Raw genomic sequence first — 57,671 nt, forward strand, 5'->3', positions numbered from 1 at the left:
GACGATCTCGTAGTCGTCCGGATAGTTCTGGAAGCCACCGCCGGCGTCGATCACGCCGGTCACGCCCAGACGATTCATCTCGCGCATGAAGTGGCGGGTCGAGTTCAGCTGATACTCGGGCGGCAGCTTCGGGCCTTTCGCCAGGGTGGCGTAGAGGATCGTGGCGTTGGGCTGGGCCAGCAGCAGGCCGGTCGGCTCGCCCGAGGCGTCGCGCTGGATCTCACCGCCGGGCGGATTGGGCGTGTCCTTGGTGTAGCCGACGGCGCGCAGGGCGGCGCGGTTCAGCAGGGCGCGGTCGTAGAGGTGCAGGATGAACACCGGCGTCTCGGGCGCGGCGGCGTTGATCTCGTCCAGGGTCGGCAGGCGCTTCTCGACGAACTGATGCTCGGTGAAGCCGCCGACCACCCGCACCCATTGCGGCGGCGGGGTGTTGGCGGCCTGCTTCTTCAGCATGGCCATGGCGTCGGCCAGGGTCGGCACGCCGTCCCAGCGCAGCTCCATGTTGTAGTTCAGCCCGCCGCGGATGATGTGCATGTGGCTGTCGATCAGGCCCGGGATCACCCGACGGCCTTTCAAGTCGATGATCGTCGGGTTCGGACCGGCGACGGCGCGGACCTCGCCCTCCTCGCCGACGCCGGCGAACTTGCCGTCGCGGACCAGGGCGGCGTCGGCGCGCGGATTGCTCCGATCCAGGGTCGTGAACTTGCCGTTGATGAGCAGCAGATCGGTCATGGGGCCGGGCCTCCGAGGCTGGGCGAAAGCGGAACTGGACAGGAAGGACGCCGCGCCCAGGGCGACGGCTTGACGACGATCGAGGGGGCGGGAGGCGAGGGTCATGCCTGATCCTTTCGCGGATCGGGGCCATCACTGGCGATGGCCTGAGGACCCAGCACCTGGCCGGCGCATTCGGGGGTCTTCAGGTAGGCCACGACGGGGACCTTGGTCATCAGGCGTTTGGCGATCGGGACCGCCTGTTCGCCCAGCAGCATGCCCATCAGGCCCAGCAGGGCGATGGCCGGCGGGGCCGGCGAGCGCACCCCGAGCAGCGAATAGATCACGCCGACGAGCAAGCCGGCGCCGAGGGACAGCAGGTAGGGCTTCATCGCCGACGCTCCGTGAACTGAAGTGGGGCGGGACCTTGGGATCCCGCCCCGAGGAGAGGCGTCAGGCGGCGGTGGCGTGGCCTTCCGACGCGCCGAACATGGTCCTGGCGTAGATGATGCCCAGGCCATACGCGCCGCCGTAGGTGCGCGCGATGCCGGTGGTCAGGTCGTAGGTTTCCGAGCGGGCCCAGTCGCGTTGCAGCTCCAGCAGGTATTGCAGCGAGGTCATCGGGCGGGCGCCGGCCTGGACCATGCGGTCCATCGCGCGGTCGTGAGCCTCGGCCGAGACGTCGCCGCAGGCGTCGGCGATGACATAGACCTCGAAGCCCTGGGCGATGGCCGACAGAGCCGGGCCGACGATGCAGACGCTGGTCCACAGGCCGGCCAGCACGATGCGCGGCTTGCCGATCTCATTGACCTTGGCGATGACATTGGCGTCTTCCCAGGTGTTCATCGACGTGCGGTCGAGGGCGGCGACGCCCGGGAAGGCGTCCTTGATCTCGTCGAACATCGGACCCGAGAAGCTCTTCTCGGCCACCGTGGTCAGGATGGTCGAGGCGCCGAAGCCGGCGGCGGCGCGGGCGACCAGGGCGGCGTTGGTGCGCAGCTCGGTGGCCGAGATCGAGTGGGTCGCGAACGCCATCTGCGACTGGTAGTCGATCATGATCAGGGTGTGGTCGGTCGGGGTCAGCAGTTGCGGGCCGGCGGTGGGCGTGGCGACGAGGGTCATGGGATGTCCTTTTGCGTTGGGTGGAGGACCGTTCCCGGCCGCCCCGTTGTTCTGACAAGCTCACTCTGGCCGCGACGCATCGCCGCATAAATGGAAATGGTGGAAAGTCACTGTTTCCAAAAACGCTATCGTCCGCCGCGACGAATTAGGCGTGCTCAGGCTACGGAGCGACGCGTTCGACGGCTCGGCGGGTCGTGTCGCCTTTTGAACGAACCCGCCTGAAACTCGGCGACTGAAGATCGGGCCTGGACCTGGACGCTCGCGCACGACTGTCACAAAACCGCATTACGGCTCCGCTTCGACCTGTACCGGGAGATGACGATGCTGAGCCTGCTGCTGGCCCTGATGGCCGCCGAACCCAGCGCCCAGGCGGCGCGGATGAACGACATCCTCGCCGTCGGCACGCACAATTCCTACAAGGCCGCGATTCCGGCCGACGAGATGACGGCCATGCTGGCGGCGGCCGGGCAGGGGGCTCTGGGCCTGGACTACAGCCATCGTCCGCTGGCGGAGGAGCTGGACGCCGGCGCCCGGCAGCTGGAGCTGGACGTGGCGCGCGATCCCGACGGCGGTCGCTTCGCCAAGCCGGCCACCGCCTTCGGCAAGGGCGTCGTCCCGGCTCCGGCCTGGGCGGCGGCCATGGCCAAGCCGGGCTACAAGGTCCTGCACATGCAGGACGTCGATTTCCGCACGACCTGTCCGACCTTCGTCGTGTGCCTGACGGAGGTCCGCGCCTGGTCGAAGGCCCACCCGGACCACGCGCCGATCCTGATCCTGCTGAACGCCAAGGACGGCCCGTCCAGCTTCCCCGGCGGCGTCGCGGCCCTGCCGTTCGACGAAAAGGCCTTCGACGCCCTCGACGCCGAGATCAGGTCGGTGTTCACCGACGCCGAGCTGATCACCCCAGACCAGGTCCAGGGCAAGCGCGCCACCCTGCGCGAGGCGGTGCTGGCCGACGGCTGGCCGGCGCTGAGCGCGGCGCGCGGCAAGGTGTTCTTCGCCCTCGACGAGGGCCCGGAGAAGGTCGCGGCCTATCGCGGAGCCCGCAAGTCGCTGGAAGGCCGGGCGATGTTCGTCAACACCGACGAAGCCTCGCCGGCCGCCGCCTACCTGACCCTCAACGATCCGGTCGGCGACCGGGCCCGCATCGCCGCCGCCGTGAAGGCCGGCTTCATCGTCCGCACCCGCGCCGACGCCGACACCGTCCAGGCCCGCAAGAACGACGTCGCGATGCGCAGCGCCGCGTTCTCCAGCGGCGCGCAATATGTCTCGACCGACTACCTGTGGGCCGATCCGCGCTTCGCCGGCGGCTACACCGTGCGCCTGACCGGCGGCGAGGTGGCGACCTGCAACCCCGTTCGCATGGCCAAGGGCTGCGCCGCGCCGTTCGAGAGCGTGGCCGGCGCGCCGGTCCAGGGCTATCTGGACCCCGCCCAGCGCCCGGACCTGACCAAGATCCTGGCCGCCCCGCCGGCCGCCGGCTCGCCCCGCGCCATCGCCGACGCGGCGATCTTCGACCAGAGCCGAAGCCTGAAGGGCTCCGCGCGCTGGAAGCGGGCCACCGACGATGTCGACGGCACGACCTGGAAGCACTTCTCCGAGGCTTTGGGCGTCACGATCGACCCGACCCAGGCCCCGATCCTCGCCGCTCTGCTGGAACGCGCCGGCGAAGACCGCTCGGTGGTCGGCGTCGCCAAGACCCACTGGGGGACCAAGCGTCCCTACATCGGCAAGACCGACGCCCCGATCTGCGAGGCCAAGAGCGCCCACCTGGCCGGCAATCCGGACTATCCGTCGGGTCACTCCGCGTTCGGCATGCACGTGGCGATGATCCTGGCCGAGCTGGCCCCCAGCCGGGCCGACGCGCTGTACGCCCGGGGCCGCGACTACGCCGAAAGCCGCTGGATCTGTGGCTCGCACAGCGTCAGCGCCGCCGAGGCCGGCATGCAGTCGGGGGCGACGATCTACGGCGCGGAACACGTCTCGCCGTACTTCCGCCGCGACATGGAAGCGGCCCGCGCCGAGCTGGACGCGATCCTCTCCCAAGGCGGGGCGAAGAGCGCCTCACCCGCCCGGCCGTGAAGTTTTGATGAAATCAACATCTCGCCGCTGAGGGGGCGTCCGGGGCCGTCGTTGAAGCCGTCGGGGGCGTGGGCCGAACCAGTGTGTTCGGTCCTGCCGCCGTCGCAACAACACCTCGGGGATTGAGCGGATGATCGGACTGAACACGAACGGCGGCCGTGCGCGCCACCTGGCCTGGCTGATGACCAGCTGCGCCGCCATCGGCCTGTTCTCGGCGACGGGCGCCCAAGCCCAGGCCGTGGCCGCCGCGACCGCCGAGAACGCACAGGTCGAAGAGATCGTCGTCACCGGCAGCTATCGCCGCAGCCTCGAGAAGGCCGTGGACATGAAGCGCGAGACGATCGGCTTCTCGGACTCGATCGTGGCCACCGATGTCGCCAACTTCCCCGAGCAGAACCTGGCCGAGGCGCTGCAGCGCATGCCCGGCGTGACCATCGAGCGCAACAAGGGCCTCGGCGGCCGGGTCAGCGTCCGCGGTCTGCCCAGCGAGTTCACCTTCGTCACCATCAACAACCTGGCCACGGCCTCGGGCAGCGGCGGCCGTGACGTCGAGTTCGACATCTTCGCCTCGGAAGTCATCCAGCAGGTGACCGTGCAGAAGTCGCCGCGCGCCTCGGACGAGGAAGGCGGCATCGCCGGTTCGATCTACATCTCGACGGCCCGCCCGTTCGACTACAGCGGCCGCAAGCTGATCGCCTCGACCGAAGGCGCCTACAACTCGATCTCCAAGAAGACCGACCCGAAGGTCGCCTTCCTGGCGAGCGATACGTGGGGGAACTGGGGCGGCCTGGTGTCGTTCTCGGCCGCGCGTCGCTCGAACCGCACCGACTCCAACTCGGGCATCAACTTCCGCCCGATGTTCCGCTTCCTGGAAGCCGGCGGCACGCGCGCCTCGCAGGCCGCCGCCGTCCTGGCCCGCGACGCCGGCGTCGTCGTCAAGAGCAACACCAATCGCGACGAGACCGGCCGCATCATCTTCCAGGACAAGGTCGGCGACCGCGCCTACCTGAACACCCAGGACCAGTGGGGCGGCACCGCTTCGCTGCAGTACAAGCCCTCGGCCAATTTCGACATCGCCTTCGACCTGATGCTGGGCGGCTACGACGCGACCGAGGACCAGTACGACGCGGCCGCCTATTCGGCCTCGAGCAAGAGCACGCTGGAGACCATCCACAGCTACGACAAGACCACCCTGGCCGACTACAACATGGTCGTGCTGCGCGACGTCTCCTACACCGCGACCCAGCACGAGATGCTCAGCAAGGAGCAGATCAACAAGACCGACTACGCCCAGTTCGGCACGGACCTGAACTGGCGCGGCGAGACCTGGAAGCTGCACGCCCTGGCCGGCTATTCGGGCGCCAAGAAGACGCTCGACTATTCGAACCTGAAGCACGTGGCCTACGCCCCGTCGCGCACCCGCTGGACGGCCACCGGCGGCGAGACGGTCAAGAGCGCCAACCCGGCCTCGATCGACATGTACAACGCGCCGTCCAAGTACCTGTTCGAGGCCTATGAGACGAGCCTCGAGAAGATCACCGACGACAAGTACGCGGCCCAGGCGGACTATACGAAAGAGTTCGCCCTCGGCTTCTTCCCGGCGCTGAAGACCATCCAGATCGGCGCCCGCTACACCGACAAGTCGAAGGAACGCCGCTACGGTTCGCTGAACATCCAGGGTCCGGGTCCGGGCAGCAGCGCCTACCTCAACACCCGCACCATGGCCGACAGCACGCTGACCCCGATCGGCGATCTGGTGCCGGGCGGCGACTACACGGTCCGCGACATCACCTGGAGCCAGATCTCCAACGACTACGCGCGCAAGACCTTCCGCTACGCCGGCTTCACCACGCCGTTCACGCCGGGCGACTATTACAAGGTCGATGAGAAGGTCACGAGCGTCTACGCCATGGCCGACCTGGGCTTCGACGTCGGCCCCGTGCCGGTGGCGGTGAACGGCGGCGTTCGCTACGTCGACACCTCGATCACCTCGTCGGGCTACCATCAGATCCAGACCTCGACCGGCGGCACGACCTATACCCCCGCGCCCGTGTCCAGCGACGGCAGCTACAACAAGCTGCTGCCCAGCGTGAACTTCACCGCCGACATCACCGACAGCATCGTGCTGCGCGGCGCGGCGTCGAAGACCCTGATGCGTCCGGCCCTGACCGACCTGGCCTACAAGCGCACCGCCAGCTTCAACTCGTTCCGTTTCACCGACGGCAACCCGGGCCTGAAGCCAACCTTCGCCGAACAGTATGAAGTCGGCGTCGAGAAGTACCTGCCGGAAGGCGGCCTGCTGGCCGTCTCGTACTTCAAGAAGAAGATCGAGGGCGTCGTCCGCCAGGCCCTGACGGGCACGGTCAAGGGCGTCACCAAGTACAACGCCAACGGCACGGTCGACGGCGTCTACGACTTCGACGTCTACCAGCCGATCAACGCCGCGGGTTCGTACAATGTCGACGGCGTCGAACTGGTGGCCATCGTGCCGTTCGGCCTGCTGTGGGAGCCGGCCAAGGGCTTCGGGATCAACGCCAACTACACGATCCTGGACAGCTCGCTGAGCGGCCAGTCGCTGATCGGCGTTCCGACCCCGCCGGTGGGCCTGGCCGACAAGGCCTACAACCTCACGCTCTACTACGAGAACGACAAGTTCCAGGCCCGCGTCTCGTATAACTACAAGGGCAAGTACGTCGAAGGCATCGGCTACGAGATGTATCCGATCTGGCGCTCGGGCTACGGCCAGACCGACATCTCGGTCAGCTACAACGTCAACGAGCGCATCCAGCTGAGCCTGGAGGGGATCAACGTCACCGACGAGGTCACCAAGGGCTACACGATGGATCCGTCGTTCCCGACCATGTACGAGAAGTCGGGACGGCGCTTCTCGCTCGGCCTGCGGATGAACTTCTGAGCCCGCTGGACGCCATCACCGGGCGCGCTCCCCCCTTCGCCGGGGGGAGCGCTTCGGCGCGTCCGCCCAAGGGGCGTGATTGGGGAAGCGGCATGACGGGGCTGCGCGCCGAACTGGTGCTGTTTCTCCAGCGGCGCGGCCAGTCGCTGGAAGACGCCGAGGATATCGTCCAGGAGACCTTCGCCCGCTTTCATCGCGCCGGCCACGCGATCGGCCAGGCCGACAGCCGGCCGCTGCTGTTCGCCATCGCCAAGAACCTTCTGAAGGACCACTGGAAGCAGGCCGGCCGCGAGCGGGCCCGCACCTTGTGGCTCGATACCGACGACACGACCGCGGCCTGGGAGAACGCCCCCAGCGAGGATCCGGCCGCCGACCGCCGCTCGATCGCCCGCCAGGATCTGGCCGGCGTCGCCGCCGCCATCCGCGAACTGCCGCCGCGCTGCCGCGACGCCTTCCTGCTGCATCGCTTCGAGGATCTCAGCTATCGCCAGATCGCCGATCGCCTGGGCGTGTCGGTCAGCATGGTGGAAAAGCACCTGGCCGAGGCGCTACGTCGGCTGAAAGCCGCGCGGGGGACCTGAGGTGTCGCGCTTGTGGATCGTTGTGAAGATGCGCCCCGGGCAGGACCGGGCCACGCTGCTCATTGGGAAGGCCTAACCGCCAAGATGCTCGATCGTTTCGCCAGCCTGTTCGAAGCCAAGCCGCGCACCGCGGAGGACTGGGTCGTGCGCCTGGGCCGTCCCGACGCGCCGCGTTCGACCCTGGCGGCCTTCGAGCGCTGGCTGGCGGCCGACCCTAGGAATCTCGCCGACTACCAGGACGCCAAGGGAATGCTGCGCGACACGCGCGACCTGCGCGCCGAACTCGTCGGCGAGCTGAACCTGATCCCACCCGCGCCGGTGGCGGCGCGTCGCCCGAAAAAAGCCGGCTGGACGCCCGTCGCCCTGGCTGGCGGTCTCGTCGCCACCGTGCTGGCCGTGGCGATCGCGCCGACGCTGGTCACGCGCCCGCGGGATCCGCTGGCCGGCGCCGCGACCTACACGACCGCCGTCGGCGAGATCCGCGACGTGACCCTGGCCGACGGCTCGGTCGTCACGCTGGACACCGCCACCACCCTGCGCGCCAGGGTCGACGGCAAGGTGCGCCGCCTCGCCCTCGACAGGGGCGGCGCCTATTTCGCGGTCGCCCACGACAAGGTCCACCCGTTCCAGGTGGCCCTGGCCGACCGGCAAGTCATCGTCACCGGCACCCACTTCGCCACGAGCCTCCGCGACGGCCGTGCCCGGGTGGAACTGCTGGAGGGCTCGGTCGAGGTTTCGCAGCCCCGGACCCCGACCGAGCCCGTCCATCTCGTTCCCGGCGACCAGGTGACCTATCAGGTTGGCGGCGCGGTGCGGCGCGAGGCCCGGATCGATCCGGCCACGGCCGTCGCCTGGCGCCAGCGCCGGCTGGTGTTCCAGGACGCGGCGCTGTCCGAAGTCCTGGCCGAACTGGGACGCTACACCGACGCCAGGATCCGCCTGGCCGACCCGACCCTGGGTCGCCAGCGTGTCACCGCCATGCTGTCGCTGGACGGCCGCGGAACGGTGATCGATCGCGCCGCCAAGGTGCTGCCGGTGGTGCTGAAGCGCACCGGTCCGGGCGAGGTCGTCGCCACCGCGCGCTGAGGCCCGCTGACGCGACGGCCGCCCAGGTCAGGGCCTTTCGCGAGTCTGTCACGAAGCAGCGTTACCAGACCCTGGGCGCCCAGCAGCGCCGGGGTTTTCACCAGTCGCCGCATGTCCTTCCGTCGCGTGTCCGCCCTGACGATCGCGGCGCTGGCCGCGGCCGCGCCGGCGTTCGCGCAAGTCCCGGCTCCGCGCTTCGACATCCCCGCCCAGGACGCCCGCGCCGCCCTGATGGCCCTATGCCTGAAGGCCGGCTGCGCCTTCGCCCTGTCGACCGAGCCGGGACGCGCGTACCGTGCCAACGCCGTCTCCGGGACCATGTCGTGGCGCGAGGCGCTGAAACGCCTGCTGGCGGGCACGGGCCTGCGCTATGAGATCGCCGACCACGCCTCGGTGCGGGTCTGGGCCGAGGCGACGCCCGCGCCGCCTCGCGTCGCGCCGGCTCCCGAAGCGCCGGTGGACCTGGACGCGGTCACGATCAACGCCGCCTTCGTGGCTGGCATTGAGGACTCTCTGCTCCAGAAGCGCCGCGCCGACGCCATCGTCGACGCCGTCTCGGCCGGTCGGATCGGCGAGCTGCCGGCCGCCAATCTCGCCGAGGCGCTGCAACGCGTGCCGGGCGTGGCCATCGAGCGCGAGGTGGGAGAGGGCCAGTTCGTCAGCGTCCGAGGTCTGGGGCCGCTGTTCCAGTCGGTGACCCTGAACGGCGCGCCCGTGGCGTTCAACGAGAACATCCGCAACTCCACCCAGAGCGGCCGGCAGTTCCGGTTCCGCGCCCTCTCGGCCGACCTGCTGGCGGGAGCGGTGGTGGCCAAGTCGCCGACGGCGGATCTGGTGGACGGGGGCATCGGCTCGAACATCGATATCCGCACGGTGCGCGGGCTGGAGGGGGCGTCGTACCTGTCGATCCGCGCCGACGCCCACGCCGAGCTTCGTTCGGACGCCGTGTCGCCGGACGTCGCCATCTCCGGCCGCTGGCGGCGGGCCGACGGTCGGCTGGGCGTGGTCGCTGGCGTCTCCACCGAGCGGCGCGAGGTCCAGTACGACCGCTTTCAGATCTCGCGCTATCGCGACCTTGTAATCAACGGCGCGTCGTTGACTGTTCCCGAGGATATCCGAACCACGATCGAGCAGGAGCAGCGCGCGCGGACCACGGCCTTCGCCGGGGCCGAGTGGCGGGTCGCGCCGAGCGTCACGCTCTATCTCGACACCCTGGCCTCGCGTTTCGACAACAGCATCCGCGAGGACCGCATCGTCTATGGGATCGGCGACTACGCGGCCCAGGCCCTGGCGGCGGGCGACGCGCGGATCGAGGGCCGCACCCTGCTCGGTGGCCGCATCGCCGCCGGCGAGATCGGCAACAACCTGGAAGTCTCCGACCAGGTTCACGAGAACGTCTCCCTGAGCCTAGCCATGAAGGCCGACGCCGGCGGGTGGACCCTGGAGCCACGCCTCAGCCTGTCCAGCGCCCGTTCCAACCTCGACACGCCGCTGCAGAGGATCGGCGCGGTCAGCCCGTTGGGCGTCTCCTACCGCTTCGACCTGGGGCCCGACCTGATCGCGCGCCGCGAGACGCCGCTGTTGTCGACGTCGTTCGACCTGACCGATCCCGCCCAGCTGACCTTCTCGCGCTACGGCGTCCGCGCCACCCACGTGGAGGACCACGACGTCACCGGACTGGTGGCCGCCGAGCGGCCGGTCGACTGGACGCTGGGACCCCTGCGGTTCGAGCGCCTGCGCCTGGGCGGGCAAGTCACCGATCGGGGGCGCGACTTCCAGCGCCGCGACCGCGAGGCCGCGCCACGGGCCGGGACGGTCGTCGACGCCGGCTTCTTCGATATTGGCACGCCCGGCGAGGCTTTCGACCGGCTGATCGCCGCGCGACCGCCGGCCTGGACGTCGGCCGACTTCACCGCCTTCCGCGCCGGCTTCGTGCTGCCGGGCGAGGCCGACCGGGTGATCGTCGACGCCGAGGACCTGGTCCCGACCGGCGCGGATCTGCAGGGCTCCTACAAGGTTGGCGAGCGAATCCTGGCCGCCTACGGTCGCCTGGACTTCGCCACGAGCGTCCTGGGCCTGCCGGCCACGGGCAATGTCGGCTTGCGGACCGCCCGGACCCGGACGGACGTGACTGGCACGCTGCTGGGCGTCTCCACGACGGGCTCCATGGACGTCAAGCCGGTCCGCTATACGGGCGCCCATGCCGTGGCCCTGCCCAGCGCCAACCTCGCCATCGCGCTTGATGAGCACTGGCGGCTGCGTCTGGCGGCCTCGCGCAGCATCACCCGGCCGTCCCTGGCGGACCTGCGCTCGGCCACGGTCCCGGCCAGCAGCCTCGTCTCGATCCTCTACCAGCGCGGCCAGGCGGAGATCGACCACCCTTCGCCGGGGACCCTGTTCTCCGGCATCGGCGGCAATCCGGAGCTGAAGCCGTACCTGGCCACCAATTACGACCTCTCGCTGGAGCGTGAGTTCGAGGACTTCGGCGGCGTCAGCCTGGCGCTGTTCCACAAGACCATCGACGACTTCATCGTCGTCTCGGCCCGGCCCGAGCGCCTGACCTTCGCCACCCGCGCGGGGCCGCCGGTCGTGGCCACGGTGACAATGTCCAGGCCGCGCAACGCGGGCGAGGCCAAGGTGACCGGCCTCGAGGCGGCCTTCAGCCGGCGCTTCGCCCACGGGATCGGGGTCTGGACCAGCGCCACCTGGGTCGACGCCGCCAGCCGCGACGACCAGGGGCGGCGCGGCCGGCTGAACGGCGTCTCGCGCCTGTCCTGGTCGATCAGCCCCTTCGTCGAGCGCGGCCCCTTGCACGCCCACCTCTCCTGGACCTGGCGCTCGCCGTTCGGCTCCGAGGCCGACATGCAGGGGGGAGGGGTCTCCAGCTTCGTGGTCGCCAGCGCCGGCTATCTCGACGCGGCCGGTTCCTACGACCTCAGCCCCCGCGTCTCGCTGTACGTCGAGGCCAGCAACCTGACCGACACGGTCGAGGCCGCCTACGAGGGCCAGCGTGACCGCCCGCTGCAGATCGGCCGCTCGGGGCGCTCGTTCGGTTTCGGAATCCGCATGCGGCTGTAGAGCCTGTCCGTCTCTGGTGGACCATCGGAAACGGATAAATCGGCTCTACCTCAAACATTTAGAGCGTGGCGGGCGCCGAAACCGCTCACGCTTTCGGCCGCCACGCTCCAGCCGCCCATTTGTCCGCGGGACACCGGTTACCGTCCTGAAATAGTGAGCAACCAGGGCGCGAAGGCCAGGATCCGTCGTGTCGCCAGCCTTCCGAAACGGCCCGAATTGTCCAATTCAGTGGTCCTAAAAATCGGCTCAAATGGGCTTGAAAAAATCCTGCCAGCGCTGTCATTTTGTCGTTGCAGCCGTCAGCGACCGATGTTACCGCTAACTAGTACCTCGTGCGTTGGTTGTTTCTCCAAGGCTCGCGGGACGGGAAGAGCAGTCGGAAATGCTTCCGGCGCGTAACAAAAACAGCGCCCCACAGGGGCTAATTAGGGGGAACGGCCTATGAAGCGGCTTCGTCGCTTGCACGCGTCTGCCTCTTGCGTCGCCATCACGGCGGCCATGTTCGCCAGCTCAGCGCTGGCTCAGCAGACCCAGGACAACACCGCCGTCGATGAAATCGTCATCACCGGCATCCGCGCTTCTCTCGAACGGTCGATCGCGATCAAGCGCAACAACAGCGGCGTCGTCGACGCCATCTCCGCCGAGGACATCGGCAAGTTCCCGGACACCAACCTCGCCGAATCCCTGCAGCGGATCACCGGCGTGTCCATCGACCGCACCAACGGCGAAGGCTCCCAGGTCACGGTCCGCGGCTTCGGCGGCGGCTTCAACCTGGTGACCCTGAACGGCCGCACCATGCCGACGGCCAACGTCGCCACGGTCGGTGGCGACCAGTCGACGGACTTCGCCGCGGGCACCAGCCGCTCGTTCGATTTCTCGAACCTCGCCTCGGAAGGCGTGACCACGCTGGAGGTCTACAAGACCGGCCGCGCGGCGATTCCTTCGGGCGGCATCGGCGCGACGATCAACGTCAAGACTCGCCATCCTCTGGACTCCCGCGAGCACGGCCTGTCGGGCAGCATCGGGGTCAAGGGCGTCTACGACCAGAGCGTGTCCGAAAAGCTTGAGGACACGTCCAAGTACACGCCCGAAGTGTCCGGCCTGCTGAACTACCTCGATGAAAGCGAGAAGTTCGGCGTCGCCCTGTTCGGCAGCTACCAGAAGCGCAACTTCACCAGCCGCTCGGTCACGTCGAACGACTGGAACATCCGCACCTTCGCCCAGTTCAACGATCCGGCGAACGGCTTCGTGCGCAACGGCGGCGCGACCCAGATCACCAACGCGCCCTCGAACCCGAACACCCTGGTCGCGATCCCCAACGACAGCCGCTACCACTTCTCGCAAGGCCAGCGCGAGCGGGTCAACGGCCAGTTGACCGCGCAATTCCGCCCGACCGAAAACCTCAAGATCACGGCCGACGCCCTGTACGCCGAGAACAAGTCGTACGAGCGCCGTAACGACAGCACGAACTGGTTCAACCGCCCGTTCGACAAGGTGACCTTCGACAACAACCCGGTCGTGGCCACCGCGGTCCTGCTGTCCGAAACGCTCAGCGGCACCAAGGACATGGGCTTCGAGCAGCAGTATCGGGCCAACACGGACTCCCTGAAGTCCTACGGCCTGAACGCCGCCTGGGACCTGTCGGACCGCTTCCGCGTCAATATCGACGGCCACATCTCGAAGTCGGACTCCAAGCCGGGCGCGCCTAACGGCTCCAGCTCGACCATGGTCTCCATCGGCGCGCCGATCATCTCGTCGCACTCGGTCGACTACAGCGGCAAGGTCCCAGTCCAGTCGTTCACGATCAACGACGCCGCCCCGCGCGGCAACGCCAATGGTCAACTGGACGTCGGCGACCTGGGCAGCCAGGTGGGCCGCACCTCGTCCCAGCGCCAGCAACACGAGATCAAGGAAGCCCGGGTCGACTTCACCTGGGACCTGGACGACAACGGCAGCCGCATCGACTTTGGGGCCGACTACCGGACCTCGAAGATGACCCAGTCGACGATCAACACGGAGCAGGAGCTGGGCTCGTGGGGTATCTCGAACCCGCGTGACGTACAGCAGTACGCCGGCAGCCTGGTGAAGGCCTTCTGCATGGCCTGCCGTTTCAGCGAGTTGGATCTGAAGCAGACCGGCCCCGGCCTGGTGTCGTTCCGCGCCGACGCGGTCGATCTGCTGAACGCTCTGTCGCCGGCCTATACGGCTCGGGGCAACCCCGTGCGGGTCACCGGCCAGAACAACAACCGCGTCGACGAAGACATCGCCGCCGCCTACGGCCAGTTGACCTGGAAGTCCGAGCTGGCCGGCCTTCCGGCCACCCTGGTCACGGGCGTTCGCTACGAGCAGACCAAGGTCACGTCGATCTCGGCGGTTCGCACGCCCACCGCCATCGTCTGGACGTCGGACAACGATTTCCGGATCGACACGGCGTCGACCTATTCGCCGCTGTCGGGCAAGGGCAAGTACAACAACCTGCTGCCCTCGCTGGACTTCCAGGTCGACCTTCGGGACGACGTGGTCGGTCGCTTCTCGTTCAGCCGCACCATCGCGCGGCCGGACTACGGCAACCTGTTCGCCGCCCAGACGGCGAATGCGCCGGGCCGCCCGGTCGCCAACGGGGCTACCCCGCTCGGCAGCAGCGGCAATCCGGACCTGGAGCCGCTGATCTCGGACAACTTCGACGTCTCGCTGGAGTGGTACTACAAGCCCAGCAGCTTCATCACGGCCGGCTTCTTCGAGAAGCGGGTGAACAACTTCGTCGGCACCGGCACGGTGATGCAGAACCTGTTCGGTCTGCGTGACCCCACCTCGGGCCAGGCTGGGACGCGTTCCGGCACGGCCAGAGATCTGCTGAACGCCATCGGCGCCGGACCGACCGACGTGAACCTGTTCACGATGACGGCCCTGCTGCAGCAGAACGGCGGTTCGGCGGCGGCGGCGTCGGCGCAGTTCCAGGCCAATCGCGGCCCGAGCGGCGACATCAACCAGGCCTTCGCGGACGCCATCCTGGCGGCGGTGGACATTACCGCCAACAGCGCCGACCCGTTATTCAACTTCCAGGTCTCCAAGCCGATCAACAACCGGACCGGCAAGATCCACGGCTTCGAAATCGCGGCGCAGCACTTCTTCGGCGACACCGGCTTCGGTGTGTCGGGGGCCTATACGATGGTGCGTGGCGACGTCGAGTTCGACAACGGCGCCAGCCCCGGCCAGGACCAGTTCGCTCTGCTGGGTCTGTCGGACACGGCCAACGCCACCCTGATCTACGACAAGCACGGGATCTCGGCGCGGATCGCCTACAACTGGCGTGACAAGTTCCTGCAGGCCACCAATCGCGGCAACGACCGTAACCCGGTCTATGTCGCTCCGTTCGGCCAGTTGGACTTCAGCGTCAGCTACGACGTCACGCCGAAGCTGGCGGTCTCCCTGGAAGGCATCAACCTGACCAAGGAAAACCTGCGCACCTACGGTCGCGATCCGAACCAGCTGTGGTTCGCTCAGGAACTGGATCGCCGCTTCCTGCTCGGCGCTCGCTACCGCTTCTAGACCGGAAGTCCTGGAAGTGGATGAGGGGGTCGCCGCTTGCGGCGGCCCCTTTCTTCCTTTGAAGTAGCCATCCGCGAGCATGAGTTGGCCGACATGAACCGAGTGCTTCTCAACAACGTCGATCACGCCGAGCTGCGGGTGATCGCCGAGCACGGCGTCGCGTACGGCGACGGCCTGAACCAGACGCTGCTCCTGCCCACCGAATTCGAGGCGGCGCAGCGCGAATATCCGATCCTGATCCGCAAGGACGCCACTGGCGCCTATCAAGCCGTGGCGCTGCTGGGTCTGGACCGCGACGAGAACCTGTTCCTCGACGAGACCGGCTGGAACGCCCGCTACATCCCCGCCGTCCAGCGGCGCGGTCCGTTCTCGATCGCCCTGCAGCACGATGCGCGAGGCGACGAGCCTCGCGCGATGATCCATGTCGACCTCGACCATCCGCGGGTCAGCCGTGACGCGGGCGAGCGCCTGTTCCTGCCAGCCGGCGGCGCCGCGCCCTATCTGCAGAGCGTCAACCGCACGCTGAGCCTCATCCACGAAGGCCTGGAAGTGGCCGGCCCGATGTTCGCGGCCTTCGACGAACTGGGCCTGATCGAGCCGATCGACATCGAGATCAAGCTGGACGACCAGACCAGCTACGACGTGCCGGACGTCTTCACCCTGGCGCCCGATCGCCTGGCGGCCGTCGCCGGGACGGACCTGGAACGGCTGCACCAGTCGGGCCTGCTGCGCGCGGCCTGGGCCCTGATCGCCTCGATGGGCAATATCGAGGACCTGATCGCCCGCAAGACCCTTAAGCGCGTCTCTTCCGCGGGATTGGCCTGACGTGACCGCCCTGACGGCCCGCCGGACGCTGGAGACCACGGTCGCGACGCCGGCCCAGATCCCGTTCGACGCCGTGCTGGCCGGCCAGACGCCGATGGTCTTCAAGGGCCTAGCGCGGGATTGGCCGTTAGTGCGGGCAGGCCTCGAATCCAGCCAAGCGGCGCGCGACTACATCCGGGCTCACGACCAGGGCGGCCGGGTGGTCGGCTATAGCGGCGATCCGTCGATCAGGGGCCGGTTCTTCTACGATCCGACCCTCACGGCCATGAACTTCAAGGCCGAGCGCGCGCCGCTGGAGACCTTTCTGCGCCGCCTCGAAGAGGTCGAGGGCCGAAACGACGCCCCGTCGGTCTATGTCGGCTCGACCGATCTCGACGCCTATTTCCCAAGCCTGAAGGCCGCCAACGACCTGGGCCTGGGGCCCGAGGTGTTCGGCCCGCAGCCGCCGATGGCCGGGATCTGGATCGGCAACCGCACGACGGCCGCCGCCCACTACGACATGTCCAACAATATCGCCGTCTGCGCCGTGGGCCGGCGGCGCTTCACCCTGTTCCCGCCAGACCAGGTCGCCAACCTGTATCCCGGACCCTTGGAGCCGACGCCCGGCGGCCAGGTGGTCAGCCTGGTCGATTTCGAGACGCCCGACTTCGAGCGGCATCCGCTTTTCCGCGAAGCGATCGCCAGCGCCCAGGTGGCCGAGCTCGAGCCCGGCGATGTCCTGGTCTATCCGGCCCTGTGGTGGCACCAGGTCGAGGCGCTGGAGCCGTTCAACGTGCTGGTGAACTACTGGTGGAACGCCTCGCCGGGCTTCGTCGACACGCCGATGACCACCCTGCTGCACGGCCTGCTGAGCCTGCGCGACCGGCCCGACTTCGAGAAGCAGGGCTGGAAGGCCCTGTTCGACTACTATCTGTTCGGCCCCGCCGATCGCGCCGGGGCGCATTTGCCCGAGGCCGCGCGCGGACCGCTGGGTCCGATGGACGAGATCAAGGCCAGGCGGCTGCGAGCATACCTGCTCGACCGCCTGAACCGATAACAAGAACGAGGGGAGGGGCGTCATGACCCAGCAGTCGATCCGTAAGGTGGTGATCGCGGGCGGCGGCACCGCCGGCTGGATGGCCGCCGCGGCCCTGGCCAAGCAGCTAGGCCCGCTGCTCGACATCACCCTGGTCGAGTCCGAGGACATCGGCACGGTCGGGGTGGGGGAATCGACGATCCCCACGGCCCGCACCTTCAACGCGCTGCTCGGCATCGACGAGGCCGAGTTCATGCGCGCCACACAGGCGACCTTCAAACTGGGCATCTCGTTCGAGAATTGGGGCGAGGTCGGTGATCGTTACATCCACTCGTTCGGCCAGGTCGGCAAATCCACCTGGATGGGCGGCTTTCATCACTTCTGGATGCAGGCCCGCGAGCAGGGATTCGGCGGCGATCTCGGCGACTATTGCCTTGAGCTGAAGGCGGCCGAGCAGAACAGGTTCTATACCGGCGACGAGAGTCCGCTGAACTACGCCTACCACCTGGACGCCGGTCTCTACGGCCGTTTCTTGCGCGGCATGGCCGAGGCCGATGGCGTGCGCCGGGTCGAGGGCAAGATCGCCAGCGTCCGCCAGCGCGGGGAGGACGGCTTCGTCGAGGCCCTGGTCATGCAGAGCGGCGAGGTGGTCGAGGGCGACCTGTTCGTCGACTGCACCGGCTTCCGCGGCCTGCTGATTGAACAGACCCTGAAGGCCGGCTTCGAGGACTGGGACCATTGGCTGCCGACCAACAGCGCTCTGGCGGTCCAGACCCGTTCGACCGAGCCCGCCGTCCCCTATACCCGCGCGATCGCCCACGAGGCGGGCTGGCGATGGAAGATCCCGCTCCAACACCGGGTCGGCAATGGCCTCGTCTACTGCAGCGACTTCATGTCCGATGACGATGCGCGCGCGAAGTTGATGGGCGAGATCGAGGGCGAGACCCTGATCGAGCCGCGACTGATCCGCTATCGCACGGGCCGTCGCCGCAAGACCTGGGACAAGAACGTCGTGGCCCTGGGCCTGGCGAGCGGCTTCGTCGAGCCGCTGGAATCGACCTCGATCCACCTGATCATGATCGGCGTGACGCGGCTGATGCAACTGTTCCCCTTCGCCGGGATCAGCCAGGCGGCGGTCGATCGCTACAACCGCCAGGCCAACGACGAGCTGGAGAAGATCCGCGATTTCATCATCCTGCACTACAAGGCGACCGAGCGGACCGACAGTCCGTTCTGGGATCGCGTGCGCGAGATGGAGATCCCCGACAGCCTGTCCCAGCGCATCGAGCTCTTCCGCCAAAGCGCTCAGGTCTACCAGGCACCGGGAGAGCTGTTCCAGGTCGACTCCTGGCTACAGGTTCTGCTGGGCCAGCGGATCCAGCCTCAGACCTATCACCACATGGGTCGGTTGATGCCGGCTCATCAGTTGAAGGGCGCGCTGGAGGACCTCAAGCGCAACATCGACGGCATGGTCGCCCGACTGCCGCAGCACCAGGCCTTCCTAGACCGCTACTGCGCGCCCCCGGTGAGCAAGAGCGCCTAGGCCTCAATCGGCGCGAACAGCTTCTGTAGCGTCGCCCCGATCCGCGCGGCGGCTGGGTCGGTGTCGGTCAGGCCCATGGCGGTCAGCTCGCCGCCGATGCGGCGGCCGACGGCCAGCAGAGGGCGGCTGGTGACCTGGGCCTGGGCCAGACCCTCGATGGCCCCTGCGTAGCGGGCGGCGTTGAGGTTGGCCAGCGCCCAGGCGCGGGCGGCCTTGCCGGTCTCGCGGCGCAGGGCCTCATCGGCGACCAGACGCTCGAGCACGTCGCGCAACTCCTCGACCACGATCTCGCCGTCGATCTTGAAGACCAGGTCGTCGGGCAGCTCGCCGTAGAAGCCGGCGCGGGCGACCACGGTCGGGCGGCCGCTGAGCATGCCCTCGCAGGCCGAGCCCGAGGCGCCTTCCAGCACCGGCTTGCGCAGGGCGACCATGATGTCGGCCTCGTCGAGGCGGCGGTCCAGGGTGTCGTCGTCGACCGCGCCGTCGATGACCAAATTGTCGAACCCGACCTCGGCGGCGGCGGCCTCCAGCTTGGCGCGTTCCGCGTCAGAGATCGGTCCCACCAGGCGATAGACGCACGCCTTCAAGGCGTCGGAGCCCCCGATGGCGCGGATCACATCGTCGACGCGCTTGTTGGGGTTCATCACGCCGACCGTGGTGATCGTCAGCTGGCTCTTGGCCTTCGGCGGCCCCGGCGGGGTGGCGCGATCGGGGCAGCACAGCGGCGTCACGGCGACCGGGCCTTGGACGACGGCCTCCAGCTTGGGGGCATAGAACTGGGCGTGAGCCAGGGCGGCCTCGCAGCGGCCGGCCAGCCATTCGGTCATCGGCAGATGCCGGGCGATCTCGCCCATGTCCAGCATCTGGCCCGAGCGGACGGCCACGGCGTGCGGCAGGGCCGCCTCGCCATAGGTCGCGACGATCTCGGCGTCGTGCCGGCGATAGTCCAGGCCGTTGTAGTGCAGCCAGCCCGAGAACAGGTTGTAGATGTAGAAGTCGTGGAAGATCCCCAGGCACGGCGCGGAGTCCAGGATCGCGAACACGCCGGCGTGGAAGGGATAGTTGTCGCCGATATTGACCACCACCACGTCGAACTCTGTCCACAGGCGCGAGAGGTCGTAGGACCGCCAGTGATGCACGCGCAGGGCGGTCGGGTGCAGCGGCTCGGCCGGGTCGTCCTTGTCCTCGCAGCGCAGGATTTCGACCTGGTGGCCTCGCAGGGCCAGGGCCTTGGACACCTCGGCGCTGACCCGGCCGATCGACGAACGCAGGACGAAGGGCGTCACCCAGCAGATCTTCATGGGCGAGGTCCTTAGCGCCGCAGCAGACGCTTCTCGGCGTCGCCGCCGGCGCGCACGAAGGCGATGTTGGCCGAGACCACCTTGGCGGCGGCCTTGGTGTTGGTCGGCTCGGCCGCGCCGGTCGTCTCGTCGATGATGTAGGCCTTGAAGCCGGCGTCGGCGAAGGCCTTGAACCATTGGGCCGGGGTCTGGCCGACGCGCTTGAGGTGCTCGGGACCGAACTCGGCGACGATGGCCAGGTCCTTGTTCTTGGCGATCAGGCCCGACATGCCGGCCAGCACGTCCAGCTCGGCGCCCTCGACGTCGATCTTGACCACGTCCATGCGCTGGCTCGGCGCCACCGCGTCCAGGCGCACGACATCGACCTGGATCTCGCGCGAGCCCTCGGTCTCGGGCAAGGCGTAGAGCGAGCTGTGGCCGATGATGTCGCTGACGTGGAAGGTCAGCTGGCCCGCCTGCGCGCCCACGGCCTGGTCGCGGACGTCGACCCAGGACAGGCCATTGAGGTGGCGCATCTTTTCGAGGTTCGCGCGCGGGATCGCTTCCGGCTCGAAGGCGATGACCTTGCCGGTTGGGCCCGCGGCCCACGCCATGATCAGAGTAAGCAGGCCGATATTGGCGCCGACATCGGCGACGACCATGCCCGGCTGGACCAGGCGACGCAGGACGTCGCCGGTGCCGGGCTCCAGGCCACGGCTGGTGGCGTTGGCCAGCATCGTCACGAAGGTGGGCAGGGCGGTGGGGGCCAGGATGTAGCCATCGCGCATGCGGATGGCGGTCGACTCGGCGTCGTAGTGGATCAGCGGTCGGGCCTTGATCTCCAGCTCGTCGAAGCGCGGGCCGAACAGGCCGGGCAGACGGGCCAGCTCCGACCCGAACTGGTCGCCGCGCATTTCCAGGCGCGCCAGCGGCGGCTCCAGCCGTGAAAGATGGGCCGACAGCGCCCGGGTGGCCTCGTCGCTCTGCTTGAGCGCCATGTGCAACAGGGCGTGCGTCTGGTCCAGTCGCAGGTTGACCGCCCGCAAATCGGCCGACAGCGTGTCGAGGTGGCCGCGCGTCGCGTCCAGATCGGCCGACAGCGCGTTCAGGTGGCCGCGCGCCTCGCGCAGCTCATGCTCGACGCTGGCCTGAAGATAGCGACGCGCATAGTTGGCGACAGGCGACAGCACCGGCCCCAGCAGCCGCCGGGCGAAGCCGAAGCGGCGGCGCGGCGGCGGGCCCACGGGTGGGGACGGCGAAGTCTCCGGCGTTTCCATTGCGGGAGCGCGCATGGCGGAACTAATCGCCAGGTCCAGGCGTGCGGGCCTCAAGGCAGTCCTTCCCGAACGCGACCCGCGAAAGGCCGTCGTTCCTCTGATCTCGCGACATCCGGAGCGGACGCTCCAGGCGTTTCGTCTAGACCAGAATCCCGCCGTGCAGGAAGGACGAATGATCGCCCACGAGGCTGATCGAGCTGCCATCGTCGAAGTGGAAGGTCATGCTGTCCAGGTGGACGACCGAACCGACGTCGTGCAGCACCCGCGCGTCGAACATGACAATATCCGCGCCCTTCACCATCACCTCGACATTGCTCGTGTGCGCGATGAAGTAGTCGATGAACTCCTTCACCAGGCTGGGCGTGGCGTAGGTGGGCGCGGGCGGCGTCGGATTGCCGGGCGTCAGAGGGGCCTCGGGCTGGCTTGAGTCCGGCGTCGACGTCGACACGTCGCCGACCGGCGGCGAATCCGGATCGTCGATCGGGGGCGGCTGCGGCGTGGGCTGCGGCGTGGGCGGCGGCGAGACGATGTGATGATCGCCCTTGGCGACGAGATCGGCCAGGATGCCGGGCAGCTTGCTGACCTCGACGACCGAAATCTTCTGCCCGCCGGTGTCGCCGATGATGCCGCGGACCAGCTGAACCGCCTCGACGGAAGGCAGGCCGTTCAGGCCCAGGCCCAGACGTACGTCCAGGGCCCAGTTGCCGTCATCGTTCGACGGCAGCGGCGCGGCCAGAACCAGGTCGCGATGAACCGCGTCGGTGGTCACGGTCAGCAGGGCGTTGGCCGCGGCCGAGCCTTCCGCGAGTTGGGGCAGGGTCGAGAGCAGCGCCACCAGCGACAGCACCGAGGACACGGTCTGGGCCGGCGTGTTGTCGACCATCATGGTGGCGTGGCTGGCCGCCGTGGGGGTGAAGCCGCCTTCTACGCCGTGGGACGGAGTCGGGACGGGCCCGAAGTCCAGCGCCGCGGCGGCCGCCGAGATCGCGCCGCGCGCGGCCGGGTCCAGGCTGGTCGTGTCGAGGCCATAGTCCGAAGCCAGCAGCGCGGCCGCCAGGATCAGCACGGCCTGATTGGCCGGCAGTTGGGCCGTGTCGTAGGTCGGCGTCGACGTCGACATGGGCGCGACGCCGCTGGTGAGGCCAGCGTTCGAACTGGACGACAGCAGGGCGGGGCGGCTGTGATTGGGCTGGGCGTTGCCGGATCCTGCCTCGGCCGCGCGGGCCTCGCCCGTCTTGAAGAAGGCGGTGCCGACCACGGCCACCAGCAGGGCGGCGGGGTGGACCGAGATGTTGCTGCCGCTGTCCGCGCGCCGGATCAGCGGGTGGCGCGCCACCATGTTGCGCACCAGGCTCGAGAAGTCGAAGCCGCGGGCGATCTCTTCATAGGCGGGGCCGGCGATGATGTACTCGCCATCGATGCGCGCGAAGTGGATCACCACCTCGCCGTCGTCAGAGCGATAGAAGCAGAACCACGGCTCGTTCTCGTCGCTCATGCCGCGATCGGTGCCGACGCGGATGCCGGCGCGGATCAGGGCGCTCTCGACGCGGTAGAACTCGGCCAACTCCTGCTGGCTCCAGTCAGCCGGTCTCGGCGCGTGACGCGGCGAGCGCTGGAAGAACGAAAGGACCTGTGCGGCCATGCGGTGGACGTTTCCCCACGCCTAAGGCGAGCGCCGGCTCCCATGCCGACGGCCTACATTAATCGAACTAGGCTTCGCTGAACAGGATTTCGTAGGTGATCGGATCGTAGAAGCGGAGCAGCTCTCGAACGAAAGTCTTCTCCGGAACCCCCAGAGCCATCGCCCAGTCCCTGTAGCGGTCCGGCGGAATCCGTCCGCGACCTGTCTCCAGCTGGGAGATGAAAGTATAGTAGTCGGCGCCCACCTTGGCGGCGAGCTGACGCTGCGAGAGGCCAGCGGTCTCGCGCTGCTCCTTCAGCCAGCGACCGCCTTCGCGGCGAAGGTCCTGGACCTCCGTGGCGCTGCGTCGTTGCGGATTGCCATACATTATAACGCCTCACGGGTCGTTCGGGGCAGTCCGCGCGAGTGCGCGCTCGCCTCCCCGACGAATAAATCACGCTCCCATATACCGCGTTCGGGCGGGGGGTACAAGGAACGCTATATAGGAATTCGCTGTACCGGTTAGGAAAATGCTGTACGGCCGAATTTCGGCTATTGTCGACGTATGACGTTTGCTCTATAGCCTTCGCTGCTCTCATGCGCGCCAATCGGTCGCAGGGGGTGTGGGATCTTTTTGGGAGACTATCCTCATGGCCTATACGACGGCCCAACTGGTCACGGCGTACACCAACGCCAACCTCGGCAAGGCGCCTGACGCCGCCACCACGCTGACGCTCGACGCGTACGCGACTCAAACGCAGACCGGGGGTGTCTCTGACGCCGCCGCCCTGGCCAACACCCTGAAGCTGGTCAACAGCACGACGGCCGTCGCCGTCGAGACCTACCAGTTCTTCACCGGCCACGCCCCGTCGGCTGCCGGCCTGGCCTACCTGGTCAACTCGACCACCAACGCCAACGACCTGAACGACGCCTACTTCTCGAAGTTCGCTCAGGAAAACCGCTTCATCAACTTCTCGATCAACCTGGCCACCGGCGCCGGTGAAGGCGCCGCCGCCTTCAACACCGCTTACGGGTCGGTGTCGTTCGCCCAGACGGTTGCTTCGGCCTATGACAAGATCATTGGCAACGCGGTCGCCGCCGCCGCTGGCGTCGACGTCGCCGGCGCGGTGGCTTTCCTGAGCCGTCAAGCCAACATCGACTACCTGACCGCTTTCGTGAAGGCCAACACTGGCTACACCAGCGACGCCGACGTTAGCCTGGCCGTCAAGGCCGCGCTGATCGGTGAAATTCTGAACGTCGCCACGGTCTCGGGTCTGGGGGGCTATGCCACCGCGACGGCCGCTCTGATCAGCGACCTGTCGGACGGCACGCTGTCGACCGACAACGCCGCCGGCGTCAACCTGTTCACGGCCTATCCGTCGTCTGGCGTCGGGGGGTCCACGATCACTCTGACCACCGGCACCGATACGCCGGCCGCCACCGCCAACAACGACACGATCGTCGCGGGTGAAGTGGGCGGCGTTGCGACCCTGACGGTTGGTGACACCATCAACGGTGGCGCTGGCGCGGACGTCATGAACTGGGTGCAAACCGCCGCGATCAACGGTCTGCCGACCGGCGTGACGATCTCGAACGTCGAAACGATTAACGTGACGTCGGGTGGCGCGATCACCCTGAGCACCGCCACGGGCGTGACGGGTTTGACGGCCCTGAACACCAACACCAGCAACGCGGCTCAAACCATCACGGTCGGCGCGGGCCAAAACCTGAAGGCCACGGCCGCGCTGCAAGCCGCGAACAACACGGTTTACGACGGCGGCGCCGACGTCACTGTCGTCTCGACGGGCGTCACCACCGGTTCGACCACGGTCGGCGGCACCACGGCGCCCACGGGCGCCGTGTCGGTCAGCGTCACGAACTCGACCGCCGCCACCACCACGGGTAACATCGCCGTCACCGGCGGTACGACCGTGTCTGTGACCCAAGCCGCTGGCAACGCCGTGAACACCACGGTGACCCAAGCCGCTGTGACCGTGACCGGCGGCGCCAGCACCACCGCCGTCACCGTCAACCAAGACAAGGCCGCCACGGCCGGCGCCACAGTTGTCGGTAAGGTCAACGGCAACGTGACGATCAACGACGTCAACGCCGCTTCGGCCACGGCCGCCGGCAAGATCGCCACGGTCTCGCTGAGCAGCTTCGCCGCCGCCACGATCGACTCGAGCGCTCTGACGACCGTCAACCTGTCGGGCACGGGCACCTCGCTCGGCATCGGCCGCGGTGCCCTGACCGCCACGCCGACCGCCAACACCCTGACCCTGAACGTGAACGGTCTGACGACGACCGGCGCGATCACCGACGCCGAAGCCGCTGCTGACGATGGTTTCACCACCATCAACATCGCCGGCACGACCGCTGCTTCGACGATCGCCAGCCTGGTGGCCGCCGACGCGACGGCCCTGAACGTCTCGGGCGACGCCAAGGTCACGGTCACGGCTCACACCGCCGCTGCTCTGACCGCCATCACCGTGACCAACACGGCTGGTGCGACGTTCGGCGCCGAGCTGGCTACCGGCCTGCTCTTCACGGGCGGCGCTGGCGCTGACTCGATCGGCCTGGGCGCCACGACCAAGGCGATCACCATGGGCGCCGGCAACGACGTCGTCACCCTGAGCTCGGCGACCCTGGGCGCTGGTGGTTCGGTGAACGGCGGCGACGGCACCGACACCCTGGTGGCCAACACCAACGGTTCGTCGTTCAGCGCCGATCCGGCCTTTGGCGGCTTCGAAACTCTCCGCGTCGCTGGCGCGGCGGCTCAAGGCTCGCACAACGCCAACGGCTTCACGGCCCTGGAACTGGGCGCGACGGCCGGCGCCACGACCTTCACCAACGTTGCGGTGAACGTCGGCCTGACCGTCCTGGCCGATCCGACCGGCGGCACGACCGTGACCCTGGCCAACGCCACGGGCACCACGGACGTGTTCAACCTGACCCTGTCGTCTGCGGCCGCCCTGACCGCTGGCTCGGTCACGCTGGCTGGCGTCGAGACGGTGAACATCAACGCCACCGACACCAACACGACCGCTCACGTCGACACCCTGACCCTGGTCGCCACCTCGGCCAAGTCGATCGTCGTGACGGGCAACGCCGGTCTGAACCTGACCAACACCGGTAACGCTGCTGTCACCAACTTCGACGCCAGCGCCGTTACCGGCGCGGACTCGAACGTCACCTACGTGTCGGTCAACACCACCGTGGGCGAGCTGGTCTCGATCAAGGGCGGCGCTGGCGCTGACTCGCTGACCGGTACGGCCAGCGCCAACGACACCATCATCGGTGGCGCTGGCAACGATACGCTGGTCTACACCGGCGGTTCGGACACCTTCACCGGTGGTACGGGCGCGGATATCTTCGATATCAACAACGTCGGCACTTCGACCGCCTTCGTGACGATCACCGACGCTGCTGTCGGCGACAAGATCGACCTGGTCGGTATCTCGACCGGCACGATCGCTGACGCCGCCCTCGGCGCCAAGGTCACCCTGGGTGGCGGTGCTACCCTGGCTCAGTACCTGGACGCGGCTGCCGCTGGCGACGGTAGCACGAACGCCCTGGTGAAGTGGTTCCAGTTCGGCACCGACACCTATGTCGTGGTCGACAACGCGGCTGGCGCTACCTTCACCAGCGGCACGGACTCGGTGATCAAGCTGACCGGCCTGGTCACGCTGACCACCTCGGCCACGGCCACCGAAGTGCTGACGCTCGCCTAAGCGAACGTCTGATCCGCGCCTAGGCGAGGATCGCTTGACTAATGGACCCCGCCTTCCGAGAGGGAGGCGGGGTTTTTCTTTTAAGAGAGGTGGGGTCTTTTTTTGAGGGACGCGCTGGGAGCGCCCGTCGGCCTTGCCTAGATCCAAGGCCATGACTTAGCGGGATCAACTGCGCTAACTTTCCGCCACAATTTCGTGGTCGAGACGCGACCTAAGTTGTTACTGTATACGGCCCGCCTTATGGCGCGGCGTGTCGAAGGCTCGAAATGATTTTCACCCGCACCCGCACCGGCGCCAAGCCGACCGTTCTTGACCAGGCCGTATTGGTCGCGAAGCCGGCTGTGATCACCGCCATGGTCTTCAGCTTCTTCATCAATATTCTGGCGCTGGTCAGCCCGCTCTACATGCTGCAGGTCTATGATCGCGTGCTGTCCAGCCGCAACGTCGCCACCCTGGTGGTCCTGACGCTGATCTGCATCTTCCTGTTCATCGTCTATGGCCTGCTGGAGGCCCTGCGCACCCAGGTGCTGGTGCGGGGCGGCCTGAAGTTCGACGGCGTGGCCCGCGATCCGATCTTCCGCTCGGTGCTGGACTCGACGTTGACCCGCCGCGGCGGCGGCGGCCAGGCGTTCCGCGACATGGACCAGGTGCGGGAGTTCATGACCGGCGGGCTGATCGCGTTCTGCGACGCGCCGTGGACGCCGGTGTTCATCATCGTGTCCTGGATGCTCCATCCGTTCTTCGGCATCCTGGCGATCGTCAGCTGCATCATCATCTTCGGCCTGGCCGTGATGAACGACAACGCCACCAAGAATCCCGTGCAGATGGCCACCATGGCCTCGATCGCCGCCCAGAACGACGCGGGCTCGACGCTTCGCAACGCCGAGGTCATGAAGGCCATGGGCATGTGGGGCGGCCTTCAGGCGCGCTGGCGCGTGCGCCGCGACGAACAAGTGGCCTGGCAGGCCGCCGCCAGCGACGCCGGCGGCGCGGTGATGTCGGGCATCAAGGTGTTCCGCCAGGTGGTCCAGACCTTGATCCTGGGCGGCGGCGCCTATCTGGCCATCCAGGGCAAGATCTCGGCCGGCTCGATGATCGCGGGTTCGATCCTGGTCGGTCGCGCCCTGGCCCCGATCGAAGGCGCGGTGGGTCAGTGGAAGGGTCTGCTGGGCGCTCGCAGTTCGTGGGATCGGCTGCAGACCATGCTGCGCGACGAGAAGATCGCCGAAGACCACATGTCGCTGCCCGAGCCGCGCGGCGTGCTCTCGGCCGAAGCCGCTTCGATCGTGCCGCCCGGCGCGCAACAGCCGACCATGCGCCAGGCCAGCTTCCGCGTCGACGCGGGGACGGCGGTCGCGCTTGTCGGTCCCAGCGCGGCCGGCAAGTCGTCGCTGCTGCGGGGCATCGTCGGCGTCTGGCCGTGCGCGGCCGGCGTCATCCGTCTGGATGGCTACGACATCAAGCAGTGGGACCCGGAGAAGTTAGGGCGGCACATCGGTTATCTGCCGCAGGACATCGAACTGTTCTCCGGAACCGTGGCCCAGAATATCGCCCGCTTCACCGAGTACGAATCTCAAGAGGTGATCGACGCCGCGATGCTCGCCGGCGTCCACGAGATGATCCAGACTCTGCCTATGGGCTACGACACGCCGATTGGCGAAGGCGGAACCTCGCTTTCGGGGGGGCAACGCCAGCGTCTCGCCATGGCCCGCGCCGTCTTCCGCATGCCGGCCTTGCTCGTGCTCGACGAACCGAACGCAAGCCTGGACCAGGCAGGCGAGATCGCGCTCATGCAGGCCATGAACGCTCTGAAGGCGGCCAAGCGCACGGTGATCTTCGCCACTCACAAGGTGAACCTGCTGGGCCAGGCCGACTACATCATGGTTATCAACCAGGGTGTCATCGCCGACTTCGGCGAACGTGACGTCATGCTGGCCAAGCTGACCGGCGCCGCGCCGTCGAGCCCGCCGCCGGCCCCAACGCTGACGCCGGTCCGCGCCAACTAATCCGTCCGCACGTATCCTTATCCAGAGGCCGCCGCCCGGCGCGCCCATCAGGCTGAAAACAGAATGAAGCCCCCCAAGATCCAGCGTCCGACGGACAACTACAAGGGCGTGGCCCGCATCGGCTACGCCATCATCGCCTTCACCTTCGTCGGCCTGCTGGGCTGGGCGGCGCTCGCGCCGCTGGACAGCGCCGTGATCGCCAATGGCGTGATCTCCGCCGAGGGCAACCGCAAGACCATCCAGCACCTGGAAGGCGGCATGCTCCGCAAGATCCTCGTGCGCGAGGGCGAGAAGGTGAAGGCCGGTCAGGTCCTGTTCGAACTCGACCCGACCCAGGCCAACGCCGCCGCGGGCATCACCAAGAACCAGTTCGTGGCCCTGAAGGCCATGGAGGCCCGCCTGCTGGCCGAACGCGATCAGCGTCCGTCGATCAGTTTCCCGGCCGACCTGCTCAGCCAGCGCGCCGATCCGATGGTCGCCCGCGCCATAGCCGACGAACAGGCCCAGTTCATCGAGCGCCGTCAGACGATCTCGGGTCAGGTCGACCTGATGAACGCCCAGCGCGACCAGTACCAGAGCGAGATCGACGGCATCGATCGCCAGACCCAAGGCCTGAAAGATCAACTGGGCTTCATCAAGGATGAGCTGGGCGACCTGCGCAAGATCTATGACAAGGGTCTGGTGCCGCGGCCGCGCCTCTTGGCGCTTGAGCGTGAGGAAGCCTCGCTGTCGGGGTCGATCGGTCGCTTGACCGCCGACCGCTCCAAGGCCGTACAGGGCGCGGGCGAGACCCAGCTGAAGATCCGCCAGATCAAGCAGCAGTTCTACCAGGAGGTGAGCCAGAGCATCAGCGAAACGCGCGTGAAGCTGGCGGAAGTGACAGAACGCGAAGTCGTGGCTTCGGACGCCCAGCGCCGGATCACCGTCGTCTCGCCCGTAAACGGCACCGCTCAGAATCTGCGCTTCTTCACCGAAGGCGCCGTGGTCCGTCCCGCCGAGCCGTTGGTCGATATCGCGCCCGACGACGAGGCCTTCGTGATCCAGGCGCACTTCGCGCCGACCGACGTCGATAATGTCCACGCGGGCATGGTCACCGAGGTGCGCCTGCCGGCGTTCCACTCGCGCGAGATTCCGATCCTGAACGGCAAGATCGAGTCGATCTCCAGCGACCGGCTCTCCGATCCGGAAGGCAAGACGGTCTATTTCCTCGGGATCGTGCGCGTCGACGTCAAGCAACTGCCGCCGAAGTTCCGCAACAGGGTGACCGCCGGCATGCCGGCCCAGGTGGTGGTGCCGACGGGCGAGCGCACCGTGTTGCAGTACCTGTTCTCGCCGCTGCGCGACACCCTGCGCACCACCATGCGCGAGGAATAGAGGCGGGATTTCAACAGCCTGATTTCCCATGCTTTTTGGAAAGCGGCGTAAGGCCGCTTTCCAATCGCCTCCAATAGTGTAGTCAGACACCTTCATTCTTACTGGAGTCGATAGTGGCGAAGACGGCTTTGATCACCGGCGTGACCGGTCAGGACGGGGCGTATCTCGCCAAGCTTCTTCTGGAGAAGGGCTACACCGTTCACGGCATGCTGCGCCGCTCGGCCTCGGCCGACGTGATAGGCGACCGCCTGCGCTGGATCGGCGTCTATGATGACGTTCGCCTGGAACTGGGCGACCTGCTGGACGCCGGCGGCCTGTCGCGCCTGATGCGCCGCCTGCAGCCGGACGAGGTCTACAACCTGGCGGCCCAGAGCTTCGTCGGCGCCTCGTGGGACCAGCCGCATCTGACCGGTTCGGTCACCGGGCTGGGGACCACCAACATGCTGGAAGCCGTGCGGCTGGAATGCCCCCAGGCCCGCTTCTACCAGGCCTCGTCGTCGGAGATGTACGGCCTGGTGCAGCATCCGGTGCAGTCGGAGAAGACGCCGTTCTATCCGCGCTCGCCGTACGCCGTGGCCAAGATGTACGCCCACTGGATGACGGTGAACTATCGCGAGAGCTTCGGCCTGCACGCCTCGGCCGGAATTCTGTTCAATCACGAAAGCCCGCTGCGCGGCATCGAGTTCGTGACCCGCAAGGTCACCGACGCCGTGGCGGCCATCAAGCTGGGCCAGCAGAAGACCGTCGAGCTGGGCAACCTGGACGCCAAGCGCGACTGGGGCCACGCCCAGGACTATGTCGAGGCCATGTGGCTGATGCTGCAGCAGGAGACGCCGGACGACTATGTGGTCGCCACCGGCAAGACCTGGACCGTGCGCGAGATGTGCGAGGTGGCCTTCGCCGCCGCCGGTCTGAGCTATCAGGATCACGTCACCATCAATCCGAAGTTCCTGCGACCCGCCGAGGTCGAGCTGCTGCTGGGCGATCCGGCCAAGGCCAAGGAAAAGCTGGGCTGGGAGCCCAAGATCACCATGCAGGCGCTGATCGCCGAAATGGTCGAGGCCGACATCGCCCGTCGGTCCAGGAACTGATGAGCGCCGGCGTCGTCCTCATCGGCGGCGGCGGCCACGCCAAGGTGGTCATCGAGAGCCTGCGCGCCTCCGGCAAGACCGTGGCGGTGATCGTTGACGCCGATCCGACACCGCGCGAGGTGCTGGGCGTTCCGGTGGTCGGCGACGACCTCGCGCTGCCAGGCCTGAAGGCGCAGGGCTTTTCCGAGTTGTTCGTGGCGCTGGGCTCCAACCGCCTGCGCCAGAAGCTTGGCGTCAAAGCGCGTGAGCTCGGCTTCACCCTGGTCAACGCCATCCACCCCTCGGCCGTGATCTCCCCGTCGGCGCGGATCGGCGAGGGCGTGGCGGTGATGGCCGGCGTGGCGATCAACGCCGACAGCCGGGTGGACGACCTGGCCATCGTCAATACCGGCGCGATCGTCGATCACGACTGCCATCTGGGCGCGGCCTGCCACCTGGGGCCCGCCTCGGCCCTGGCCGGCGGCGTCACCATCGGCGAGCGGGCCTTCCTCGGCGTCGGCGCGCGGGTGATCCCGGGCGTGCGCATCGGCGCCGACACGATCCTGGGCGCCGGCGGCGTCGTGGTGCGTGACCTTCCGGACGCGGTCGTGGCGATCGGCGTGCCGGCCCAGATCAAAGGAGAGCGTTCTTGACCAGCCTGCCGCGGATTTCCGTCGCCGCCCCCAGCCTCGACGGCAACGAGCGCGACTACGTCATGGAGTGCATGGACTCGACGTGGATCTCGTCGGCCGGCCGCTTCATCACCGACTTCGAGAAGGCCTTCGCCGACTATTGCGGCGTCAAGCACGCGATCACCTGCAACAACGGCACGACGGCGCTGCACCTGGCCCTGGTGGCCATGGGCATCGGCCCGGGCGACGAGGTGATCATTCCCAGCCTGACCTACATCGCCTCCTGCAACGCCGTGACCTATTGCGGCGGCACGGTGGTGCTGGTCGACAACGACCCGCGCACCTTCAACGTCGATCCGGCCCTGATCGAGGCCAAGATCACGCCGCGCACCAAGGCGATCATGCCGGTCCACCTGTACGGCCAGGTAGCCGACATGGATCCGATCCTGGAGATCGCCCGCAAGCACAACCTGATGGTCATCGAGGACGCTGCCGAGGCGGTCGGCGCGACCTACAAAGGCAAGATGTCCGGCTCGCTGGGCGATTGCGCGACCTTCAGCTTCTTCGGCAACAAGATCATCACCACCGGCGAAGGCGGGATGATCACGACGAACGACGATGAGCTGGCCAAGACCATGCGCCTCTATCGCAGCCAGGGCGTGGATCCGAACCGTCGCTACTGGTTCCCCGTCGTTGGCTTCAACTACCGCATGACCAACATCCAGGCCGCGATCGGCCTGGCCCAGCTGGAGCGCGTCGAGCATCACCTGGCCGCCCGCGAGCGTGTCGTGGCCTGGTACGAGAAAAAGCTGGCCCGCCTGGGCAATCGGGTGATCAAGCCGCACGTCGCCGACACCGGCCGCCATGTGTTCTGGATGTACACCGTACGCCTGGGCGAGGGCCTCTCGACCTCGCGCGACCAGGTGATCAAGGATCTGGACGCCCTGGGCGTCGAGAGCCGGCCGGTGTTTCACCCGATGCACATCATGCCGCCGTATGCCCATCTCGCGACCGGCGACCTGACCCAGGCCGAGGCTTGCGGCGCCGACGGCCTGAACCTGCCGACCCACGCGGGCCTCTCCGAAGCGGATATCGACCGCGTCGTGGCCGCCCTGGATCAGGTGCTGGTCTAGGCCATGCGCATCGTCCTGCTGTCCTCGATCGTGCCGTTCATCAACGGCGGGGCGCGCTTCATCGTCGAATGGCTGGAGGAGAAGCTCCTCGAGGCCGGCCATGAGGTCGAGCGGTTCTATCTGCCGTTCGTCGATGATCCGAACGAGATCCTGCACCAGATCGCCGCCTGGCGGATGATGGACCTGACGCAATGGTGCGACCGGGTGATCTGCTTCCGGCCGCCCGCCTATGTGGTCGATCACCCCAACAAGGTGCTGTGGTTCATCCACCACATCCGCACCTTCTACGACCTGTGGGACACGCCTTATCGCGGCATGCCCGACGACGCTCATCACCGCGCCATCCGCGACAATCTGCGGGCGCTCGATACGCGGGCGATCTCGGAAGCGCGGGCGGTGTTCACCAACTCCCAGGTGGTGGCCGACCGCCTGAAGACGTTCAACGGCCTGGACGCCACGCCGCTGTATCCGCCGATCTACCAGCCCGAGCGCTTCACCCACACGGGCTATGGCGACGAGATCGTCGCCATCTCGCGCCTGGAGCCGCACAAGCGCCAGGCGTTGATGATCGAGGCCATGCAGCACGTGAAGACCGGCGTGAAGCTGCGCCTGGCCGGCACGGCCTCGAGCGCGGAATACGGCCGCCAGCTGGTCCAGCTGACCAGGGACCTCGGCGTCCAGGATCGCGTCATCCTCGAGGATCGCTGGATCAGCGAGGACGAGAAGGCGGAGATGCTGAAGGAAGCGCTGGCCATCGCCTACCTGCCCAAGGACGAGGACAGCTACGGCTACCCGTCGCTGGAAGGGGCCCACGCCCGCAAGCCGATCATCACGACGACCGATTCCGGCGGCGTGCTGGAACTGGTCGAGCACGGCCGCAACGGCCTGATCAGCGCGCCCGATCCCCGGGCCCTGGCCGAGCAGTTCGACCGCTTGCACGCGGATAAGCAGGGCGTCGCCAAGATGGGGACCGCTTCGCTGAACCGCCTGGCCGAGATGAAGATCGACTGGAGCACCGTCGTGGATCGGCTGACCGCATGAAGGTGCTCGCATGAAGGTCTTGGTCGTCAACAACGCCGCTCCCTTCCAGCGCGGGGGCGCAGAAGAGCTGGCCGACCATCTGGTTCGCCGCCTGAACGCCACGCCCGGCGTGCAGTCCGAGCTGGTGCGCGTGCCGTTCACCTGGGAACCCGCCGAACGCCTGATCGAGGAGATGCTGATCTCCAAGGGCATGCGGCTCTACAATGTCGACCGGGTGATCGGCCTGAAGTTTCCGGCCTATCTGATCCCGCACCAGGACAAGGTGCTGTGGCTGCTGCACCAGTTCCGCCAGGCCTATGACCTGTCCGAAGCCGGCCAGAGCCACCTCGACTTCGACGACACGGGCAGGGCGGTGAAGGCGGCGATCCGCCAGGCCGACAACACCTGTTTTGCTGAGTGCAAGAAGATCTACTGCAACTCGCCGGTCACCCAGAACCGCCTGATGAAGTTCAACGGCGTGTCCAGCGAGGTTCTGTACCCGCCGCTGAACGACGGTGAGCTGTTCACCGGCGGCGACTATGGCGACTACATCTTCGCCGGCGGCCGGGTGGCGGCGGGCAAGCGTCAGCACCTGCTGATCGAGGCCCTGGCGCTGCTGCCGAACGGTCCGCGCCTGGTCATCGCCGGTCCGCCGGAGAACCAGGCCTATGCCGACCGCCTGACCAAGCTGGTCGAGGACCTGGACCTGAAGGACCGCGTTGATCTGCGCTTCGGCTTCCATCCGCGCGCCGACATCGCCCGTTGGGCCAACGACGCCCTGGCCTGCGCCTACCTGCCCTTCGACGAGGACAGCGTCGGCTACGTCACGATGGAGGCCTTCGCTTCGGGCAAGGCCGTTCTGACCGTCACCGACTCCGGCGGCCTGCTGGAGATCGTCAGCGACGCCACCGGCGCGGTGGCCGAGCCTACGCCCCAGGCCTTGGCGCAGGCGCTTGATCGCATGACGTCGGACAAGGTTCGGGCTAAGTCACTGGGGAGCGCCGCGCGCGATCTCTGGCGCGATAAGAATGTCACATGGGAGGAGACGGTCCGCCGTCTTCTTGATTAAGCCACAAATTTTGGGTTGAAGGCCGGGTTACGGTGAGTTCCGCCCAAGTCTAGGAAACGCGAGTGCTGTCGAAAGTCCTGTCCGTTCGTTCGTCCGTCATTGCCCTGGCCATCGCCATGGCCGTGAGCGGTCGCGCCGAACTCGCCCACGCCGAGACCCTGGCCGACGCGATCACCGCCGCCTACCAGAGCAATCCGAACATCCAGGCTCAGCGCGCCGCCATGCGCGCCCTGGACGAGAACTACACCCAGGCGCGCGCGGCCTACGGCCTACAGGCCAGCGCCTCGTTCTCCGATACCTACAGCTGGGCCAAGAACGTCACGCGAGACAGCGGCTTCCAGGCCACTACCCCGTCCAGCCAGCTGACCCTAAGTCAGGCGCTGTACACCAACGGCCGCTACGCCGCCCGCCTGGCGGGGGTCGAGGCTCAGATCCGGGCGGCTCGCGAGAACCTGCGCCGCATCGAGATGGATCTGCTGGTCCGGGTGACCAACGCCTACGTCTCCGTCCGTCGCGACCGCGAGGTGCTGCGCATCGCCCAGGGCGGTGAAGCCTGGCTGCGCAAGCAGCTGCAGGACACCGAGGACAAGTACAGCGTTCGCCAGGTCACCCTGACCGACGTCCAGCAGGCCAGGGCGCGCCTGGCCGGGGCCTCCACCCAGGTCGCCAATGCTCAGGCCCAGCTGAATGTCAGCGTGGCCTACTACGCCTCGCTGATCGGCCACATGCCCGAGACTCTCGAGCCCGAGCCGGACATCGACGGCCTGCCGGCCAGCCTAGACGAGGCGTTCAACCAGGCCGAACAGTCCAACCCGACCCTGCTGGCGGCCGCCTATACCGAGAAGGCCTCGCGCGAAGGCGTCGCCGAGGCCCGCGCCCAGCGCCTGTTTACGGTCAGCGCGCGAGCCGACTACCGCAACGCGGCGATCACGTCCTACAACGGCGCGTCGGCCAACCGTGAGGACACGCTCACCGCCGGCGTCACCATCAGCCAGCCGCTGTTCTCCGCCGGCCAGCTGAATTCCTCGGTCCGTCAGACGATCGAGGAAAACAACCGCGACAAGCTGCTGATCGACGACGCCCGCCGCAACGCGGTGTTCAGCGTCTCGCAGTACTGGGACAACCTAGTCGCCGCCCGCAAGGCGCTGGTCTCGCAAGAAGCGGAAATGAAGGCCGACACGATCGCCTTCTATGGCGTGCGTGAAGAAGAGCGGTTCGCCCTGCGCAGCACCATCGAGGTGCTGAACGCTCAGGCCGAACTCCAGAACGCCCAGATGAACTTCGTCCGCGGCCGGGCCAACGAATATGTCGGTCGCGTGCAGCTGCTGGCCCAGGTGGGCACGCTGGAGGTCGGCAACTTGGCGCCGGGCGTCCAGCCCTACGATCCCGAGCGGCACTTCAAGAAGGTCCGCTACAAGGGCATGCTGCCGACGGACCTGATCGTCCAGACCTTTGACCACATCGCCCTGCCGATGGAGTCGAAGAAGCCGAAGGCCGGCGACACCACGCCGATCCGGCCCCCGTCGTCGGATCTGCCGGCCGCTCCCGTATCCGCCGACAAGGTCGAGCCGCCGCAGTCGATCAACGACCTGCCCGCGCTGAGCGACGAGTCGCCGGTCAAGACCGCGCCGAAGAGCTAGGTCAGCGGTAGCAGCCCGCGCGTCATCGCCAGCCAAGCGTCGCGATCGAACGAGACGTGAGGGTTGCGCGCCGTGGCCGTCGCGAGTTCGGCGCGCCAGGCGCCGTCCTTGATCATGCGCGCCAGCTTGGCGGCGGCGTCTTCGACATCCGCGTCCGCCCAGCGCCCCGCGCGGTAGATCGCGCCGTCGCCCTCGACCGGGATCAGGGTGTAGTCGACGAGCTGGCTCGAGGCCGGGTCCATGAACTCGACATTCGACGACCAGCCGGTCGCCAGGGTAGGCTTGCCCAGCCAGATGGCTTCGGCCAGCAACAGGCCGTAGCCCTCCGATCGATGCAGCGACAGCACGATGTCGCTGCTGGCGGTCAGGCGCGCCATGTCCACCGCCGACAGGTTCTCGGTCATCAGCCGGATCGCCGGATCGGCGGCGACATCGTCCCGCAAGGCCTGGAAGGTCTCCGGATAAAGGTCCGCGCCCACGACCTTGCAAACGAGCAGAGCCTTTCCGGCCTTCGCCTTCTGGAACGCCCGCAACGCGGCGTAGGGGTTCTTGCGCTGGGCCGTCGAGCGCAGGTCGAAGGCCATCAGGACCACGACCTTGTCGTCCGGAAGGTCGAAGCGGGCGCGGTCGGGCGTCGGGCGCGGGTTCAGATAGAGTGGGTAGGGGGCCGGCGAGACCTTCACCCGCGCGGGGGCGATCTTGCGGATGGCGTCGGCGGCGAAGGCCGAGGGCGTCCAGACCTCGTCCACCAGATCGAAGGCCGGCGCCCAATCGGCGGGAACATCTTCCAACTCCCAGGCCCAGTAGCCGACGTGGCGGCGACCCTCGAGCGGGCGGCCGCCGGTGTCACGGGCCCAGCGCAGCAGTTCCGGCGGGTTGATGTGCGAGATCACCACCCCGCGCTCCTCGGCCGTCGGCGCGGGGAACGCCACGGGCAGATCGATCGGGAAGCCGACCTCGGCCGACAGATCGATGGCGCGGACTGGCATGCCCGCATCGGCGAAGCCGCGCGCCAGCATTCGGGCGCCCTCGCCAAGACCGTGCACGGCGCCGTGGAAGCCGACGATGGTCACAGGCGGGCTGGCGGACAGGTTTCGTCGTCGGGCCCGTCGCCGCGCTCGCGCCTGCGCGCTGTGCTCGACCCAGGCTTCGGTGGCGTCGCCGATGGCTTTGCTCGCCGATAGATACAGCGCCCGTGGCGCTCCGGCCGTCAGGTGCGCCGCACGACGCACAGGCGCGGGCAGGCGTCGCCAGGCAGAAAGGAGATCGGATTTCATCGACAAGGGTGCTGCAACGTCCGGTGCGAATGGGAACCTATAGCGAGCTCCGGCGTTCGTCGACCATGGGGAAAGGCTGCGCCGAGCGGCCAGGGCGTCAAAAGCAGCATTTAATCAAACCATCCAGCAGCGCGGGGGACTTGTGTCGACTGAGTGGAATGCCGGCTACGTCACGGACGTGAACTACACATTCGGCTATTACGGCGAACTGAACCCGCTGCGTTGCCGTCTTCCGCTGCTGATGATCGGTCGTCACGCGCCGAAGATCGAAAACGCCTGCGAGCTGGGTTTCGGCCAAGGACTTTCGGTGTCGATCCATGCGGCCGCCCAGCCGAACGTCAACTGGTATGGCACGGACTTCAACCCGTCCCAGGCCGCCTTCGCGTCGGAAATGGTCCGCCTCTCGGGCGCCGAGGCCAAGCTTTACGATGAGGCCTTCTCCGAGTTCTGCGGTCGCCAGGACCTGCCGGATTTCGACTTCATCGGCCTCCACGGCATCTGGACCTGGATCTCGGACAGCAATCGCGGCGTGCTGGTCGATTTCATCCGCCGCAAGCTGCGTCCGGGCGGCGTGCTCTATATCTCGTACAATACGCTTCCGGGCTGGTCGGCCTCCGCGCCGCTGCGCCACCTGATGAAGCGCCATGCCGACGTCATGGGCTCGCCAGGGCAGGGGATCATCGCCCAGACCGACGCGGCCCTCGGCTTCATCGACCAGTTCCTGGCGCTGGAGCCTGGCTACGCCAAGGCCAATCCCGGCGCTGTCGAGCGGCTTAAGCAGATCAAGGGGCAGGACAGGAAGTATCTGGCGCACGAGTACATGAACCGGGACTGGAACCCGATGTACTTCGCCGATATCGAGAACTGGCTCACCGAGGCGAAGGTCGGTTTCGCCAGCTCCGCCCACACGCTGGACAATCTCTACGAACTGAACATGACGCCCGCGCAGACGGAGTTCATGCGCGGCGTTCCGGACGTCTCGCTGCGCGAGACGGTGCGCGACTACTGTGTGAACCAGCAGTTCCGCCGCGACTATTGGATCCGCGGGGTGCGCGCGCTGGTCGGTCACGAGCAGATAGCGGCGCTGCGCGAGGAGCGGGTTGTTCTGACGACCGGCAAGGCCGATCTGCCCACCAAGGTGCGCGGCGTCCTCGGCGAGGCCGGATTGCTCGATAACATCTACCAACCGATTTATGAGCTGCTACTGGACCACAAGCCGCACACGGTTCTCGAGCTGGAGACCCATCTCGCCGCCAAGGCCGTTCCGTTCGCTCAGCTGAGTTCGGCCCTGAACATCCTGTTCGGCCTGGGTGTCGTGCAGCCTGCGGCCCCGGCCCAGGACTACAGCAAGGCCAAGACCCGCTGCCTGGCGTTGAACAAGGCCATCGCCCGTCGCTCGCTGTCGGTGGGCGACATCGTCTATTTCGCTTCGCCCGTCACGGGGGGCGGAATCCAGGCGCAGCGCTTCAGCCAGCTCTTCTGGCTCAACAAGCAGAGCGGCGGCAGGACCGCGGCGGATTGGGCCAATTTCGCCTGGTCGGTGCTCAAGGGTCAGAACCAGAACATCATCAAGGACGGCGTGACCCTTCAGGGCGACGACAACCTGACGGAGCTGACATCCCAGGCGCAGGCGTGGGGTGAAAGGACCCTGCCGATCTGGTCGGCGCTGGGGATCTGAGTCGAACACTTTTGACGATAGCTGGCGTGGATGGGGTCGACTTCCTGTCCAGAGATCGCGTCGCGCTTCGCCTCTCTGGAGAATGATCGCCAAATCCACAGGTCAATTTGGGCGTAATGAGGCGTTCTGGAAATGTAGTTTGCTTGCCCGATGAAGTGACTTCGAAAGGACAATGTCCTAGGGCTCACTTCTGGACTAGAGCGGGCATGAACAATCCTTCTTTGGAGAACTCTGTGAATTGAAGATCGGTCGACGCCTTCAGCTTTTGGCTGGGCTTTGCGTCCGATATTTGCGCTGTGTCGCGGGAATCTGAGGGAAGCTCTGCAATAGCGGAAGTTGCAACCCGAAATCACGACGAAATGTCGGATTCCCGGAGCAGGCCGGTTGCGAAGCGCGGCCGGTTAAGGTATGTAATAGGGGTCTACCCACAAGACTTCCCATTAGCCCCGCCGGAGACTTAGTCACCGGCGGGGCTTATTGCGTTCTGGACTGGTTCTTGGGCCTCGGGGGCGGGAGGAGAACGCTTTGGCGGACCGCGTGTTCCTCTGGTCAAGCTTCTAGATTCGGTCTTCTGGCGGCGCGTCGTCGAGATGGGCCAGATGCGGGCCGTGGACGACCGGCTGGCGCTCCAGAATCTGGCGAACCTTGTGCACGGCGATCGAGGCGCGGCTGCGGCGTTGGCGCCAGAGCAGCAGGCTCATGGCTCCGACGGTGGCGACCAGGAAGGGCGCGGGCCCCAGCAGCCACACGGCCGCCGCCAGGGCGAAGTAGTAGGCGCGAACGCCAGCGTTGAAGGCCGACAGGGCGGGGTTGAGGATGCCGCCGGCGGCTTCGGCGTATTCGGCCAGCACGGCGGCCGGCGCCCACATCGGCGCGGCGCCGATGGCGGCCAGGCAGTAGTTCATCTGCCGGATCGCCCAGATGAAGTCGAGCAGGCCACGCGCCAGGGCCACCAGCACCAGGCCCAGCTTGATCTGAAACATCATCGGCGAGGTCTTGGCCAGCACGGCCAGGCCCTCGACGCTCTTCCAGGCGCTGTCGCCGCCGAACAGCACCCCGGCGGCGGCGGCGATCAGGATAAGGTTCGACGAGGCGAAGAAGCTGGCCGAATTAATCGCGTGGCCCAACAGCTGTCCGTCCAGCAGGGCCACCTCGCGCACCGCCATCTCCTGCATCCACCGGCGGCGGATGACGGTCATGTCGGTGTTGAGCACGCCGCCGCCTTCGCCCAACCGCTTGAGCAGAGGCTCGTACAGCAGCCAGCAGGCGGCGAAGACGGTCAGGACGAGGATGTCGAGCAACGGCATGACGCCAACCTAACTGGACGCGGAGAGTCGGAAAACGCCGATCAATCCTCGTGGATCAGACTATGGCGCATCGTGTCCTTGAGGAGGAGCGAGCAGACCAGGCCGACCGTCATCACCGCCGCGACATAGAGATAGAAGGTGCTCTCCATCTTCTCGTGCTTGAAGGCCAGGGCGACCATCTCGGCCGTGCCGCCGAACAGGACGTTGGCCAGGGCGTAGGGCAGGGCCACGCCCAGGGCGCGGATCTCGGCCGGGAACATCTCGGCCTTCACCACGGCGCTGATCGAGGTGTAGCAGGACTGGAAGGCCATGCCGGCCAGGATCAGAATCAGGGCGCTCGACACCGAGGTCGCGTGGCTGATGCCGGTCATGATCGGCCAGATGGTCAGGGCGCCGCCGCCGAAGGCCAGGATCAACATCGGCTTGCGGCCCAAACGGTCCGACAGCCAGCCGGCCAGGGGCTGGGCCAGCATGAAGCCGATCATGCTGAGCGCGCTGATCTCCGAGGCCTGCCCCTTGCTGAAGCCGGCCGTGTTGACCAGGAACTTCTGCATGTAGGTGGTGTAGACATAGAAGGTCAGCGAACCGCCCGCCGTCAGGCCCATGATCAGCAGGCTCTCGCGCGGATGGCGACGCACGAGCGGTACGATCAGCGACACGAAGAACAGCACCAGGAACAGCGCGCCCAGATACTGGCCGGGCTTGGCCAAGGGGCCCGTGGTGACGCCCAACACGCCGGCGATCACCGTCAGCACCAGGAAGACCGCGGCGCTGGCTGCCTGGCCGCGCGAAAGGGCCTCGCGCTGGGCGGGGCGCTTGAAGGCGATGCTCTCCTCCAGGCCTCGACGGATCCAGAACACCACCACGGCCAGGATCGCGCCGATGATGAACGGGATGCGCCAGCCCCAGGCCTTCAGCTCGGCCTCGCCCAGGGTCCGTTGCAGCACGATCAGCACGCCCAGCGCGATAAGCTGCCCGGCGATCAGGGTCACGTAGTGGAAGCTGGACCAGAAACCGCGGCGGGTCTTGCCGGCCATCTCGCTCATATAGGTGGCGCTGGCGCCATACTCGCCGCCGACCGACAGGCCCTGTAGCACGCGCGCGAACAGAAGGATGGCCGGGGCCCACAGGCCGATGGTCCCGAAGTCGGGGGTGACGGCGATGATCAGCGCCCCGCCGCACATCAGGGCCACGGACGCCGACAGCGCGGCGCGACGGCCAGAATGGTCGGCGTACATCCCCATCAGCCAGGCGCCGATGGGCCGGGCCACGAAACCCAGGAAGAAGACCGCCGCCGCCTGCAGCAGCTGCACGGTCTGGTCGCCCTTGGGAAAGAAGGCGGGCGCGAAATAGAGGGTGAAGGCGGCGTAGGCGAACCAGTCGTACCATTCGACCAGATTGCCGGCCGAGCCGCCCAGGATGGCCTTGGCGCGGGCCACGGGCGACAGGCGCGCTCCGGATGTCGCGTCGGCGGTCGCCGTCATGTGAACTCCCCTCCCATTTGGGAGGGGAGCTTAGGCGAACGACGTTCCGGAGCAACCACCGGGTCATCAGAATGGATGACCCGGCTCTCCGAAAGAGGCGCTAGATGCGGCCGAGCAGAACCAGGATGATGAGAATGATCAGGATCAGGCCCAGACCGCCCGAGGGGAAATAGCCCCACGAACGACTGTGCCCCCAGGTCGGCAGCGCGCCGATCAGAGCCAGGATCAGGATGATGATGAGGATCGTGCCGAGCATGGTCCGAAAGTCCTTGAAGCCTGCGTCCGCCACCACGGCGACGCTAGGGTCTTGCTTTCGGGAATTCGCGGCGGCGCTTGTCGGTTCCGCGCCGTTTGGTTCCGCCTAGGCTGGGGTGTCCTCGGCCTTGCGCAGGCGGATGGCCCACAGCGCCCCGATCACCGCGCCCTTGACGCGCGGCAGCAGCAGCAGGGTCAGGGTGGCCAGCGTCGTCAGGCAGACGGGCACGACGATCAGCGGCGGCCCCTCCCAGATCACCGGAAACAACAGCAGTGGGGCCACGACAAGATGGCCGACCAGCAGGATGGTGAAATAGGCCGGGCCGTCGTCGGCGGGATAGCTGCCCAGTTCGTGGCCGCAGGCCTCGCACACCGGCTCGACCTTCAGGTAGCCACGATACAGACGGCCCTCGCCGCAGTTGGGGCAGCGATGCCGCACGCCGCGCGTAAGGCCGACGAGCATGGGCGGTGCGGAGGACTGGAACTCTGACATGCCGCTCATATGCGCTTTCGGATCCGGCGGGAAAAGGGCGACCAGCCGTCGCACGGCGACGTTATGTCCAAACTTGCTGTAAGATCTTGTAGATTTTTGCCGCCGGTAGAACGTGGCGCCCCGTGAAATCTGTCTCGATCAAACGATGCAAACGATATCCGGACGGCTCGTACACTGGTTCTGGTCAACGCCCGTTATTTCAGAAGCTGCGTTCCGAGACCGTGAGTCCTTGATCGGACGTCTCTGGAACAGTTGTCGGGAGGCGGCGTTAATCGTCTGGATTGCAGACGAGACGCGCCATGACGCCAGAACGCCCAACCGAAACCGATCCCGGCCCGGAAACGCCGCCACGCGAAGGCGTTGGCGCTTCCAAGGCCGAACACGCCGTCCGTCACGCGCCGGACAGCGCCGTCGCGCCGCATGAGAAGCAGGCGATCGGCGCGGAGACCTCGCGCGAGGAAGACGCTTAGCGGCTAGTGCTTGGCGTCGCGAGCGGCGCCGGCGACGGCCTTGCCGGCCGACGAGACGTCGCGACCGGCGCCTTCGATGGTGTTGCAGGCCGAAACCAGAAGGGCGGCCGCGGCGGCGGCGAGGACGACGAACTTACGCATAGATCAGAGCTCCGGCTTGGAAGGCGGCGGACCTTAACCGTGGGCCGCGCCGAGCTTCAAGAGCCCAACGCGGCTTAAGGATCAGCGCACCCGGCGGACCGAGCTGTAACGGTCGTTCTGCTTCCTGGGCAGGCTGGCCATATCGTAGTCGTATCGCCAGCACTTGCCCTGATAGTAGGCGTGCTCGCAGAACTCCCACGGTCCGCGCCGGATGCGCATGGACGAGACGCGGTCGTTGAAACCGAGGCGCGACAGGTCCGGCACGTCGCCGCGCAGCGGGCGGGCCTCGCCGCGGAAGCCGTCGTGCTCGAACAGCACCACCTCGCCGCCAGGACCCCAGCGGCCGTCACGGCGATCGTCCCAACGGTCATGGCGACGGTCGTCCCGGTGATCATAGCGCTCGTCGCGGCCTTGGTAGCGATCTTGCGCCACGGCGACCGTGGTGGTGGCCAGTGCGACCGCGCCGCAGACGATCAGGAAAGCGATCTTGCGCATGACGGTGACCTCCTAGCGGACGCGACGGATCGAGCTGATCGCGTCGTTCCATTCGCGGGGCAGGATGGCCTGGTCGGCGTCCAGGCGGCTGCAGCGGCCCTGATAATTGGCGTGTTCGCAGATCTCCCAGCGACCGCCGGCGCGGCCGATCTGGATCGACGAGGCCTTGTCGTTGAACTTGACGGCGCCGAGGTCGGGCATGTCGCCGTTTACCTCGAAGGCGCGCCCCTGGTAGTTCGGGTCCTCGAACAGCACGACGCCGTCGCGCGAGCCGCCGGGGCGACCGCCACCGCCGTTGTTCCAGCCTCCGCCATTGTTGCCGCCGTTATTCCAGCCGCCGCCGCCATTATTGCCGCCGCCGTTATTCCAACCGCCGCCGCCGTTCCAGCCGCCATTGTTCCAGCCGCCGTTGTTCGAGCCGACAAGGCTCTGGCAGATCAGCTTGCCGTCGCCATTGGCCATGCCCTGGCTGTTGCAGTCGCGCAGATAGGCGCTGACCCAGGCCCAGCCGCCGCGGCTGGTCTTGCAGCGCGCGTGGACCTCGCCGTTGAAGGTCGTGATCTCGCGGCACGATTGCAGGTACGAGCCGCGCGGCGGCTCCTGGTAGGCGCCGTTCCAGTTCGGCGCCTGGGCCGAAGCGGCCGTGGCCATGGCGACAACGGAGAAGGCCATCAGGCCAAGGGTCTTTCGCATTTGGTTTCCCCACCAAGGAAGGCTTCGTCGTGTGAAGCCCAGCTAACCGTTTCCCAACTGAACGGCGCCTGAACGGTCTAGCTCTGAAAGTTAACGGTCGATCGGGCGATAGTCGACCTTAACGTGTCCTTTCAGCTGCTCCTCGGTGAACCAGACCGGCTTGGTCTTCATGGCCACGAACAGCGGCGTCTGGTCGGCATAGTGCGGCGAGGCGGCGTCGAGAGTGGCCGAGCCGAACTGGTGGATGCTCTCCGAGCGCAGCATCCCGGCTTTGTCCCAGGTGACGAACATGATGAAGGTGTCGCCGCCGTCGGCCGTGGTCGTGCCGTCCGTCTCCGGCTTGCCCCAGACCGAGCGATAGGTGTCGGCCGCCCCGTCGATCGGCAGGTCCACGCTTCCGCGCCGGATACGATTGACCTGGCCCCATTCGGGATCGAGGCGGCCGAAGTGGGTCTTCAGCTGCTTGATCGCCGCCCGCAGGCTGGCCAGCGGCGTCGGGGCCGGGTCGCCGTTCGAGCGGGCGAACAGGATCGGCTGGGTCATCAGCGCCGCCAGGGCCGCGCCGCGATCATGGACGTCGGCCTTCTTGTCCCAGGCGCGCAGGATGGCCTGGGCCTTGGCGAGATCGGCGTCGCCCTTGGGGTCGATCGCGGTGACCTCGCGGACCATCTCCATCACCGACGAGCGGTCGCTGAAGGTCACGTCGAACTTGTGGGCGCGGAAGCTGGCGTCGGTGATCGCATGGTCGGTCCCGAAGGTCTCCAGCGCCCGCCAGGCGCGGTTGGTCATGTTGGTCTGCAGGCCCATCGACGCCGGGAAGGCCTCGGGCTTGAGATTGTCGGCCGCCTCGCTGGCCTGGAACGGGCTGTTGTTGGAGTTGAACACCAGGCCCGACTTCGGATTCCACAGCTGTGGGATCTGCTCAGGCGGACGGTAGCCCCGCCAGATCAGGTCCGAGCGGTCGCCGGGAAGGATCCCCTTCCAGTCGGCGTCGACGGTGCGGTTGGGGTATTGGCCGTTGTGGACGAAGCCGATGTTCCCGGCCTTGTCGGCATAGACGTAGTTCAGGCTGGGGATGGCGTGGGTGGCGATGGCCGCGCGCCATTCCTCGACGGTGCGGGCGCGGTTCAGCCGCCAGTACTGCAACGGCTGGCGCCACTCGCCCATGCCGGCGTAGCGGATGGCGAAGACGCCGTGATCCGTCTCCAGCACCGGTCCGTGCGCCGAGCGCAGGACGGCCTTCCTCACCGGCAGCACGATGGGGCCCAGCAGCTTCACGCGCAGGGTGACGTAGCGCTTGTCGAAGTCCTTCCACTGGCCGTCCAGTCTGTACTGGTTCTTGTTCGCTGGGTTGAGGGTCAGGCGGTAGATATCCACGAGATCGGGCTTAGAGACGGTATTGGCCCAGCCCAGATTGGCGTTGTGGCCGTGCAGCATGAACGGCGCGCCGGGGAAGAAACCGCCGGCCACGTGCCAGCCTTCGCCGCTCTCGACCACGGCCTCGTACCAGGCGACCGGGCCGGTATAGGGCTGGTGCGAATTGACTAGCAGCCGCGTGGCCCCATCGGCGCTGCGCGAAGGCGCGGTCGCCAGGCCGTTCGATCCCTTGGCCGGCGGCGGCGGGGCGTCCGGCGCCGTGAGGCGCTTCAGCTCGCCGTCCAGGCCGTAGAAGAACGGCTGCTTGAAGACGAAGCCGGCTTCGATGTCGTGGCCGGTCAGAGGCAGCAGGCCCGCCTTGACCTTCTCCGGGTGCTTGGCGGCATAGACGCTGACCCCGTCGGCATAGGCCTCCATGATCTTGCGCAGCTCGGCCGGCAGCTCGCCATAGTGAGCGTTGGTGGTCGGCCAGACGTCGAGCAGGGCGGTGACATAGTCGGTCGGCGCGGCGGCCTTGCCCTTGTCGCGGGCCAGTACGCCTCGGGTGGCCAGCACCACGTCCTGCAGGGTGGCGAAGTCGTCCTCGCTCTGGGCGTAGCCGAGACCGAAGGCGGCGTCGGCGTCGGTCTTGCCCAGCACGTGCGGCACGCCCCAATCGTCGCGACGGATGCGGACGTCGTAGGCCTTGGCCTTGTCGAGCAGGGCCTGGCGGGCAGGGGCCTTGGGCAGGCTGGCCTGGTCGATGACGATCAAGCCCGCCGCCGCCAGCACCACGAGCGCCAGCAAGGCGCCGATCCCGCGCAGGATCCACTTCATCCGAGCCTCCCCAGCCCATTATTTGTTACCGACGATCATGCGGGGCGCGCTTGGTCGTGCCTAGAGCCGCTTTCGACGAAAGCTGTCTGAAACGTCGCGAGAACGTCGTTCGCCATCCCTGACTGGGCTGCTAGGTTCGATTTAAGCAAAGAGGGAGGCGGCCCATGGCTCGCAAGCACTTGGTTTCGGCACTCGCCGGCGTTCTGGCTTTCGGGGCGTTCAGCGCCGGCGGCGGCGGCGCTTTGGCCCAGGTCCCCGCCAATGTCGAGAAGGCCCTGGCCGACCCGTCGCGCCCGGCCGCCGACACCGCCCGCGACGCCGCCCGCCATCCGGGCGAGGTGCTGGCCCTGGCCGAGGTCAAGCCGGGCGACACGGTCATCGACTACATCATGGGCGGCGGCTATTTCACCCGCATTCTGTCGGCCGCCGTCGGCCCCAAGGGCGGTGTCTATGCCTACCAGCCCGCCGAGTTCATCAAGTTCAAGGCTCAGTACGGCGAAGACCAGAAGACGGTCGCGGCGGCCCTCTCGAACGTCAAGCCGCTGAACGGTCCGATGACCGCGCTGGACCTGCCGGACGGCGCCGACGTGGCGATCACGGTCCAGAACTATCACGACCAGCACCTGAAACCGTTCCCGGTCGACACCGCGGCCAAGGCCAATGCCGAGATCTTCAAGTCGCTGAAGCCGGGCGGCGTCTTCCTGGTCATCGACCACGCCGCCCTGTCTGGCGCGACCGCGGCGCCGGACGCCCTGCACCGCATCGACATCGCCCAGGTGAAGAGCGAGGTCGAGGCCGCCGGGTTCAAGCTGGAGGCCGAGAGCCCGCTGCTGGCGAGCAAGGACGACCCGCATACGGCGAGCGTGTTCGACCCGAGCATTCGCGGGAAGACGGATCAGTTCATCCTGAAGTTCCGCAAGCCGAAATAAAGCTAACCACTGGGGAGCCGTCCTCGCCCTTCGACGGGCTCAGGGTGAGGACTACTCTGTCGCCGCGTGTCAGTAGAAACCTCACCCTGAGCTTGTCGAAGGGCGGGGTTTCGGGTCCTAGCTCGCCCTCGCCTCCGCGCCCATGAACACCACCTTGGCGCCCTTGTTCACGGCCGAGCCCAGCTCGGCCGCGTCCCAGTTGGTCAGGCGCACGCAGCCGTGCGAGGCGCGCTTGTTGACCAGCTTGGGATCGGGCGTGCCGTGGATGCCGTAGGTGTCCTTGGTCAGGTCGATCCAGGTCGAGCCGACAGGGTTGTTCGGCCCCGCCTTGATGGTCAGCTTGCCCTTGGGCTTGCCGAACGTCAGGCGCGACGGGTCGTAGGTGTAGGTCGGCCTGGGCGCCAGGGTGCGCACGGCCCATTCGCCGGTCGGCGCGGGACGCTCGGTGCTGCCGACCGTCGCCGGATAGGTCGCCAGCAGGGCGCCGTCCTTGTCGAAGGCGCGGACCTGGCCCAGGGCCTTGTCGATCTCGATGCGGTCGACCTTGCGATCCAGAGTATCGGCGCCAGCCGCCGTCACCACGATCGTCGTCCCCGCGACGCCGAAGTCGACGCCGGGATTCAGCGCCTGCAGCAGCGCCTCGTCCATGTGGAAGCGTTCGGCCAGCATTTCGAGCGGGGTCATGTAGTCGAGGGCCGGCAGCTTGGCCATCGCCTCGTAGTCGTCCTTGGGGATCGGCGGCGAGAACGGGCCGGCCTCGTCCTGGGCGGTGATGGTGTAGTCGACCAGCACCGGCCCGGCGTCTCCGGCGGTCAGGGTGTCGATCAGTCGTTGCGTGATCTGACCGTCGGCCGTCTGGCTGCGCGAGGTCTGGAAGGCCTTGATCGCCAGGGTCAGGTTCGTACCATCGCGGCCGTCGATGACGCCCGGCGAGAAGTGGGCGCGGTCCAGCAGGGTCTGGACGCGGACCAGCAGATTGCGGCGCGCCTCGGGATCGGTGGTGGCGGGATCGAAGGTCGCGGCGTTGATCGTCTGGGCCAGCGGCGAGCTGGCCGCGACAGCCGCCGGCGCGGCGACGACCGGTGGCTGAGGGGGCGCGGACTTCTGGACCGTCTTGGCCGGCGCGGGCTTGGCCGGTGGCTTGTCGTCGCAGGCCGACAGGGCCAGCACGGCGATCAGGGCGAAACGGGAAACCAGGACGGTCATAAGAACTCCAGACGGAACGACTGCCCCGTCTCAAGGCTTGAGCCATGGCGAAGTTCCGTGGGATCGCGAGGCCAAATGCGGGGATCGACTTGAGGGCGCTGCGACGATGGCTTTGGGGCCTTGGCCTTCTGTTGCTGGCGGGCGGCGGGTTCTGGCTATGGGTGACGTGGCCCAGCGGCGGAGCCCCTTCAAGACCCGCTCAGCCGCGCGACGAGACCGCCTACGCGACGCCGGCGGAGCAGCACTTCACCTCCATCGACCCGCCGTCGGCCCCAACGCCGCTGGCTGGCGCGGCGGAGACCTGCGATGGGACCGACGCCCCCGACACCGCCGCCGCCGTCAACGCCGCCTCGCTGTCGACCCTGGCCTGGTCCCCGTTCGGCAAGCCAGAGACCGGATGGGAGATCTACGCCCCACGGATCGCCGCCGAGATCGGCACGACCTGTGGCCCAGGCTCGAACGGCTTCGCCTCGGCCCTGGCGCGCTGGCAGGGCGCGCATGGCCTGCGGCAGACCGGTGTCGTCGACCCCGCGGTGTTCGGCGTCATGCTGGTCCGCTGGCATCTGGCGCGACCGTTCGTGCGCGTGAACCGCGAGGGCATGTGCCCCGGCGCGCCGCCCGAGGCCAGTCTCGCCCAGGCCGGTCCCAAGGAGAGCTATGGCGGCAAGGCCATCCGCCTGACGCCCGGCGCGTTGGAGGCCTATCGGAGGATGGTCGCCGAGGCGCGGTCGGCGGGCGTCTTGCCTCGGCCGGAGTCGCTGACGATCTTCTCGGGCTTCCGCGCCCCGGACGCCGACGCCCAGCGGTGCGCGCGAGACAACAACTGCCAGGGCTTGAGGCGCACCATCTGCTCGGCCCACCGCACCGGCCTGGCCGTGGACCTGGTCATCGACGCCGCGCCGGGCTCGAGACCCGACAGCTCAGCCGACGCCAACCGGCTCGTCATGGCGCGCTCGTCGGTCTATCGCTGGATGGTCGTGAACGCGCCGCGGTTCGGCTTCGTCAACTACGCCTACGAGCCCTGGCACTGGGAGTGGACGGGCGAGCCGCTGCTGCCGGGCGTGCCGATCTCGAGCCTGCCCCAGGAAGGCTCCGAGCCGATCACGGAACCCGCGGATCAGCCCACGTCCGGAACGCCGGCCTCTGGCTCAGCCGCTCGTAGTAGGCGGTGAGCGTCGGCCAGTTCTCGCGCTCGATCGGGCTGAACAGCCAGCGGTGGACCGAGAGGCCCAGCACGATATCGGCCAGGGTGAACGTGTCGCCAGCGACATAGGCCCCAGTGTCCACCAGCCGCGCGCTGAGCAGGCCCATGGCCGTGTTCCACGCCGCGACGCTGGTCGCGATCAGTTTGGGATCGTCGAAGCCGGGCGTCTTGCGGACCAGGCCGGCGAAGGCGTAGCGCCAGGCGGTGTTCAGCTCGGTGCACTGCCAGTCCATCCACTGGTCGACCAGCGCGCGTTGGCGGCGGTCGGCCGGAAACAGCGGCGTGTCGGCCGCCATGTAGCGGCAGATCGCGTTGCTCTCCCAGACCGGGCCGTGCTCATCGATCAGAACCGGCACCAGGGCGTTGGGGTTCAGCGCGACGAACTTCGGGTCGCTGGTGGGCGCGAAGCCCTGGCCCCAGTCCTCGCGCTCATAGGCCACGCCCAGCTCGTCCAGGGTCCAGAGGACCTTGCGGACGTTGATGGACGAGACGCGGCCGAGGACCTTGGGGATCGTCACCGGGTCATCCAGGGTCTGGACTTGCCGGTCGGGGCCGCGACGCTGGAGCGTTCGATCTTGCCGGTCGAGGCCTTGGCTCCGTGGCCGTGTTTGCCCTGGGCGGCCTTCTTCAGGCGCAGGGCGCGCTGCATCGGCGTTTCATCGGCCGGGACTTCGGGTTTGTCGGTCATGAAGGCGATGTAGGCCTGTAAAGACGCCTTGAGAAGGCCGCGCTTGAGGGTCACTTTGGAAAGATGTCGCGCCGCCGTTCGGTTCCCGTCCTGATCGCTTTCGCCGTGCTGGCCGCCGCGGGCGCGCACGCCCAGACGAAGCCGGCTCCGGAAGGCCCCAACACCGTCTCGCCCGTCCTGATTCTGCCGCCGACCCTGCCGCCGAACCTGGTCTCGACCTATCCGGCCCAGGACCAGACCGTGCCGCCGGGGGTGCTGATCCTCAAGGCCGCCTTCGACCAGCAGATGTCGCCGAGCGCCTGGAACTACGCCGCCGCGCCGGGCGCCGAGCCGATGGACTGCGTGAAGACGCCCCGGCTGCTGGGCGACCAGAAGACCTTCGTCCTGCTGTGCCGGGTGCTGGCCAACCGCACCTACGGCGTGACCTTCAACGCCGAGCGGACCGGCGGCTTCGCCAATCTCGGCGAGAACCCGGCCCATACCGCGGTGCTGACCTTCAAGGTCGACGCCGACGCGCCGGTGACCACCGTGCGCCGCGCCATGGAGGCCGCCAAGCTGCAGGCCGACCAGATGCCGGTGCAGGACGCGCCCATGGCCGTGGCGGGCGCGATGAAACAGCCAAGTTTACCCTAGCTTGTGGCGTAACACTCCGTCGTGACGCATCATCGTCCGATGACGGGGGAATCGGGGCGCGAGTGGACGGGGGCTGATCTGGCCGTGGTGGTGGGCGACTATGTCGCCCAGCTGGAGAAGACGCTCGCCGGCAAGCCCGTCGATCGTAGCGCCCACGACCGCACCGTCCGCTTCGTCACCGGCAAGTCCGACATGCCGATCACCTGGAAACAGGGCGAAATCTCGGCGGTGCTGTCGCTGATCGGCCTGCCGATCCTGCGCGACCAGCCGCCGCGCTGGTCGTACGACACCGCGTTGCTGGAAGCGGTCGAGGAGCAGCTGGCCGCCAAGCCGGCCCTGCTCAGCGCCGCGGTGCGCCCGGCTTCGCTGTTCACCGCCCCGCCGGCCGTGCCCCTGATCGAGGCCGCGCCGCCCCGGCCGATGCCGATGGACGAGCGCCTGATCCGGGTGATCCAGCGCTTCGACATGGGCGGGCGCGAGGCCGACGATCGCTTCCTCAAGGGCCTGGGCGTCTCCAGCATCATCGCCTTCGAGGCCCGCCGCCTGTCCGATCGCGGTCGCCCCGACCTGGCGGCGAAGATCCGTCCCTCCCGCGACGGCGACCCGGACGGCTGCGACGTGATCGGCTTCGGCCTGGACGAGACCCCGCGCCTGATCGTGGTCAAGACCACCCTCTCGGGCGAGGTCTCCCCGTTCGGCCTCAGCCAGGCCGAGTTCGACCTCGCCGAGGCCCGCCCCGAGGCCTTCCGCATCCGCCGCGTCTACGACCTGCTGGGCGAGGCGCGGTTCTACAGGATGAAGCCGCCGTTCGGGTGAGGCCTTCCGGACTCCGGAACGGCTAGGACGCGGCCAGGCGCCGCCGGCTCGGATAGGGCGGACGGGACGGCGGCCAGGTGCGCGCCGGGACCTTGCGCGCCGGACGCGGCTCGGGCCCGTTGAAGTCCATGATCGTGACGTCCAGCTCCTTCAAGGCGTAGGCGGTCGTGCGTTCGGCCGCCTCCAGGGCGTCGGCGTCGTCCTCGCCCAGATAGTCGCGGCGAAAGCGCATCACCCGCCGCTTGAACAGCGCCGGCACGCTTTCGGGCTTCAGCAGCATGGCCAGGGCCAGCAGGTAGATGCTGCGGAACATCAGGTCGGTCTCGTGCTCGACCGCCGCCTTGGTCGGCCGCCAGTCGACGAAGCCCGTCATCAGCAGCTTGGCGCGCTCGCCGTCGAAGCCGTCGGCCGTCGCTCCGGCCAGGGCGGCCTCCGAAGGCGGCTGCGGCGCGGTCAGCCGCGCCAGCCGATCGGCCAGGGTGGTCAGCCGCAGCGCCTCGTGGTCGCGCCCGTCCTGGATCGCCGCCGCCAGCCGGGCCATCGCGGCGTTGCGCAGGGCGGACGGGTCGGTCGACAGCGGCGCGGCGTTGAAAGCCTCCACCGCGTCGTCATCCGTCAGCCAGACCTCGCCGGGCAGGGGAGCGGACCGCCGGAGGCGCGCGGCCGTCTCCGCCTCGGTCTGGGCGTCGGCGTGGGCGCGCGCGACGGCGTCGCTGTTGGCCTTCTTGGTCCAGCCCTTGGCGCCGGCGCGATTATAGATGCTGCGCGTCGAGACTTTCCATTTGGCGGACAGCTCGGCGGCGGTCGCGCCGTTCTTGTACTCCGCGGCGATCTTGGCCCAGGAGTCCTCCGAAAGGCGGAACCAGGTCGGGCGGGCGTCGGGATGTGTCTTTGTCATGCCCGCCAGTCTGCGGCCGCGCGAGACGGCGGGGACAGAACGGCGTCGAAAATCGACAAGGCGTTGAAAAGGCGAGGGTCAGAGACGCAAACGCCGAGCGTTCAGGCGGGCGGATGGGCTCGTCTCCCACATTCGGAGCGTGGCCGGCGCCCAAGCCGCTCACCCTTTCGGCCGCCCCGCTCTACCGCCCCGCCGCCGCCCGTTCCTGGTTCAGGGCGAACAGGCGCTCCAGAACCTCGTCGTCCGACAGGTCGCCTGGCCAGCCATAGGCGGCGGCCACGGCGGCGTCCAAGCGCTTGTGGGCCATGTCCAGCCAGGGCGGGCGCTGGTTGTAGAGGTTGGTCAGGGTGCGCTTTTTCAGCTCGACCGCCGCCTCGGGGCTGACCGGCAGGACGCGGTCGGGATAGCCGGGGACGACCTCGGGCTCGATCCGCACCAGATCAGCCGGATTGAGCCAGGCCTCGCGCTTGGCGTTCAGGTCGGCCGCCGCCTCGCCGATGGCGATGGCGCGCGGGTCGGCGGCATAGTCGGCGGCCGGGATATTGGGCGTCAGGCCTTCCGGGAAGGGGAAGGTCTCGAAGGTGGTGGACGGGGTGTAGACTGGGTCGTTGCCGACGCCATGGCGTTGGCAAAAGCGTAAAGTCCACAACTCGTGAAACCTGCTAGAGAGAATCCCAAAGGATACATCATCCTCACGCCCAATGATCACTAAGCGCGTATCGGGACTGCACAGCGAATCCAGCCAACGAAATTGGCGGTGCTTAGAGACGAGAACCGTTGCTAGGACACGCGGCGAACTCGCTAGAAGTTCCCGAACATCTGATCCCGACCTTCTAAACCTCCACCACCGGCTCCTTCCTCCATTATCTGCGACCTTAGAGAGGTGAGCAAATGGTGCCTCAAACATCGAAGCATCGGCTTTAGATTTCTCATCAAAGTCGATGAGCCACAAATCGCGAAACCGACCGCTAAGGTCCTTCCCAGACCAAAGGGGCTTTAATACCTCACTGTTCTTTAGGCCATTTGGATTGGTCGGCGCCTTAAGCATCGCCCTCGCTATCTCGCCCGAGATATCGAAGGGGCCGCCAACTTCGAAGCCTCTAGCTGTTCGGCCTAAGTTTTCGGCCAGTCGCGTAACATCCGTTCCCGAGTAAGTGGAGGCCTTAAGGTCGGGCTGAATCGCATCTACAGCACTACCGTCCAACCGGACTTCGCTAGCTGGGTGTGCTCCAAAGGCGAACATGGAGACGCGAACATCCGCCCCATCTAATGCCCAGGCTTCGTCTGACCAGGCTTCAAATATCTCGGCCTTTCCTAAAAGCTTCTCCATAACCGGGCGATTGGCAGTGCCCCGCACCATATTAGTTGTAACAAATCCCGCCGCAGAAACTTGTCCTGTTGTAATTTTCTGACGAGCTTTTTCTATCCAATACATAACGAAGTCAGCCTTGGGGGGGACGCGGCCCTCAAACACACTCCTGAGAATGGGCGCCTTTTCGGGGAGATGACCCAGGATTTTCTTCCCACCCAGGAACGGCGGGTTGCCCACGATCACATCCACCGTCGGCCACACCGCCTCGGTCCCATCGGCGTTCAGCAGCGCGTCCCGGCGCTCGATCTGGTCCAGCGACGACAGGATCGGCTCGGCCAGGCCGGTATAGTTGTTCTTGGCGTTCCATTGCAGGTCGCCGATCCACAGGGTCACGCGGGCCAGTTCGGCCGCGTAGTCCTCGATCTCGATGCCGCGCACGCACGCCAGGCCGACGCGCGGGGCCGGAACCTCGATGCCCAGGCGGGCGGCGTCGACCAGGGCGCGGCGCTCGATGTCCTTCAGGGCGTGCAGGGCCACATACAGGAAGTTGCCGCTGCCGCAGGCCGGGTCCAGCACGCGATAGGCGGCCAGCCGGGTCAGGAACGCCTCCAGCCGGTCCTTGGCCTGGCCCAGGGCGGCGTCGGCCCGCTTGGCGATGGCGGTCAGGGCCTTGCGACGCGCGGCCTCGCCGGCCTTGGCCTTGTCGGGGTCCTGCCGCATGGCCTCGGCGGCGGCTTCCAGCACCGCCTTGCGCTCGTCCTCGGTGGCGGCGCGGGCCTCCATGGCGGCGCGGATCTCAGCCAGGGCCGCTTCCCACTCGGCCATCAGCGGCCAGGTGATCACCGGGTCGATGATCTTCAGAATCTTGGCGCGGTCGGTGTAGTGGGCGCCCAGGGCCGCCCGCTCGCGCGTGGCCTTCAGCGCCTCCTCGAACATGTTGCCGAACACCGACGGGTCCAGCTCGGACCAGTCGTGCTCGCCGGCGGTGTCGCAGATCAGCTTGATGTCCGCCCGCTCCAGCGGCAGGGCCGGCTTGTCGTCGAACAGGCCGCCATTGAACCAGCGGATCACGTCGGCGCCGAACAGACCGCCGGTGCGCATCATCGAAAACAGGGCGTCGAACTGCGCCGCCGCCTCGGTGGGCGGGCGCATCTGCATCGACCGCGTCATGCGGGTGAACAGGCCCTCGGGCAGCAGCTTGGCGTCCTCGGCGAACATGCAGAAGACGACGCGGTTGAGGAAGTGGGCCACCTCGCGCGGGTCATGGCCGCGCTCCTGCAGACGCCGACCCAGATCGCCAAACCGCTGGGCGACCTTGGCGGTCAGTTCCTGCGGGCTGATCTTCGGCTTGAGGCTTTCGGAGCCCTCGAACACCAGCCGCAGCACAGCCAGCTTTTCAGGTTCGTGCAGGTCGTCGAGCGTGAACTCGATCTTGCGGCTGATGGTGTTCGTCCAGTTGGTGTGGACGATGATCCGCTCCATGTCGGAGACGATCAGATAGGGCGGATTTTCCAGGTCCAGCGCATAGGCCTGGAGCTGGCGCAGGGCGGCGTCGAGGTTCTTGTGCTTGCCCTTGTACTCCCAGCCAAAGCAGTGCCTGCGCCAGACATCGGCCCAGCCGTCGCCGCCGCCGGTCTTGGCCGCGCCGCGCTCGAAGCAATAGTGGTCGCCGTGAGGGTCCGCCTCGGCGGGGGTCGGCTCGCCCAGCATCCGGCACAGGTCGATGAAATGTTCCTGCGACCCCTGCCGTTCACGCAGGTGGCTGTCGCTCCATTTCTTGATGAACTGCGCGGGGGTCATGGGGGCTCCGACTCAACCAGCCGACCATAGCCGGACGCGCGGCGACGGGGGTAGGGCGATCGGTCGGCCCGACCTTTTCCTCGACGCACGCCATTCCGGCCCTTCTCCCGCCAGGGGAGAAGGAAGCCCGATCAATCCTCGTCCATCTTCAGCGCCGCGATGAACGCTTCCTGCGGGATCTCGACCTTGCCGAACTGGCGCATGCGCTTCTTGCCGGCCTTCTGCTTGTCCAGCAGCTTGCGCTTGCGCGAGGCGTCGCCGCCGTAGCACTTCGCCGTGACGTCCTTGCGCAAAGCTCTAACCGTTTCGCGGGCGATGATGCGGCCGCCGATCGCCGCCTGGATCGGGATGACGAACATGTGCTGCGGGATGAGTTCCTTCATCTTCTCGCACATGCCCCGGCCGCGGCTCTCGGCGCGGTCGCGGTGGACCAGCATGGAGAGGGCGTCGACGGGCTCGGCGTTGACCAGGATCGACATCTTCACCAGGTCGCCGACGCGGTAGTCCTCGACCTGATAGTCGAAGCTGGCATAGCCCTTCGAGATCGACTTCAGGCGGTCGTAGAAGTCGAAGACCACCTCGTTCAGCGGCAGGTCGTAGACGACCATGGCGCGGTTGCCGACATAGCTGAGCTCGCGCTGCATGCCGCGACGATCCTGGCACAGCTTGATCACGCCGCCGAGATATTCGTCGGGGGTGAAGATGGTGGCCTTGATCCAGGGCTCGCTGATGCTCTCGATCTGCATCACGTCGGGCAGATCGGCGGGGTTGTGGAGTTCCCGCTCCGTGCCATCGCGCATGTGGATCTTGTAGACGACCGAGGGCGCCGTCGCGATCAGGTCGAGGTCGAACTCGCGGGACAGGCGCTCCTGGATGATCTCCAGGTGGAGGAGGCCGAGGAAGCCGCAGCGGAAGCCGAAGCCCAGGGCGGCGCTGGATTCCATCTCGTAGGTGAAGCTGCCGTCGTTGAGGCGCAGCTTGCCGACAGCGGCGCGCAGGTCCTCGAAGTCGGCGGCGTCGACCGGGAAGAGGCCGCAGAACACGACCGGCTGGACCTCCTTGAAGCCCGGCAGGGCCTGGGCGGTCTGCTTCTTCTCGTCGGTGATGGTGTCGCCGACGGCGGCGTCGGCCACTTCCTTGATCGAGGCGGTGAAGAAGCCGACCTCGCCTGGGCCCAGTTCCTGCACGTCGGTGGCCTTGGGCGTGAACACCCCGACCTTGTCGATGCGGTGGGTGGCGCCGGTCTGCATCATGCGGACCTGCTGGCCGGCCTTCAGCGTGCCGTCGAAGATGCGCACCAGCACGACCACGCCGAGATAGGCGTCGTACCAGGCGTCGAC

At 67.4% G+C, this 57,671-nt stretch carries 46 protein-coding genes (2 of these 46 only partly in view); 24 read left to right on the forward strand and 22 right to left on the reverse strand.

Annotated elements, in window-relative coordinates; translation table 11 throughout:
* The 3 genes from AC1RJ9_RS01750 to AC1RJ9_RS01760 form a co-directional block, all read right to left on the reverse strand.
* Positions 1 to 837, reverse strand: partial view of an amidohydrolase gene (locus AC1RJ9_RS01750; RefSeq protein ID WP_492835264.1) — the 5' end (the start) only. It extends 1,119 nt beyond the left edge of the window; the window shows 837 of its 1,956 coding nt (coding positions 1-837); the start codon lies at positions 835 to 837; its stop codon lies off the left edge, out of view.
* On the reverse strand, positions 834 to 1,103 hold the full coding sequence (locus AC1RJ9_RS01755) for a DUF1427 family protein (protein ID WP_492835262.1): 270 nt from the start codon (positions 1,101 to 1,103) through the stop codon (positions 834 to 836). The genes AC1RJ9_RS01750 and AC1RJ9_RS01755 overlap by 4 nt, the downstream gene beginning before the upstream one ends.
* A gap of 61 nt (positions 1,104 to 1,164) precedes the next feature.
* Positions 1,165 to 1,833: a hydrolase gene (locus tag AC1RJ9_RS01760; protein WP_492835260.1), complete on the reverse strand. Its 669-nt coding sequence runs from the start codon at positions 1,831 to 1,833 to the stop codon at positions 1,165 to 1,167.
* A gap of 321 nt (positions 1,834 to 2,154) precedes the next feature.
* Here AC1RJ9_RS01760 and AC1RJ9_RS01765 point away from each other — a divergent pair, with 321 nt between their 5' ends.
* The 9 genes from AC1RJ9_RS01765 to AC1RJ9_RS01805 all read left to right on the forward strand — a co-directional run bounded on the left by AC1RJ9_RS01765 (position 2,155) and on the right by AC1RJ9_RS01805 (position 18,506).
* Positions 2,155 to 3,915 carry a Ca2+-dependent phosphoinositide-specific phospholipase C gene (locus AC1RJ9_RS01765; RefSeq protein ID WP_492835258.1) on the forward strand — a complete coding sequence of 587 codons (1,761 nt, stop codon included), beginning with the start codon at positions 2,155 to 2,157 and terminating at the stop codon, positions 3,913 to 3,915.
* A gap of 130 nt (positions 3,916 to 4,045) precedes the next feature.
* Complete coding sequence (locus AC1RJ9_RS01770; RefSeq protein WP_492835256.1) at positions 4,046 to 6,829, forward strand: TonB-dependent receptor; 2,784 nt, start codon at positions 4,046 to 4,048, stop codon at positions 6,827 to 6,829.
* A gap of 92 nt (positions 6,830 to 6,921) precedes the next feature.
* Positions 6,922 to 7,410, forward strand: a complete 489-nt coding sequence (locus AC1RJ9_RS01775; RefSeq protein ID WP_492835254.1) for an RNA polymerase sigma factor — start codon at positions 6,922 to 6,924, stop codon at positions 7,408 to 7,410.
* 84 nt (positions 7,411 to 7,494) lie between these two features.
* Positions 7,495 to 8,496 (forward strand): FecR family protein, encoded by a 1,002-nt coding sequence (locus AC1RJ9_RS01780; RefSeq protein ID WP_492835252.1) that lies wholly within the window; start codon positions 7,495 to 7,497, stop codon positions 8,494 to 8,496.
* 111 nt (positions 8,497 to 8,607) lie between these two features.
* Positions 8,608 to 11,574, forward strand: coding sequence for a TonB-dependent receptor (locus AC1RJ9_RS01785; protein ID WP_492835250.1), 2,967 nt, complete (start codon positions 8,608 to 8,610; stop codon positions 11,572 to 11,574).
* Between the two features lie 441 nt (positions 11,575 to 12,015).
* Positions 12,016 to 15,123: a TonB-dependent receptor gene (locus AC1RJ9_RS01790; RefSeq protein WP_492835248.1), complete on the forward strand. Its 3,108-nt coding sequence runs from the start codon at positions 12,016 to 12,018 to the stop codon at positions 15,121 to 15,123.
* A 93-nt stretch (positions 15,124 to 15,216) separates the two neighbouring features.
* Positions 15,217 to 15,948, forward strand: coding sequence for a SapC family protein (locus AC1RJ9_RS01795; protein WP_492835246.1), 732 nt, complete (start codon positions 15,217 to 15,219; stop codon positions 15,946 to 15,948).
* A 1-nt stretch (position 15,949) separates the two neighbouring features.
* Positions 15,950 to 16,984, forward strand: a complete 1,035-nt coding sequence (locus AC1RJ9_RS01800) for a cupin-like domain-containing protein (RefSeq protein ID WP_492835244.1) — start codon at positions 15,950 to 15,952, stop codon at positions 16,982 to 16,984.
* Between the two features lie 22 nt (positions 16,985 to 17,006).
* On the forward strand, positions 17,007 to 18,506 hold the full coding sequence (locus AC1RJ9_RS01805) for a tryptophan halogenase family protein (RefSeq protein ID WP_492835242.1): 1,500 nt from the start codon (positions 17,007 to 17,009) through the stop codon (positions 18,504 to 18,506).
* Here the strand turns inward: AC1RJ9_RS01805 and AC1RJ9_RS01810 are convergent.
* From AC1RJ9_RS01810 to AC1RJ9_RS01825, 4 genes are all read right to left on the reverse strand, one after another.
* Entirely contained in the window at positions 18,503 to 19,807 is a 1,305-nt protein-coding gene (locus AC1RJ9_RS01810; RefSeq protein ID WP_492835240.1) for a glycosyltransferase family 4 protein, read from the reverse strand. The two genes, AC1RJ9_RS01805 and AC1RJ9_RS01810, sit on opposite strands and share 4 nt — an antisense overlap.
* Positions 19,808 to 19,818: 11 nt before the next feature.
* The gene (locus AC1RJ9_RS01815; RefSeq protein WP_492835238.1) at positions 19,819 to 21,117 is read right to left on the reverse strand and encodes an FkbM family methyltransferase; all 1,299 of its coding nucleotides are present in this window, start codon (positions 21,115 to 21,117) and stop codon (positions 19,819 to 19,821) included.
* Between the two features lie 85 nt (positions 21,118 to 21,202).
* The gene (locus AC1RJ9_RS01820; protein ID WP_492835236.1) at positions 21,203 to 22,705 is read right to left on the reverse strand and encodes a hypothetical protein; all 1,503 of its coding nucleotides are present in this window, start codon (positions 22,703 to 22,705) and stop codon (positions 21,203 to 21,205) included.
* Positions 22,706 to 22,772: 67 nt separating this feature from the next.
* Positions 22,773 to 23,072 carry a helix-turn-helix domain-containing protein gene (locus AC1RJ9_RS01825; RefSeq protein WP_492835235.1) on the reverse strand — a complete coding sequence of 100 codons (300 nt, stop codon included), beginning with the start codon at positions 23,070 to 23,072 and terminating at the stop codon, positions 22,773 to 22,775.
* 262 nt (positions 23,073 to 23,334) lie between these two features.
* On the opposite strand from AC1RJ9_RS01825, the gene AC1RJ9_RS01830 reads away from it, so the two are divergent.
* The 9 genes from AC1RJ9_RS01830 to AC1RJ9_RS01870 all read left to right on the forward strand — a co-directional run bounded on the left by AC1RJ9_RS01830 (position 23,335) and on the right by AC1RJ9_RS01870 (position 36,359).
* Positions 23,335 to 26,415: a beta strand repeat-containing protein gene (locus AC1RJ9_RS01830; protein WP_492835233.1), complete on the forward strand. Its 3,081-nt coding sequence runs from the start codon at positions 23,335 to 23,337 to the stop codon at positions 26,413 to 26,415.
* Between the two features lie 266 nt (positions 26,416 to 26,681).
* Positions 26,682 to 28,421, forward strand: coding sequence for a type I secretion system permease/ATPase (locus tag AC1RJ9_RS01835; protein WP_492835231.1), 1,740 nt, complete (start codon positions 26,682 to 26,684; stop codon positions 28,419 to 28,421).
* A 63-nt stretch (positions 28,422 to 28,484) separates the two neighbouring features.
* On the forward strand, positions 28,485 to 29,795 hold the full coding sequence (locus AC1RJ9_RS01840) for an HlyD family type I secretion periplasmic adaptor subunit (protein WP_492835229.1): 1,311 nt from the start codon (positions 28,485 to 28,487) through the stop codon (positions 29,793 to 29,795).
* A gap of 113 nt (positions 29,796 to 29,908) precedes the next feature.
* Positions 29,909 to 30,886 (forward strand): GDP-mannose 4,6-dehydratase, encoded by a 978-nt coding sequence (gmd, locus tag AC1RJ9_RS01845; protein ID WP_492835227.1) that lies wholly within the window; start codon positions 29,909 to 29,911, stop codon positions 30,884 to 30,886.
* A complete protein-coding gene (locus AC1RJ9_RS01850) occupies positions 30,886 to 31,518 on the forward strand; it encodes an acetyltransferase (protein ID WP_492835225.1) in 633 nt (210 codons plus the stop codon). Before gmd ends, AC1RJ9_RS01850 begins: the two co-directional genes overlap by 1 nt.
* Complete coding sequence (locus tag AC1RJ9_RS01855; RefSeq protein WP_492835223.1) at positions 31,515 to 32,630, forward strand: DegT/DnrJ/EryC1/StrS family aminotransferase; 1,116 nt, start codon at positions 31,515 to 31,517, stop codon at positions 32,628 to 32,630. The genes AC1RJ9_RS01850 and AC1RJ9_RS01855 overlap by 4 nt, the downstream gene beginning before the upstream one ends.
* 3 nt (positions 32,631 to 32,633) lie before the next feature.
* Entirely contained in the window at positions 32,634 to 33,671 is a 1,038-nt protein-coding gene (locus tag AC1RJ9_RS01860) for a glycosyltransferase family 4 protein (RefSeq protein WP_492835221.1), read from the forward strand.
* 10 nt (positions 33,672 to 33,681) lie between these two features.
* Positions 33,682 to 34,719 carry a glycosyltransferase family 4 protein gene (locus AC1RJ9_RS01865; protein ID WP_492835219.1) on the forward strand — a complete coding sequence of 346 codons (1,038 nt, stop codon included), beginning with the start codon at positions 33,682 to 33,684 and terminating at the stop codon, positions 34,717 to 34,719.
* Positions 34,720 to 34,835: 116 nt separating this feature from the next.
* A complete protein-coding gene (locus AC1RJ9_RS01870; RefSeq protein ID WP_492836081.1) occupies positions 34,836 to 36,359 on the forward strand; it encodes a TolC family outer membrane protein in 1,524 nt (507 codons plus the stop codon).
* Here the strand turns inward: AC1RJ9_RS01870 and AC1RJ9_RS01875 are convergent.
* Positions 36,356 to 37,636: a glycosyltransferase gene (locus tag AC1RJ9_RS01875; protein WP_492835217.1), complete on the reverse strand. Its 1,281-nt coding sequence runs from the start codon at positions 37,634 to 37,636 to the stop codon at positions 36,356 to 36,358. The genes AC1RJ9_RS01870 and AC1RJ9_RS01875 overlap by 4 nt on opposite strands.
* Positions 37,637 to 37,778: 142 nt before the next feature.
* Here AC1RJ9_RS01875 and AC1RJ9_RS01880 point away from each other — a divergent pair, with 142 nt between their 5' ends.
* The gene (locus AC1RJ9_RS01880) at positions 37,779 to 39,314 is read left to right on the forward strand and encodes a methyltransferase regulatory domain-containing protein (RefSeq protein ID WP_492835215.1); all 1,536 of its coding nucleotides are present in this window, start codon (positions 37,779 to 37,781) and stop codon (positions 39,312 to 39,314) included.
* Positions 39,315 to 39,871: 557 nt separating this feature from the next.
* On the opposite strand, the gene AC1RJ9_RS01885 is transcribed toward AC1RJ9_RS01880, so the two are convergent.
* From AC1RJ9_RS01885 to AC1RJ9_RS01900, 4 genes are all read right to left on the reverse strand, one after another.
* Entirely contained in the window at positions 39,872 to 40,621 is a 750-nt protein-coding gene (locus AC1RJ9_RS01885; RefSeq protein WP_492835213.1) for a DUF599 domain-containing protein, read from the reverse strand.
* A 41-nt stretch (positions 40,622 to 40,662) separates the two neighbouring features.
* Complete coding sequence (locus tag AC1RJ9_RS01890; RefSeq protein WP_492835211.1) at positions 40,663 to 42,105, reverse strand: MFS transporter; 1,443 nt, start codon at positions 42,103 to 42,105, stop codon at positions 40,663 to 40,665.
* A 100-nt stretch (positions 42,106 to 42,205) separates the two neighbouring features.
* A complete protein-coding gene (locus AC1RJ9_RS01895) occupies positions 42,206 to 42,361 on the reverse strand; it encodes a DUF3309 family protein (RefSeq protein WP_099580360.1) in 156 nt (51 codons plus the stop codon).
* Positions 42,362 to 42,466: 105 nt separating this feature from the next.
* Positions 42,467 to 42,862, reverse strand: a complete 396-nt coding sequence (locus AC1RJ9_RS01900; protein ID WP_492835209.1) for a DUF983 domain-containing protein — start codon at positions 42,860 to 42,862, stop codon at positions 42,467 to 42,469.
* Positions 42,863 to 43,152: 290 nt separating this feature from the next.
* On the opposite strand from AC1RJ9_RS01900, the gene AC1RJ9_RS01905 reads away from it, so the two are divergent.
* Complete coding sequence (locus AC1RJ9_RS01905) at positions 43,153 to 43,323, forward strand: hypothetical protein (protein ID WP_492835207.1); 171 nt, start codon at positions 43,153 to 43,155, stop codon at positions 43,321 to 43,323.
* A gap of 3 nt (positions 43,324 to 43,326) precedes the next feature.
* Here the strand turns inward: AC1RJ9_RS01905 and AC1RJ9_RS01910 are convergent, their stop codons facing one another.
* The 4 genes from AC1RJ9_RS01910 to AC1RJ9_RS01925 all read right to left on the reverse strand — a co-directional run bounded on the left by AC1RJ9_RS01910 (position 43,327) and on the right by AC1RJ9_RS01925 (position 46,845).
* Positions 43,327 to 43,464, reverse strand: a complete 138-nt coding sequence (locus tag AC1RJ9_RS01910; RefSeq protein ID WP_099580356.1) for an entericidin A/B family lipoprotein — start codon at positions 43,462 to 43,464, stop codon at positions 43,327 to 43,329.
* An 81-nt stretch (positions 43,465 to 43,545) separates the two neighbouring features.
* A complete protein-coding gene (locus AC1RJ9_RS01915; protein WP_492835205.1) occupies positions 43,546 to 43,959 on the reverse strand; it encodes a beta/gamma crystallin-related protein in 414 nt (137 codons plus the stop codon).
* A 12-nt stretch (positions 43,960 to 43,971) separates the two neighbouring features.
* Positions 43,972 to 44,652, reverse strand: a complete 681-nt coding sequence (locus tag AC1RJ9_RS01920) for a beta/gamma-crystallin (RefSeq protein ID WP_492835203.1) — start codon at positions 44,650 to 44,652, stop codon at positions 43,972 to 43,974.
* Between the two features lie 90 nt (positions 44,653 to 44,742).
* A complete protein-coding gene (locus AC1RJ9_RS01925; protein WP_492835201.1) occupies positions 44,743 to 46,845 on the reverse strand; it encodes an acylase in 2,103 nt (700 codons plus the stop codon).
* 164 nt (positions 46,846 to 47,009) lie between these two features.
* On the opposite strand from AC1RJ9_RS01925, the gene AC1RJ9_RS01930 reads away from it, so the two are divergent.
* Positions 47,010 to 47,774, forward strand: a complete 765-nt coding sequence (locus AC1RJ9_RS01930; RefSeq protein ID WP_492835199.1) for a class I SAM-dependent methyltransferase — start codon at positions 47,010 to 47,012, stop codon at positions 47,772 to 47,774.
* Positions 47,775 to 47,891: 117 nt separating this feature from the next.
* Here AC1RJ9_RS01930 and AC1RJ9_RS01935 read toward each other — a convergent pair whose 3' ends face one another.
* The gene (locus AC1RJ9_RS01935) at positions 47,892 to 48,980 is read right to left on the reverse strand and encodes a L,D-transpeptidase family protein (RefSeq protein WP_492835197.1); all 1,089 of its coding nucleotides are present in this window, start codon (positions 48,978 to 48,980) and stop codon (positions 47,892 to 47,894) included.
* Between the two features lie 44 nt (positions 48,981 to 49,024).
* On the opposite strand from AC1RJ9_RS01935, the gene AC1RJ9_RS01940 reads away from it, so the two are divergent.
* Positions 49,025 to 50,152 (forward strand): D-alanyl-D-alanine carboxypeptidase family protein, encoded by a 1,128-nt coding sequence (locus tag AC1RJ9_RS01940; protein ID WP_492835195.1) that lies wholly within the window; start codon positions 49,025 to 49,027, stop codon positions 50,150 to 50,152.
* Here AC1RJ9_RS01940 and AC1RJ9_RS01945 read toward each other — a convergent pair.
* A complete protein-coding gene (locus AC1RJ9_RS01945; protein WP_492835193.1) occupies positions 50,082 to 50,702 on the reverse strand; it encodes a glutathione S-transferase family protein in 621 nt (206 codons plus the stop codon). The two genes, AC1RJ9_RS01940 and AC1RJ9_RS01945, sit on opposite strands and share 71 nt — an antisense overlap.
* On the reverse strand, positions 50,699 to 50,872 hold the full coding sequence (locus AC1RJ9_RS01950) for a hypothetical protein (protein WP_492836079.1): 174 nt from the start codon (positions 50,870 to 50,872) through the stop codon (positions 50,699 to 50,701). Before AC1RJ9_RS01950 ends, AC1RJ9_RS01945 begins: the two co-directional genes overlap by 4 nt.
* A 63-nt stretch (positions 50,873 to 50,935) precedes the next feature.
* Between AC1RJ9_RS01950 and AC1RJ9_RS01955 the strand changes: the two genes are divergently transcribed.
* Positions 50,936 to 51,505 carry a hypothetical protein gene (locus AC1RJ9_RS01955; RefSeq protein WP_492835191.1) on the forward strand — a complete coding sequence of 190 codons (570 nt, stop codon included), beginning with the start codon at positions 50,936 to 50,938 and terminating at the stop codon, positions 51,503 to 51,505.
* A gap of 39 nt (positions 51,506 to 51,544) precedes the next feature.
* Positions 51,545 to 52,321: a protein NO VEIN domain-containing protein gene (locus AC1RJ9_RS01960; RefSeq protein WP_492836077.1), complete on the forward strand. Its 777-nt coding sequence runs from the start codon at positions 51,545 to 51,547 to the stop codon at positions 52,319 to 52,321.
* Positions 52,322 to 52,343: 22 nt separating this feature from the next.
* Here AC1RJ9_RS01960 and AC1RJ9_RS01965 read toward each other — a convergent pair whose 3' ends face one another.
* The 3 genes from AC1RJ9_RS01965 to lepA all read right to left on the reverse strand — a co-directional run.
* Positions 52,344 to 53,219 (reverse strand): hypothetical protein, encoded by an 876-nt coding sequence (locus tag AC1RJ9_RS01965; protein WP_492835189.1) that lies wholly within the window; start codon positions 53,217 to 53,219, stop codon positions 52,344 to 52,346.
* 181 nt (positions 53,220 to 53,400) lie between these two features.
* Positions 53,401 to 56,331: a DNA methyltransferase gene (locus tag AC1RJ9_RS01970; RefSeq protein WP_492835187.1), complete on the reverse strand. Its 2,931-nt coding sequence runs from the start codon at positions 56,329 to 56,331 to the stop codon at positions 53,401 to 53,403.
* A gap of 131 nt (positions 56,332 to 56,462) precedes the next feature.
* Positions 56,463 to 57,671 carry the 3' portion of a translation elongation factor 4 gene (lepA, locus tag AC1RJ9_RS01975; protein WP_492835185.1) on the reverse strand. The gene runs 600 nt beyond the window's last position, so only the last 1,209 of its 1,809 coding nucleotides appear in the window; the start codon falls outside the window, past its right edge; it ends in the stop codon at positions 56,463 to 56,465.

This window comes from Caulobacter sp. GW822-FHT07D08 (assembly GCF_058798735.1).

Excerpts from the sequence above, each read along its gene's own strand:
- AC1RJ9_RS01900 (WP_492835209.1), bottom strand. The coding sequence starts at position 42,862 with ATGAGCGGCATGTCAGAGTTCCAGTCCTCCGCACCGCCCATGCTCGTC.
- AC1RJ9_RS01810 (WP_492835240.1), bottom strand. The coding sequence starts at position 19,807 with ATGAAGATCTGCTGGGTGACGCCCTTCGTCCTGCGTTCGTCGATCGGC.
- AC1RJ9_RS01870 (WP_492836081.1), top strand. The coding sequence starts at position 34,836 with ATGGCCGTGAGCGGTCGCGCCGAACTCGCCCACGCCGAGACCCTGGCC.
- AC1RJ9_RS01780 (WP_492835252.1), top strand. The coding sequence starts at position 7,495 with ATGCTCGATCGTTTCGCCAGCCTGTTCGAAGCCAAGCCGCGCACCGCG.
- AC1RJ9_RS01925 (WP_492835201.1), bottom strand. The coding sequence starts at position 46,845 with ATGAAGTGGATCCTGCGCGGGATCGGCGCCTTGCTGGCGCTCGTGGTG.
- AC1RJ9_RS01775 (WP_492835254.1), top strand. The coding sequence starts at position 6,922 with ATGACGGGGCTGCGCGCCGAACTGGTGCTGTTTCTCCAGCGGCGCGGC.
- AC1RJ9_RS01805 (WP_492835242.1), top strand. The coding sequence starts at position 17,007 with ATGACCCAGCAGTCGATCCGTAAGGTGGTGATCGCGGGCGGCGGCACC.
- AC1RJ9_RS01930 (WP_492835199.1), top strand. The coding sequence starts at position 47,010 with ATGGCTCGCAAGCACTTGGTTTCGGCACTCGCCGGCGTTCTGGCTTTC.
- AC1RJ9_RS01790 (WP_492835248.1), top strand. The coding sequence starts at position 12,016 with ATGAAGCGGCTTCGTCGCTTGCACGCGTCTGCCTCTTGCGTCGCCATC.
- AC1RJ9_RS01895 (WP_099580360.1), bottom strand. The coding sequence starts at position 42,361 with ATGCTCGGCACGATCCTCATCATCATCCTGATCCTGGCTCTGATCGGC.
- AC1RJ9_RS01940 (WP_492835195.1), top strand. The coding sequence starts at position 49,025 with ATGGCGAAGTTCCGTGGGATCGCGAGGCCAAATGCGGGGATCGACTTG.
- AC1RJ9_RS01850 (WP_492835225.1), top strand. The coding sequence starts at position 30,886 with ATGAGCGCCGGCGTCGTCCTCATCGGCGGCGGCGGCCACGCCAAGGTG.
- AC1RJ9_RS01820 (WP_492835236.1), bottom strand. The coding sequence starts at position 22,705 with ATGGCCGCACAGGTCCTTTCGTTCTTCCAGCGCTCGCCGCGTCACGCG.
- AC1RJ9_RS01875 (WP_492835217.1), bottom strand. The coding sequence starts at position 37,636 with ATGAAATCCGATCTCCTTTCTGCCTGGCGACGCCTGCCCGCGCCTGTG.
- AC1RJ9_RS01955 (WP_492835191.1), top strand. The coding sequence starts at position 50,936 with ATGTCGCGCCGCCGTTCGGTTCCCGTCCTGATCGCTTTCGCCGTGCTG.
- AC1RJ9_RS01910 (WP_099580356.1), bottom strand. The coding sequence starts at position 43,464 with ATGCGTAAGTTCGTCGTCCTCGCCGCCGCCGCGGCCGCCCTTCTGGTT.
- AC1RJ9_RS01770 (WP_492835256.1), top strand. The coding sequence starts at position 4,046 with ATGATCGGACTGAACACGAACGGCGGCCGTGCGCGCCACCTGGCCTGG.
- AC1RJ9_RS01960 (WP_492836077.1), top strand. The coding sequence starts at position 51,545 with ATGACGGGGGAATCGGGGCGCGAGTGGACGGGGGCTGATCTGGCCGTG.
- AC1RJ9_RS01840 (WP_492835229.1), top strand. The coding sequence starts at position 28,485 with ATGAAGCCCCCCAAGATCCAGCGTCCGACGGACAACTACAAGGGCGTG.
- AC1RJ9_RS01785 (WP_492835250.1), top strand. The coding sequence starts at position 8,608 with ATGTCCTTCCGTCGCGTGTCCGCCCTGACGATCGCGGCGCTGGCCGCG.
- AC1RJ9_RS01950 (WP_492836079.1), bottom strand. The coding sequence starts at position 50,872 with ATGACCGACAAACCCGAAGTCCCGGCCGATGAAACGCCGATGCAGCGC.
- AC1RJ9_RS01755 (WP_492835262.1), bottom strand. The coding sequence starts at position 1,103 with ATGAAGCCCTACCTGCTGTCCCTCGGCGCCGGCTTGCTCGTCGGCGTG.
- AC1RJ9_RS01920 (WP_492835203.1), bottom strand. The coding sequence starts at position 44,652 with ATGCGAAAGACCCTTGGCCTGATGGCCTTCTCCGTTGTCGCCATGGCC.
- AC1RJ9_RS01935 (WP_492835197.1), bottom strand. The coding sequence starts at position 48,980 with ATGACCGTCCTGGTTTCCCGTTTCGCCCTGATCGCCGTGCTGGCCCTG.
- AC1RJ9_RS01835 (WP_492835231.1), top strand. The coding sequence starts at position 26,682 with ATGATTTTCACCCGCACCCGCACCGGCGCCAAGCCGACCGTTCTTGAC.
- AC1RJ9_RS01915 (WP_492835205.1), bottom strand. The coding sequence starts at position 43,959 with ATGCGCAAGATCGCTTTCCTGATCGTCTGCGGCGCGGTCGCACTGGCC.
- AC1RJ9_RS01885 (WP_492835213.1), bottom strand. The coding sequence starts at position 40,621 with ATGCCGTTGCTCGACATCCTCGTCCTGACCGTCTTCGCCGCCTGCTGG.
- AC1RJ9_RS01765 (WP_492835258.1), top strand. The coding sequence starts at position 2,155 with ATGCTGAGCCTGCTGCTGGCCCTGATGGCCGCCGAACCCAGCGCCCAG.
- AC1RJ9_RS01965 (WP_492835189.1), bottom strand. The coding sequence starts at position 53,219 with ATGACAAAGACACATCCCGACGCCCGCCCGACCTGGTTCCGCCTTTCG.
- AC1RJ9_RS01890 (WP_492835211.1), bottom strand. The coding sequence starts at position 42,105 with ATGACGGCGACCGCCGACGCGACATCCGGAGCGCGCCTGTCGCCCGTG.
- AC1RJ9_RS01905 (WP_492835207.1), top strand. The coding sequence starts at position 43,153 with ATGACGCCAGAACGCCCAACCGAAACCGATCCCGGCCCGGAAACGCCG.
- AC1RJ9_RS01760 (WP_492835260.1), bottom strand. The coding sequence starts at position 1,833 with ATGACCCTCGTCGCCACGCCCACCGCCGGCCCGCAACTGCTGACCCCG.
- AC1RJ9_RS01865 (WP_492835219.1), top strand. The coding sequence starts at position 33,682 with ATGAAGGTCTTGGTCGTCAACAACGCCGCTCCCTTCCAGCGCGGGGGC.
- AC1RJ9_RS01825 (WP_492835235.1), bottom strand. The coding sequence starts at position 23,072 with ATGTATGGCAATCCGCAACGACGCAGCGCCACGGAGGTCCAGGACCTT.
- AC1RJ9_RS01795 (WP_492835246.1), top strand. The coding sequence starts at position 15,217 with ATGAACCGAGTGCTTCTCAACAACGTCGATCACGCCGAGCTGCGGGTG.
- AC1RJ9_RS01830 (WP_492835233.1), top strand. The coding sequence starts at position 23,335 with ATGGCCTATACGACGGCCCAACTGGTCACGGCGTACACCAACGCCAAC.
- AC1RJ9_RS01970 (WP_492835187.1), bottom strand. The coding sequence starts at position 56,331 with ATGACCCCCGCGCAGTTCATCAAGAAATGGAGCGACAGCCACCTGCGT.
- AC1RJ9_RS01860 (WP_492835221.1), top strand. The coding sequence starts at position 32,634 with ATGCGCATCGTCCTGCTGTCCTCGATCGTGCCGTTCATCAACGGCGGG.